The organism is Hymenobacter sp. IS2118 (assembly GCF_000715495.1).
GTDB lineage: Bacteria > Bacteroidota > Bacteroidia > Cytophagales > Hymenobacteraceae > Hymenobacter.
Genome location: NZ_JNLX01000034.1, coordinates 1 through 54,755, shown reverse-complemented (window position 1 = coordinate 54,755; position 54,755 = coordinate 1). Strand labels below are relative to the sequence as shown.

Annotated in this window: 63 protein-coding genes (1 of these 63 running past the window's edge); 41 read left to right on the top strand and 22 right to left on the bottom strand. The window is 61.4% G+C overall.

Going from position 1 to position 54,755, the window contains the following annotated elements; genetic code table 11:
- The 5 genes from GM79_RS02135 to GM79_RS02115 form a co-directional block, all read right to left on the bottom strand.
- On the bottom strand, positions 1-159 hold the 5' end (the start) of the coding sequence (locus tag GM79_RS02135; protein WP_035558451.1) for an oxidoreductase. The gene continues 756 nt to the left of window position 1, outside the view; the window shows 159 of its 915 coding nt (coding positions 1-159); the start codon lies at positions 157-159; its stop codon lies off the left edge, out of view.
- An 11-nt stretch (positions 160-170) separates the two neighbouring features.
- The gene (locus tag GM79_RS02130) at positions 171-608 is read right to left on the bottom strand and encodes a DUF2141 domain-containing protein (protein WP_051718387.1); all 438 of its coding nucleotides are present in this window, start codon (positions 606-608) and stop codon (positions 171-173) included.
- A gap of 281 nt (positions 609-889) precedes the next feature.
- Positions 890-1,786, bottom strand: coding sequence for a helix-turn-helix domain-containing protein (locus tag GM79_RS02125; protein WP_081867502.1), 897 nt, complete (start codon positions 1,784-1,786; stop codon positions 890-892).
- Between the two features lie 302 nt (positions 1,787-2,088).
- Positions 2,089-2,568: a DNA-3-methyladenine glycosylase I gene (locus GM79_RS02120; protein WP_051718386.1), complete on the bottom strand. Its 480-nt coding sequence runs from the start codon at positions 2,566-2,568 to the stop codon at positions 2,089-2,091.
- Between the two features lie 65 nt (positions 2,569-2,633).
- Positions 2,634-3,203, bottom strand: coding sequence for a Crp/Fnr family transcriptional regulator (locus tag GM79_RS02115; protein WP_035558444.1), 570 nt, complete (start codon positions 3,201-3,203; stop codon positions 2,634-2,636).
- A gap of 299 nt (positions 3,204-3,502) precedes the next feature.
- Here GM79_RS02115 and GM79_RS02110 point away from each other — a divergent pair, with 299 nt between their 5' ends.
- The 15 genes from GM79_RS02110 (at position 3,503) to GM79_RS02040 (ending at position 14,665) form a co-directional block, all read left to right on the top strand.
- Complete coding sequence (locus GM79_RS02110) at positions 3,503-4,240, top strand: SDR family oxidoreductase (protein WP_035558441.1); 738 nt, start codon at positions 3,503-3,505, stop codon at positions 4,238-4,240.
- 126 nt (positions 4,241-4,366) lie between these two features.
- On the top strand, positions 4,367-5,830 hold the full coding sequence (locus GM79_RS02105; protein ID WP_081867500.1) for a BamA/TamA family outer membrane protein: 1,464 nt from the start codon (positions 4,367-4,369) through the stop codon (positions 5,828-5,830).
- 29 nt (positions 5,831-5,859) lie between these two features.
- Positions 5,860-6,360, top strand: coding sequence for an SRPBCC domain-containing protein (locus tag GM79_RS22645; RefSeq protein ID WP_051718385.1), 501 nt, complete (start codon positions 5,860-5,862; stop codon positions 6,358-6,360).
- A 107-nt stretch (positions 6,361-6,467) separates the two neighbouring features.
- Positions 6,468-8,852 carry a TonB-dependent receptor gene (locus GM79_RS02095; RefSeq protein ID WP_035558435.1) on the top strand — a complete coding sequence of 795 codons (2,385 nt, stop codon included), beginning with the start codon at positions 6,468-6,470 and terminating at the stop codon, positions 8,850-8,852.
- A gap of 72 nt (positions 8,853-8,924) precedes the next feature.
- Entirely contained in the window at positions 8,925-9,347 is a 423-nt protein-coding gene (locus tag GM79_RS02090) for a VOC family protein (RefSeq protein WP_035558433.1), read from the top strand.
- Positions 9,348-9,539: 192 nt separating this feature from the next.
- A complete protein-coding gene (locus GM79_RS02085; RefSeq protein ID WP_035558430.1) occupies positions 9,540-10,310 on the top strand; it encodes a hypothetical protein in 771 nt (256 codons plus the stop codon).
- Between the two features lie 11 nt (positions 10,311-10,321).
- On the top strand, positions 10,322-10,576 hold the full coding sequence (locus tag GM79_RS02080; protein WP_035558427.1) for a hexameric tyrosine-coordinated heme protein: 255 nt from the start codon (positions 10,322-10,324) through the stop codon (positions 10,574-10,576).
- A 100-nt stretch (positions 10,577-10,676) separates the two neighbouring features.
- Entirely contained in the window at positions 10,677-11,258 is a 582-nt protein-coding gene (locus GM79_RS02075) for a protoglobin domain-containing protein (protein ID WP_035558425.1), read from the top strand.
- A 32-nt stretch (positions 11,259-11,290) separates the two neighbouring features.
- Entirely contained in the window at positions 11,291-11,554 is a 264-nt protein-coding gene (locus GM79_RS02070) for a DUF2024 family protein (protein ID WP_035558423.1), read from the top strand.
- Positions 11,555-11,580: 26 nt separating this feature from the next.
- Positions 11,581-11,862, top strand: a complete 282-nt coding sequence (locus GM79_RS02065) for a hypothetical protein (RefSeq protein WP_051718384.1) — start codon at positions 11,581-11,583, stop codon at positions 11,860-11,862.
- A complete protein-coding gene (locus GM79_RS02060) occupies positions 11,852-12,484 on the top strand; it encodes a MarR family winged helix-turn-helix transcriptional regulator (protein WP_035558420.1) in 633 nt (210 codons plus the stop codon). The genes GM79_RS02065 and GM79_RS02060 overlap by 11 nt, the downstream gene beginning before the upstream one ends.
- Positions 12,485-12,513: 29 nt before the next feature.
- A complete protein-coding gene (locus tag GM79_RS02055; RefSeq protein WP_035558417.1) occupies positions 12,514-13,266 on the top strand; it encodes a superoxide dismutase in 753 nt (250 codons plus the stop codon).
- Between the two features lie 177 nt (positions 13,267-13,443).
- Positions 13,444-13,758 (top strand): hypothetical protein, encoded by a 315-nt coding sequence (locus tag GM79_RS02050; protein ID WP_035558414.1) that lies wholly within the window; start codon positions 13,444-13,446, stop codon positions 13,756-13,758.
- A gap of 144 nt (positions 13,759-13,902) precedes the next feature.
- Positions 13,903-14,214: a cupin domain-containing protein gene (locus GM79_RS02045; RefSeq protein ID WP_035558410.1), complete on the top strand. Its 312-nt coding sequence runs from the start codon at positions 13,903-13,905 to the stop codon at positions 14,212-14,214.
- Between the two features lie 43 nt (positions 14,215-14,257).
- Positions 14,258-14,665, top strand: coding sequence for a group III truncated hemoglobin (locus GM79_RS02040; RefSeq protein WP_035558407.1), 408 nt, complete (start codon positions 14,258-14,260; stop codon positions 14,663-14,665).
- A 17-nt stretch (positions 14,666-14,682) separates the two neighbouring features.
- Here GM79_RS02040 and GM79_RS02035 read toward each other — a convergent pair whose 3' ends face one another.
- Both GM79_RS02035 and GM79_RS02030 read right to left on the bottom strand, forming a co-directional pair.
- Positions 14,683-15,330 carry an MOSC domain-containing protein gene (locus GM79_RS02035; RefSeq protein ID WP_035558529.1) on the bottom strand — a complete coding sequence of 216 codons (648 nt, stop codon included), beginning with the start codon at positions 15,328-15,330 and terminating at the stop codon, positions 14,683-14,685.
- A 109-nt stretch (positions 15,331-15,439) separates the two neighbouring features.
- On the bottom strand, positions 15,440-16,915 hold the full coding sequence (locus GM79_RS02030) for a PLP-dependent aminotransferase family protein (RefSeq protein WP_035558404.1): 1,476 nt from the start codon (positions 16,913-16,915) through the stop codon (positions 15,440-15,442).
- Positions 16,916-17,073: 158 nt separating this feature from the next.
- Between GM79_RS02030 and GM79_RS02025 the strand changes: the two genes are divergently transcribed.
- From GM79_RS02025 to GM79_RS02000, 7 genes are all read left to right on the top strand, one after another.
- Entirely contained in the window at positions 17,074-17,541 is a 468-nt protein-coding gene (locus GM79_RS02025; protein ID WP_035558526.1) for a cupin domain-containing protein, read from the top strand.
- A gap of 12 nt (positions 17,542-17,553) precedes the next feature.
- A complete protein-coding gene (locus GM79_RS02020) occupies positions 17,554-18,456 on the top strand; it encodes a dihydrodipicolinate synthase family protein (protein WP_035558402.1) in 903 nt (300 codons plus the stop codon).
- 101 nt (positions 18,457-18,557) lie between these two features.
- Positions 18,558-19,004 (top strand): VOC family protein, encoded by a 447-nt coding sequence (locus tag GM79_RS22640; protein ID WP_410471172.1) that lies wholly within the window; start codon positions 18,558-18,560, stop codon positions 19,002-19,004.
- 111 nt (positions 19,005-19,115) lie between these two features.
- Entirely contained in the window at positions 19,116-20,645 is a 1,530-nt protein-coding gene (locus tag GM79_RS02015; RefSeq protein ID WP_035558398.1) for a hypothetical protein, read from the top strand.
- Between the two features lie 111 nt (positions 20,646-20,756).
- A complete protein-coding gene (locus GM79_RS02010) occupies positions 20,757-21,044 on the top strand; it encodes a helix-turn-helix domain-containing protein (protein WP_316930096.1) in 288 nt (95 codons plus the stop codon).
- Between the two features lie 12 nt (positions 21,045-21,056).
- On the top strand, positions 21,057-21,935 hold the full coding sequence (locus tag GM79_RS22635) for a helix-turn-helix domain-containing protein (RefSeq protein WP_051718382.1): 879 nt from the start codon (positions 21,057-21,059) through the stop codon (positions 21,933-21,935).
- Positions 21,932-22,570: a hypothetical protein gene (locus GM79_RS02000; RefSeq protein WP_035558393.1), complete on the top strand. Its 639-nt coding sequence runs from the start codon at positions 21,932-21,934 to the stop codon at positions 22,568-22,570. The genes GM79_RS22635 and GM79_RS02000 overlap by 4 nt, the downstream gene beginning before the upstream one ends.
- A gap of 601 nt (positions 22,571-23,171) precedes the next feature.
- On the opposite strand, the gene GM79_RS01995 is transcribed toward GM79_RS02000, so the two are convergent.
- Positions 23,172-23,744, bottom strand: coding sequence for a hypothetical protein (locus tag GM79_RS01995; protein ID WP_035558389.1), 573 nt, complete (start codon positions 23,742-23,744; stop codon positions 23,172-23,174).
- Positions 23,745-24,325: 581 nt separating this feature from the next.
- On the opposite strand from GM79_RS01995, the gene GM79_RS01990 reads away from it, so the two are divergent.
- From GM79_RS01990 to GM79_RS01980, 3 genes are all read left to right on the top strand, one after another.
- A complete protein-coding gene (locus GM79_RS01990) occupies positions 24,326-24,559 on the top strand; it encodes a carboxypeptidase regulatory-like domain-containing protein (protein WP_035558386.1) in 234 nt (77 codons plus the stop codon).
- Between the two features lie 458 nt (positions 24,560-25,017).
- Positions 25,018-26,754: an alkaline phosphatase D family protein gene (locus GM79_RS01985; protein WP_035558383.1), complete on the top strand. Its 1,737-nt coding sequence runs from the start codon at positions 25,018-25,020 to the stop codon at positions 26,752-26,754.
- A gap of 42 nt (positions 26,755-26,796) precedes the next feature.
- Positions 26,797-27,066 (top strand): hypothetical protein, encoded by a 270-nt coding sequence (locus GM79_RS01980; RefSeq protein WP_035558380.1) that lies wholly within the window; start codon positions 26,797-26,799, stop codon positions 27,064-27,066.
- Here GM79_RS01980 and GM79_RS01975 read toward each other — a convergent pair.
- The 4 genes from GM79_RS01975 to GM79_RS01965 form a co-directional block, all read right to left on the bottom strand.
- Positions 27,063-28,043 carry a Na/Pi cotransporter family protein gene (locus GM79_RS01975; protein WP_051718381.1) on the bottom strand — a complete coding sequence of 327 codons (981 nt, stop codon included), beginning with the start codon at positions 28,041-28,043 and terminating at the stop codon, positions 27,063-27,065. The genes GM79_RS01980 and GM79_RS01975 overlap by 4 nt on opposite strands.
- Positions 28,044-28,759: 716 nt before the next feature.
- Positions 28,760-28,999: an ATP-binding protein gene (locus GM79_RS26410; protein ID WP_081867496.1), complete on the bottom strand. Its 240-nt coding sequence runs from the start codon at positions 28,997-28,999 to the stop codon at positions 28,760-28,762.
- A gap of 29 nt (positions 29,000-29,028) precedes the next feature.
- Positions 29,029-29,460 carry a hypothetical protein gene (locus GM79_RS01970; RefSeq protein WP_035558376.1) on the bottom strand — a complete coding sequence of 144 codons (432 nt, stop codon included), beginning with the start codon at positions 29,458-29,460 and terminating at the stop codon, positions 29,029-29,031.
- On the bottom strand, positions 29,460-29,714 hold the full coding sequence (locus GM79_RS01965) for a helix-turn-helix transcriptional regulator (RefSeq protein WP_035558374.1): 255 nt from the start codon (positions 29,712-29,714) through the stop codon (positions 29,460-29,462). Before GM79_RS01965 ends, GM79_RS01970 begins: the two co-directional genes overlap by 1 nt.
- A 280-nt stretch (positions 29,715-29,994) precedes the next feature.
- On the opposite strand from GM79_RS01965, the gene GM79_RS01960 reads away from it, so the two are divergent.
- On the top strand, positions 29,995-30,288 hold the full coding sequence (locus GM79_RS01960; protein ID WP_035558371.1) for a hypothetical protein: 294 nt from the start codon (positions 29,995-29,997) through the stop codon (positions 30,286-30,288).
- Positions 30,289-30,458: 170 nt separating this feature from the next.
- Here the strand turns inward: GM79_RS01960 and GM79_RS01955 are convergent, their stop codons facing one another.
- From GM79_RS01955 to GM79_RS01925, 7 genes are all read right to left on the bottom strand, one after another.
- The gene (locus tag GM79_RS01955; protein WP_035558368.1) at positions 30,459-30,644 is read right to left on the bottom strand and encodes a hypothetical protein; all 186 of its coding nucleotides are present in this window, start codon (positions 30,642-30,644) and stop codon (positions 30,459-30,461) included.
- Positions 30,645-30,717: 73 nt separating this feature from the next.
- Entirely contained in the window at positions 30,718-31,023 is a 306-nt protein-coding gene (locus GM79_RS01950; RefSeq protein ID WP_035558364.1) for a hypothetical protein, read from the bottom strand.
- 102 nt (positions 31,024-31,125) lie between these two features.
- Positions 31,126-31,353 (bottom strand): hypothetical protein, encoded by a 228-nt coding sequence (locus GM79_RS01945; RefSeq protein ID WP_035558361.1) that lies wholly within the window; start codon positions 31,351-31,353, stop codon positions 31,126-31,128.
- A gap of 77 nt (positions 31,354-31,430) precedes the next feature.
- Complete coding sequence (locus GM79_RS01940) at positions 31,431-31,712, bottom strand: hypothetical protein (protein WP_161787100.1); 282 nt, start codon at positions 31,710-31,712, stop codon at positions 31,431-31,433.
- Complete coding sequence (locus GM79_RS01935) at positions 31,709-32,239, bottom strand: N-acetylmuramoyl-L-alanine amidase (protein WP_051718380.1); 531 nt, start codon at positions 32,237-32,239, stop codon at positions 31,709-31,711. Before GM79_RS01935 ends, GM79_RS01940 begins: the two co-directional genes overlap by 4 nt.
- 133 nt (positions 32,240-32,372) lie before the next feature.
- Positions 32,373-33,134, bottom strand: a complete 762-nt coding sequence (locus GM79_RS01930; protein ID WP_235183892.1) for an Atu1372/SO_1960 family protein — start codon at positions 33,132-33,134, stop codon at positions 32,373-32,375.
- Between the two features lie 860 nt (positions 33,135-33,994).
- Positions 33,995-34,351 (bottom strand): SLOG family protein, encoded by a 357-nt coding sequence (locus GM79_RS01925; RefSeq protein ID WP_051718379.1) that lies wholly within the window; start codon positions 34,349-34,351, stop codon positions 33,995-33,997.
- Between the two features lie 170 nt (positions 34,352-34,521).
- Between GM79_RS01925 and GM79_RS01920 the strand changes: the two genes are divergently transcribed.
- The 14 genes from GM79_RS01920 to GM79_RS01855 all read left to right on the top strand — a co-directional run bounded on the left by GM79_RS01920 (position 34,522) and on the right by GM79_RS01855 (position 48,565).
- A complete protein-coding gene (locus GM79_RS01920) occupies positions 34,522-34,851 on the top strand; it encodes a hypothetical protein (RefSeq protein ID WP_152559781.1) in 330 nt (109 codons plus the stop codon).
- Positions 34,844-35,134 carry a hypothetical protein gene (locus GM79_RS01915; RefSeq protein WP_152559780.1) on the top strand — a complete coding sequence of 97 codons (291 nt, stop codon included), beginning with the start codon at positions 34,844-34,846 and terminating at the stop codon, positions 35,132-35,134. Before GM79_RS01920 ends, GM79_RS01915 begins: the two co-directional genes overlap by 8 nt.
- Positions 35,135-35,186: 52 nt before the next feature.
- Positions 35,187-35,513 (top strand): hypothetical protein, encoded by a 327-nt coding sequence (locus GM79_RS01910; protein ID WP_035558349.1) that lies wholly within the window; start codon positions 35,187-35,189, stop codon positions 35,511-35,513.
- Between the two features lie 66 nt (positions 35,514-35,579).
- Positions 35,580-36,287: a hypothetical protein gene (locus GM79_RS01905; protein ID WP_035558346.1), complete on the top strand. Its 708-nt coding sequence runs from the start codon at positions 35,580-35,582 to the stop codon at positions 36,285-36,287.
- Positions 36,288-36,372: 85 nt separating this feature from the next.
- The gene (locus tag GM79_RS22630) at positions 36,373-37,050 is read left to right on the top strand and encodes a PD-(D/E)XK nuclease-like domain-containing protein (RefSeq protein WP_051718378.1); all 678 of its coding nucleotides are present in this window, start codon (positions 36,373-36,375) and stop codon (positions 37,048-37,050) included.
- Between the two features lie 262 nt (positions 37,051-37,312).
- Positions 37,313-38,236 carry a toxin-antitoxin system YwqK family antitoxin gene (locus GM79_RS01895; RefSeq protein ID WP_152559779.1) on the top strand — a complete coding sequence of 308 codons (924 nt, stop codon included), beginning with the start codon at positions 37,313-37,315 and terminating at the stop codon, positions 38,234-38,236.
- Positions 38,237-38,531: 295 nt separating this feature from the next.
- Positions 38,532-41,987 (top strand): DNA methyltransferase, encoded by a 3,456-nt coding sequence (locus GM79_RS01890; RefSeq protein ID WP_035558341.1) that lies wholly within the window; start codon positions 38,532-38,534, stop codon positions 41,985-41,987.
- Between the two features lie 109 nt (positions 41,988-42,096).
- Positions 42,097-42,501 carry a type II toxin-antitoxin system MqsR family toxin gene (locus GM79_RS01885; protein WP_161787099.1) on the top strand — a complete coding sequence of 135 codons (405 nt, stop codon included), beginning with the start codon at positions 42,097-42,099 and terminating at the stop codon, positions 42,499-42,501.
- Complete coding sequence (locus GM79_RS01880; RefSeq protein WP_035558338.1) at positions 42,488-43,540, top strand: type II TA system antitoxin MqsA family protein; 1,053 nt, start codon at positions 42,488-42,490, stop codon at positions 43,538-43,540. Before GM79_RS01885 ends, GM79_RS01880 begins: the two co-directional genes overlap by 14 nt.
- 297 nt (positions 43,541-43,837) lie before the next feature.
- Entirely contained in the window at positions 43,838-44,059 is a 222-nt protein-coding gene (locus GM79_RS01875) for a DUF2188 domain-containing protein (RefSeq protein ID WP_035558336.1), read from the top strand.
- 151 nt (positions 44,060-44,210) lie between these two features.
- A complete protein-coding gene (locus tag GM79_RS01870) occupies positions 44,211-45,173 on the top strand; it encodes a nucleotidyltransferase (protein ID WP_161787098.1) in 963 nt (320 codons plus the stop codon).
- On the top strand, positions 45,166-47,304 hold the full coding sequence (locus GM79_RS01865) for a ThiF family adenylyltransferase (RefSeq protein ID WP_035558334.1): 2,139 nt from the start codon (positions 45,166-45,168) through the stop codon (positions 47,302-47,304). The genes GM79_RS01870 and GM79_RS01865 overlap by 8 nt, the downstream gene beginning before the upstream one ends.
- Positions 47,301-48,041, top strand: a complete 741-nt coding sequence (locus GM79_RS01860; protein WP_035558331.1) for a DUF6602 domain-containing protein — start codon at positions 47,301-47,303, stop codon at positions 48,039-48,041. The genes GM79_RS01865 and GM79_RS01860 overlap by 4 nt, the downstream gene beginning before the upstream one ends.
- 86 nt (positions 48,042-48,127) lie before the next feature.
- The gene (locus GM79_RS01855) at positions 48,128-48,565 is read left to right on the top strand and encodes a hypothetical protein (protein ID WP_035558326.1); all 438 of its coding nucleotides are present in this window, start codon (positions 48,128-48,130) and stop codon (positions 48,563-48,565) included.
- Between the two features lie 103 nt (positions 48,566-48,668).
- On the opposite strand, the gene GM79_RS01850 is transcribed toward GM79_RS01855, so the two are convergent.
- Positions 48,669-49,424, bottom strand: a complete 756-nt coding sequence (locus tag GM79_RS01850; RefSeq protein WP_035558323.1) for a hypothetical protein — start codon at positions 49,422-49,424, stop codon at positions 48,669-48,671.
- Between the two features lie 112 nt (positions 49,425-49,536).
- On the opposite strand from GM79_RS01850, the gene GM79_RS01845 reads away from it, so the two are divergent.
- A complete protein-coding gene (locus GM79_RS01845) occupies positions 49,537-49,740 on the top strand; it encodes a hypothetical protein (protein WP_035558321.1) in 204 nt (67 codons plus the stop codon).
- A 457-nt stretch (positions 49,741-50,197) separates the two neighbouring features.
- On the opposite strand, the gene GM79_RS01840 is transcribed toward GM79_RS01845, so the two are convergent.
- Positions 50,198-51,142: an N-acetylornithine carbamoyltransferase gene (locus tag GM79_RS01840; protein ID WP_035558318.1), complete on the bottom strand. Its 945-nt coding sequence runs from the start codon at positions 51,140-51,142 to the stop codon at positions 50,198-50,200.
- A 443-nt stretch (positions 51,143-51,585) separates the two neighbouring features.
- A partial coding sequence (gene carB / locus GM79_RS01835) for a carbamoyl-phosphate synthase (glutamine-hydrolyzing) large subunit (protein ID WP_035558315.1) occupies positions 51,586-54,755 on the bottom strand: 3,170 nt, incomplete at its 5' end.

Genomic DNA, 54,755 nt, shown 5'->3' with positions numbered 1-54,755 from the left:
GGCTGCTTTTTCCAGGTTCCGGCAGGCCAACACCACCCGCACGCCCTTTTTCGCCAGGGCCAGGGCGGTTTCGTACCCCACGCCACTGTTGGCCCCGGTTACCACGGCAATGCTGCCGTGCTGCGCGGGCGCCTGTTCTACGCTCCACTTTTCATCCATGGGCCAGGCGTTTAAAATACGCTGTAGAGCTTGATGGCCGCAGGCTGCGCGGTCGGGCCGTAGTCAATGAGCGCCGACTCAAACTTAGGCTCACCAAAGGGCTTGTAGTTGTTGCCGAAACCGACAGGTTCTTTGGGAATTTGCAGGAAATTCATGCCCAATTCGCCGTTCCCGTTGGTGTCCTGGTAGACAGAAATGGCGTATTTGCCGTGGGGCACCTCAAACACCGCCTTTTTGGTATTGTCGTCGGCCGCTAGCGTCATTCTCCTGAAAGGCTTTTTCAGCCATTCCGCTTTCGCGTTGTAGATTTCAACGACCACCTTGCCGCCGTTTTTTTGGACGTTCAGGATTTGAATCTGCATCGGTGCTTGTTGACTCACCGACTTCGAGGCCGCCAGGGCTGCGGCCAGCAGAAGAATCGTGCATAGAGAAGCTAGGTGGCGTAGCATGGTGCTTTTCTGGTTTTACGTTTGAAAATGCTCATCAAGTAGTGCCAGCACTACTTTGAGTTCGCAAAGGTCAGGAGCGCAACTGCCGCTTCGTTGTCAGGAATCCTGCACGTACTCGGACAAACCGTGCGTAAAGTGAGGGGCTTCTTCGTAAAGCCAGCGGATGGAAAGCGGCAAGGAGCCTTTTCCTGGCGGCTTCGCCACCTAATAGCGTAGAAGAGCCGGTTGCGGCAGCACCCAATAGGCTCCAAGCAAGCTTCGACAAGCGGTTGGACGCCTTCCTAATTGGTGGGGAAGCTCCCCAACGAATTCCGGTATTCGGTGGGCGTTTGCCTGGTCAGCTGCTTAAACAGCCGGCCAAAGTAAGATGGCTCGGAAAAGTTGAGTTCAAATGCAACTTGCGCAATGTCTTTGGAATAATCCTGCAAGAGCACCTTGCTCTGATTAATCACCATTTCATTGATGTGCTGCTTCGGTGGTTTACTGGTAATCGTCCTCACGCACCTGTTCAGGTAGTTTTCCGAAACCGCCAAAGAATCAGCGTAGAATTTCACCTCTCGTTTCACGAGGAAATTATCATACAACAGCTCCTTGAATAACATATTTATGGCGGATGGCCGGTCGGGCCTGGCTAGTGCCGCTGGTGACGCCTCCGCTAGCTTCAAGACAATGGCTCTCAGCAACGTGTAGCCAATGTTGTCGGGTTGTGTATTGGCGGCTTTGTGCGAAACAAGCAATTCGCAGCAGTTGCAAAGCCATTCCATTTCCCGCCTGGAAACAGAATGCTTCGGATAAAAAGTGAGTCGATGTAGTAAAGCGCTGTCAGTGAAAATTTGCGCCAGTACCGTGTTGTCGATGTAGATGTAATATCCATCCGTATCGGGGTCAATGGACTTGATGGCATTCAGGTGGCCTTCTCGAATAAATAAAACGTCATTTGCCTTTAGTTCGACAATCTCATTATCCACCTGTTGCTTTCCGCCACCAGCCAAAAACAGCAGTAGAAAGTTGTACTCTGCTCTGAAAAGAGGGGTCGGCGGTGTTATAAAGGTTGAGGCAATGGATAAGGGGTATAGCTTTATTCCACTCGCCTGAAATGCAAAAGGGTCTGGACCGCTACCCATGTATTGAGCCACAAAGCCCTCGAAGCTTACACTGTCGGCATTCTTGTAGCTCATGCTCTTTGTGATGGGTGTATGGTCCCGGCAGGGGCAGTACGCTAAACTAGATTATTTTTCAGGCCCTCTGCAAACCGGCTGAACCGGCAGTAGTTCAGGGCAGAGGCAAGGGGGCAGTGGATTGTTCCTCCTGCGCATGGTGGCAGGGGCGGGCAGCCTAGCGGCCAGTCTGGGCAACCCCAACGGCCTGTTGATTCAATTTGCCAACCGGTTCCTAGCCGTCCGCTATTAGCTATAGCGTCAAGCAACGGCCGGCTCCATTCGCGCATCGTTGCCGGGCCTGTCGGGCTTCAGCCGCCGCGCTATCTTACCAGTTGCCGGCACTCCCCGTGCCGGGGGCACTCCACGGCATGGTCGTTCACCAGCCCCGCCGCCTGCGTCAGCCCGTAGCACGTGGCCGGCCCCAGCAGCGCGAAGCCGCGCCGCTTCAGCTCCTTGCTCAGGGCCTCGGCGGCGGGCGTGTGCAGCGGCGGGGGTTGCGCGTCGGCGCGTTGGTTATCGACGGGCCGACCGTCCACGAAGCCGTAGAAAAACTTCAGTACCCGGGCCTCGCCGCCTTCGGCCGCGAGCAGCTTTAGCCAGGCCCCGGCATTATGCACCACGACTTCCAGCTTGCGGCGGTTGTGAATGAGGCGCGGGTCATCCAGCAGCTCGTCTACCTGGTAGGCCGTGAACCGCGCCAGCCGGGCCAGGTCGAATCCGACCAGCAACTCGCGCATCGGCTCCCGCTTGGGCAGCACGATGCGCAAGCAGCTGCCCACCCGAAAGGTGTGGGGTGCCACGAACCGTATTTGGCTCAGCGCGGCGAAACCGAAGTTGAGGGCTGGGAACGGCGCGGGCCGGAGCCTCAGCGGCGACGGATGCGGCTGAGCTGGGTGGGGGTAATGCCCAGGTAGGAGGCAATGGCGTACTGAGGGACGAGCTGTTCAACGGCTTTGTACCGCTCCCGAAACAGGCCGTAGCGCTGCTCGGCGTTCAGCATGACGATTTCTACTTCCCGCTCTTCCTTGGCCACGTAGAGCAGCTCGGCCCAGCGGCGGGCCAGCCGTTCCAGCTCCGGCCACTGGGGCAGCAGGGCCTGCAAGTCGGCGTAGCGAAGGGTCCAGCCGGTGCAAGCCGACAGGGCCTGCACCTGGATGTGGCTGGGCGCGCCGGTGATGAGCGAAGCGTAGCCCCCGAAAAACGACGGGGCCTCGAAGAAATGCTTGTTGTAGTCGACGCCCTCGGCGGACGTGTAGAACGCCCGGATAATGCCCGATTCCAGGATGCCCGCGTACTGTGCCACTTCCCCGCACCGCAGGAAATACTCGCCCTTCGCCAATTCGACGCGCTCAAAGAGCGGGGCCAGGACTTGCCAGGTGGTGTCAGAAACCGGCGAAATCCGGCTGAGGTACGTCTGAACGAAGGCGGTCGGCATGGCAGGGGCTTGCGGAGAACGTTAGGGTGGGGCCACCACACCCTGGCGGCGGCACTGGTGGCGTGGGGAGTTGGTAGGAAAGCGGCAGCCCGGAAACATTGTTTCCGGTCCCGGTCTAAGGTAACGAAACGGCCTCGGATTTCTTGCGCCTCAGACGCCGCGCCTGCTGCTACGCGGTGGCCGTCGGCTGCCCGCCTGCCCGGCATTTCTTTACCTATGTAAATGACTGGCGGGGGCAGCTGCCCCCAATTTTGCATCGCCTTACCACTGAACGGTAGGCGCTGCCCAACCGCCCGCTCATGCAACCTTCCGGCAACAAAGTCCTGGTCACCGGCGCTACCTCCGGCATCGGCTACGCCCTTACCCGGCGCTTGTTGCGGGAGGGCAATGAGGTGGTGGCCGTGGGTCGTCGGCTGGCCGCTCTCCAGGAGCTACAGGCGGAGTACCCCCTCGCGCTGCATCCGGTGGCCTGCGACCTCGCGCAACGCGCCCAGCTCGACGACCTGGTCGTGCGCCTGGAGCAGCACCACCCCAATCTGAACGTGCTGGTCAACAACGCGGCCGTACAGTACAACTACGACTTGCTGCACGGCGACAACGTGGTGTTCCACATCGAGCACGAAATCCAGCTCAACCTGACCGTGCCGCTGCAGCTGGTGGGGCTGCTGCTGCCGGGGCTGGCGGCCCAGCCCCAGGCCGCCATCGTCAACGTGAGTTCGGGGCTGGGTTTCGCGCCCAAGCAGTCGGCCCCCGTGTACTGCGCCACCAAGGCGGGGCTGCACGTGTTCACCCAGGCCCTGCGCTACCAGCTGGAAAACACCCGCGTGCAGGTGTTTGAAATCATTCCGCCCGTGGTGGATACCCCCATGACGGCGGGCCGCACCCAGGCCAAAATCTCGCCGGAGGCCCTGGTTGAGGAGTTTTGGCGCGACTTCACCCACAACCGCTGGGAGAGCAACATCGGCAAGGTGAAGCTGCTCCGCCTGCTGCTGCGCGTGGCCCCCGGCCTGGCGGCGCGGCTGATGAAACCTTACTGAACCGCGTAGCGGTGCCTGGCGGTCCGCCCGCCGCTGGATTTCTCAACCTCTGTAACTGCTTCGCGGCAGGATGCCCGGGTACTTTCGATTCGTCAAAAGCTGGAAAATCCAGCGATAAAGCCCTCTATGCAAACGTGTTCGGGTAGATGTGCGGTGCTGCTGTGGCTGTGGCTGGTGCTGTCGGCGGGGGCTGGCTGGGGCGCGGTGCCCCCGGCGGCCGGCGGCGTCACGGCCGCTGTTCGGCAAGCTTATCCCGTCATCGTCATCGACTCCATCAGCATCAGCGGCAACCGGCGCACCAAGGAGTTCATCATCTGGCGCGAAATGGACCTGCGGGTGGGCGATACGCTACGGCTGACCGGGCTGCAAGCGCGCCTGCAGGCCAACGAGCGGCGCATTGCCAACACCCAGCTCTTCGGGTCGGTGCGCCTGGAGGCCGATTCGAGCCGCCTGCCGTTCCTCGCCCTGCGGGTGGTGGTAAAAGAAAACTGGTACGTGTGGGCCGCCCCCTACGCCCGCCTCAACGACCGTAACCTGAACGAGTGGGTGGACCGGGGCAGCCAGCTGGGCCGCCTTAACTACGGCTTCTTCATCGACCATGAAAACCTGTTCGGGCGTCTGCAGAAGCTGGAGTTTGTGGCCGAAACCGGCTTTAGCGACCGGTTGACGCTGCGCTACCACGTGCCTTACCTGGACCGGCAGGGCGTGTACGGGCTGTTCACCGAAACCCGCTACCAGGCCTTGTCCAGCCTGGCTTACAACACGCTCGGCGACCAACTGGCCTTTGCTTACCGCGACGCCGTGCTGCAGACGCAGCTGGAAACCCAGCTGATGCTGCGCCGCCGGCAGGGCTTCTACGTGTTTCACTACGCGGAGCTGGGCTACAGCCGGACCGAGGCAACCACGGCCCTGCGCGAGCTGAACCCCTATTACCTGAGCCGGCGCGGGACGCGGCGGCAGCAGGTGACCACGCTGGGGTACACCTTCCGCTACGACCGGCGCGACAACGTCAACTTCCCCCTGCAGGGCCGGGCCCTGATTGCGGACGTGCGCCGCCTGGGCGTGCTGCCCGCCGACAACTTTCGCAGCTGGCAACTGCGCCTGGCCTTCGGCGACTACTACCCGCTGGGTGGCAAGTGGTACGCCAACTACCTGTTCAAGAGTATGGTGCTGACTACCCCCGACGTGCCTTACAACCTGCTGCGCGGCATCGGCTACGAGGAGGACAACCTGCGCGGCTACGAGCTGTACGTGGTCAACGGCTCGGCCTATGCTTCGGGCCGGCTCAACGTGAAACGCCAGCTGCTGCGGCGCACCCTGCAGCTGGGGTTTGTGCCCTGGCGGCAGTTCAACACGCTGCCGCTCAACCTCTACCTGAATGCTTTCACCGACTGGGGCGGCATCTACAACCGCTACCCCGACCGGCTCGACAACCCGCTGGCCAACCGCCTGCTGCGCAGCGCGGGCGTGGGCCTGGAAATCAACACGTGGTACAACACCGTGGTGCGCCTCAACTTGAGCCGCAACGCCCAAGGAGAAACCAACTTCTTCGTCAACCTGCAGAAAGATTTATGGACCCGTTGGAACTAAGACCTGCCTGGTGGCAGGCCGTTCATCTCTTGCTCGTCGGCGCGCTGGCAACGCCCGCCGCCGCTCAGCTCCCCGCCGCCCGCACCGCCATTGACGAGCGGGCACCGGTGCAAACCCGCGACACGGTGGTGGTGCGGGCCGGACCCGCGCAGGTATGGGCGGTGCTGACCAACATTGGCGGCTGGCCGGCGCACTACGATTTCGTCCGGGCCGCGCAGCCGCCCGCTGCGCTGCGGGCCGGCGAGCGGTTCCGCTGGCGCACCACCAAGCTCAACCTTACCTCCACGCTGTTGCTGGTGGACCCGCCGCGGCAGCTGGGGTGGCGGGGGCGCAAGTACGGCGTCACGGTGTACCACTTCTGGCACCTGGTACCCCAGGGCGACGTCACGCTGGTGATAACGGAAGAAAGCCAGCGGGGCCTGCTGGTTTCGCTCCTGAAAAAGGGCTTCCGCAGCCGGCTGCAAGCGGGCTCCAGGCTGTGGCTCCAGCAGCTCAAGGCGGCGGCCGAAGCCGACCCGCACACCCCCTGATGCGCAGGGCCTGCCCGCCCCAGCTGCCAGAACCGGGCTGCTGACGCGCAAGCCCGCCGCCCCTCCCCAAAACCCTCCTCACTTCTAACCAACAACCTGCTTTCGCCATGCGAACTGTCCTTTTACTTCTGTGCGTACTGCTGGGCACGGCCCTGGCGCAACCCGGTGCCCGCGCCCAATCGGCCGGCCCCACCCAGACCGTGCGTGGCACCATCCTCGATGCCGGGGCCCAGGCGCCCGTGATTGGCGCGACGGTCATCGTCGTCGGCGCGGAGCCGGCGCTGGGCGGCACCACCGACGCCGAGGGCCGCTTCCGGCTGACCGGCGTGCCGGTGGGCCGCGTCAGGCTCCGCGTGACGAGCGTGGGCTACGAAGACCTTTTCCTGAACGAAGTGACGGTAAACGCGGGCAAGGAAGTGGTGCTGAACTTGAGCCTGACCGAGCGCCTGACCAAGCTCGACGAGGTGCAGGTGGTGTACAAGCGCGGCGAAGACCAGCGGGTGCCCAACAACGAGATGGCCACCGTCTCGGCCCGGCCGTTTTCGCCGCTCGAAGCCAACCGCTACGCCGGCAGCCTCGGCGACCCGGCCCGCATGGCCCAGAACTTTGCCGGCGTGGGCAGCGCCAACGACTCGCGCAACGACATCGTGGTGCGCGGCAACTCGCCGGCCTCGCTGCTCTGGCGCCTCGACGGCGTGAACATCCCCAACCCCAACCACTTCGGGGCCGTGGGCACCACGGGCGGCCCGGTGAGTCTGCTCAACAACAACCTGCTGGCCAAGTCCGACTTCCTCACCGGCGCTTTCCCGGCCGAATACGCCAACGCCCTGGGCTCGGTGTTCGACCTGCGCCTGCGCAAGGGCAACGACGAGAAGCGCGAGTTTCTGGGCCAGGTGGGCTTCAATGGTCTGGAAATCGGGGCGGAGGGCCCCTATAGCAAGAACTCCAAGGCCTCGTACCTCATCAATTACCGGTACTCGGTGTTCTCGGCCGTCAAGGCGGTGGGCTTCGACGTGGTGGGGACGCCTGAGTACCAGGACCTGACTTTCAAAACCGACGTGCCGGTGGGCGCGCGGGGCACGTTCAGCGCCTGGGTGCTGGGCGGCAGCAGTCGCATCACGTTCCTGGGCCAGGACGTGGACACGACCCAGGCCGGCGTGTTCGGCGACGAAAACAACAACGGCCGGCCGCGCTTCATGACTGGGGTCGGGGCCGCCAGCTACGAGCACCGCTTCACCGACCGCACCGTGGGCCGGCTGGTGCTGTCGGGTTCCCGCACCACCCAGCGCTACGACCAGGACACGGTGCTCTACCGTGGCGGCCTCATCAGCGCCGAAATTCCGCAGTACAGCGTGGACTACACCCAGGACAAGCTGTCGGCCAACCTCTCGGTGGCCCACAAGCTCAGCGCCCGCGACCGGGTGTCGGCCGGGCTGATTGTGGACTTGCTGCAGTACGATTTCAGCAGCGGCTACACCTACCCGACCCCAAGCGTGGAGCGTGATGTGCAGGACAACACGGCCCTCTCGCAGCTCTACGCGCAGTGGAAGCACCGCTTCACCGACCGGCTCTCGCTCAACGCCGGCCTCAGCGCCACACGCTTCGAGCTGAACGGCAGCACCGTGGTGGAGCCCCGCGCCGGGGTACAGTACCAGGTCGGCCCGGCCGGTACGTTAAGCGCGGCCTACGGCCTGCACAGCAACATTCAGACCCTGGTTACTTACGCTTACCAGAGCCGGCAGGCTAATGGCTCCGTGGCCCGCACCAACCAGCAGTTGGGCTTCACCCGCAGCCACCACGCGGTGCTGGCCTACGACCGCCAGCTCACCGAAAACGTGCGCCTGCGCCTCGAAGGCTACCACCAGTGGCTGTTCGACGCCCCCGTGGAGCGCACCCCCAGCTCCTACTCGCTGCTAACGGAAGGGGCTGATTTTGAGCGCATCAACCGGGGCAACCTCGTGAACGAGGGCACCGGCCGCAACTACGGCGGCGAGCTGACCCTGGAGCGCAGCTTCGCCAAAGGCTACTACTTCCTGCTCACCACGTCCGTCTTCAGCTCTACCTACAAGGGCAGCGACGGCATTTCCCGCAACACGCCCTTCAACACGGGCTACGCGGCCAACGCGCTGGCGGGCCGCGAGTTTCGGGTGGGCCGCCGCGAGAATACGCTGACGCTGAGCTTACGGGCGGCCACCACCGGCGGCCGGTATTTCACGCCGATTGACTTCAACGCCTCCGCCGCCACCCGCCGGCCGGTGTTTCGCGTCGACCAGGCCTTTAGCGAGCAGCAGCCGGCCTACTTCCGGACCGACATCAAGCTGGGCTACAAAATCAACCGCGCCCGCCTCACCCACGAAATCGCCGTGGACTTGCAGAACGTCACCAACCGGGAAAACATCTTCCAGCAGGCCTACAACCCGCGCACCAACCGCATCGGCACGGCCAACCAACAGGGTTTTCTGCCCGTGCCCTTCTACCGGGTTACGTTTTAGCTGGCCGCACAGCCGCAGCAGGTGCCCCGTGCCGGCAACCCCGCTTGGCTGCCATTCTGTTTTTCTCTCCGCATGATTGCCCTACGCTACTTCACCATCCACGTGCCCAACGTCTGGCAAACCTGCGAATGGTACCGCCAGGTGTTCGGCTTCGCCGCCATCCTCAGCGCTGATGCCACTGCTGCCCGCCTCGATGTGCCCGGCCAGCGCCTGGTTTTAGCTGCCCACGACGTGCAGGAAGACGCCTTCGGCCCGCGCCGGCTCAACTCGTTTCTGTCCGACCCACCTGCCTTTCACCTAAACTTGGTCACTGCCGATTTACAGCAGTTGTTCGACTACGCCCTGGCCCACGGTGCCGTGCCAGTACGCGACCCCATACCCGATGCCCAGGGGCAGCTTATTGCCAGCTTACGCGACCTGAACGTTGTCCTCATTCAACTTATTCAACTCGCGTCACCCAACGCGGAGGCCGTGGCACTGGGTTCAATCTTCTGATTGAGCATCAGCTAGGCGGTGTACGCCCGTAAGCCGCTTCCCACGCCACCACGCTCCGAGAGTTGCATCTCACAAATCAGCGGGATGGACCACAATTTATTTAGGGTCTGGTCCAGCCTCTGGAATAGATAATTTAGTTAGGAGTGCCAACTACTTTTGTCAGGTTATTCACCACCAAAAGCTTTGTGCTCCATGAAAAAATCCGTTCTTACGCTGGCCCTGCTCAGCGCTTTCGCTACTGCTGGCCGGGCGCAATCAGCCGCCGCCGGCAAGGCCTACGCCTCGGCCGACTACACGCCTAAAAAGGCGACCGTCAATTACCTGCCCGAGCTGGAAACGCTCGTATTCGAATTCCAGGTAGCGGGCAGCGCTGGCAAAACCCAGCCGCGGCCGGCCGGCAAAACCGACGGCGCGCCCGTGCTCGGCTACGTGTTCCCGACCACGCTCAAGTCGACCGACATTGGCATGGCCGCCACCGAGGGCATCGTGGCCCTGGCCCTGACGTCGCACCCCGATTTTGAGGACACCCCGCTGTGGGACGAAAACGGCGACGGCGACTACAACAACGACGGGCTGGTGTGGCACGCCCACTGGGTGGTGCTCATCAAGGACAGCCGCGTGGCGGGCGGCTTCTCGGTCAAGGAGTTTGGTGCGATGAAGGCAATGGCCGGCATGGACAATATGAGCCCAGCCGCCGCCCCCAAAATGCCGCCCACCAGCACGCCCGGCATGGGCATGTACATGGACTCGCCGGGCTTCACCGTCACCATGAAGGGCAACACCGGGCGGGCCGTGGTGCCGCTCGACCGCATCAACCACCGACGCGACTTCAAATTCGACCTCGTTACCTGCTACATGGAGGTTAACGCCTCGGATAAGAACCGGCCCATGCTCGGCGTGTACCAGGTGTACGGGGTGATGTCGGGCAACCTCTCGCTGCCCTACACGGTGGCCGCGAAATAAGCGCTGCCGCCATGTCTGATTTGCAGCTCGTGCCCGGCAACAGCCTGCGCACGGCCACGCCGGAAGAAGGCCGCCAGCTCGCCGTCAAACTGGCGCGCCTCATCATCAAGCTCACCCAGCCCGACGCCGAAATCCGGCAGCGGCAACGGGCCATCTACGCCGACGACCCGCGGATGCTCATTGCCATTGGCCAGACCGTCGCGGCGGAATTCGCCACCATCGCTGCCGCCAACGATTACTGGCGCACCCCGCCGGTCGTCCCGTAACCGCTCCCTTTTACCGCACAACGCCCGTGTTTGCCCGCCTTTCGGCCGGAGCCGGGCCAGCTTGTTACACCAATTTTTTCACCTTTTTACCCCCATTCTCATGGAAAACCCCACCATCCCCGGCTACGCCTACGGGCAGGTCAGCCGCTCACCCGTCTCGCTCGAAGAGCTGGATTTGCTCAAGCAAACGGTGCTTTTTTCGGCCGACGACGAACAGGCGCTGCGTATGGCCGGCCAGGTGCTGGCCCCGCAAACCGATGCCATCCTCGACGTGTGGTACGGCTTCGTCGGCGCTCACCCGCACTTGCTGCGCTACTTTTCGCTCAATCAGCAGCCCGACGGCAACTACCTGGCCCGCGTCCGGGCCCGGTTCGGGCAGTGGATTCTGGATGTCTGCAACCGGCCCTACGACCAGCAGTGGCTCGACTACCAGCACGAAATCGGCCTGCGTCACACCGCCGCCAAAAAGAATGCGACCGACCACGCCGCCGCCGAGCCGCTCATTCATTTGCGCTACCTCACGGCCTTCGTCGTGCCGCTCACGGTCACCATCAAGTCGTTCCTGCAAAACGGCGGGCACACGGAGGCCGAAGTGGAGGCCATGTACGGTGCCTGGTTCAAGGCCGTCACCCTCACCGCCACGCTCTGGAGCTACCCCTACGTGAAAGAGGGGCAATTCTGATTTTTCTCACTTGGTTTAACTGTTGTACTATCATGGGAGTCGCCGTTTACGATACCTACGTCCGCAAAAAGGACAGCAGCGTGATGCACTTCGATATTCTGGTGCCCGACACGCTCACGAATAAAGAAACCATTTACGGCTACGGCCGCGAGTACCTGAAAAGCAAGGGCCAGGAAGGACTGGCGCTGACGGCCCAGGAGTGCGCCTTTTGCCACGTCGAGCAGCCGACCCTGGAAATGGAAGCTGCTCTCCAGCTGAAGGGTTACTATATCATCGAAATGCAGGGGTGCCAGTAGGCACCCCTGCTTTACCCTCCCAACCCATGCTGCCGTACCAGCCCATCGACTGTGCGTTTCACGACCTGCTGGAAGCCACCATCACGTGGCGCACCTACTCGCACCTGCAATACTTCACCGACCTTTGGGAGTTCACCACCGTGACGACGCTGCTCAAAGACCTGACCAGCGAGCGGCACGCCGACGGGCTGGCCGAGTACCTCGTCATCGGCACCGGCGAGCGAATCCGGCTCGACCGGGTGGTGAACGTGAACGGCACGTTTGCGCCGCCTTTTCGCCACTACCTGGACTTCACTTGTGACTGCTGAACCCGCCCCCAACACGCCCTTCGACCCCGACCAGCAAAACCACCCGCCCAGCGTGGACCGCAAAATTGTGGCCGCGCTGGAGCGGCTGAGCGGGGTGTTCCGGCTCTTGCTCTGGCAGCAGGCCACCGGGGAAGGACTGAGCCCCTTGCAGCTGCAGCTGCTGGTGTTTCTGCGGTTTCACCGGCCCGGCCAGGACACCGTGAGCCACCTGGCCCGCGAGTACCACGTGAGCCGCCCGACCGTGAGCGAGGCCGTGAAAACCCTCGAACACAAGCAGTTGGTGCAGCGCCACGCCGACCCGGCCGACCTGCGCAGCCACTCCCTGCAACTCACGCCCGGCGGCCGGGAACTGGCCGACCGCGCCAGCCAGTTTGCCGGGCCGCTGCACCAGCCGGTGGCCCGCCTGCCGGCCCGCCAAAAGCTAAGCCTGTACCAAAGCCTATTCGGGGTGATTGATGAGCTACAGCAGGCCGGCGTGATTCCGGTGCAGCGCATGTGTTTTTCCTGTCGGTTTTATGGGCAGCAGCCAGACAGTGGACACTTTTGCCACCTGCTGCAAATCCCCTTGGAAGGGGCGCAGCTGCGCCTCGACTGCCCCGAACACGAAATCGGGCCGGCCTGATACCGTTCCCTTTTATTTCAACCCACGCCATGCAAAAACGAGATTTTATGCGCCGGGGCTTGCTGGCAGCAGTTGGGGCTTTGGTTGGGCCGGCGCTGCTGGCCCGCACCCACGCCGAGCAGCTGCTGGCCGAAGCACGCGCCAGGCCGGTGGCCCCCGGTCCCTTTGGGCTGCCGCCGCTGCCGTATGCTTTTGGCGCGCTGGCCCCGCACTTCGACGCGCGCACCATGGAAATCCACCACGACGCGCACCACAAAACCTACGTCTCCCGACTCAACGAGGCGCTGGCGAATACTCCCCGTGCCAACCTGACCCTGGAGCAGCTGTGCGCCACCGCCAGCCAACTGCCCGATGCCGTGCGCAACAACGCCGGCGGGCACTACAACCACTCGTTGTTTTGGCCGCAGCTGGCAGCTGCCGGGGTGGGGGGCGGGTTGCCCACCGGGCCGCTGGCCGCGGCCCTGACGCGGGACTTTACCTCGTTCAACCAGTTTAAGGCTGAATTCACGGCCGTCGCTACCGGCCGCTTCGGCTCCGGCTGGGCCTGGCTCAACTGCGACCCGGCCGGGAAGCTGTTCGTGTCCGGCACGCCCAATCAGGATAATCCACTCATGGACCTGCCCGGCATCCGGCGCGGCACCCCGCTGCTGGGGCTTGATGTCTGGGAGCACGCTTACTACTTGCAGTACCAGAACAAGCGGGCCGATTACGTAGCCGCGTTCTGGCAGGTGGTAAACTGGCCCTGGGTGGGCCAATTGTTTGCAAAAGCAGCCCAGGAATGAGCCCGCGTATTCCGGTTTGAATTCGTCGCCGCCACTGCCCAGCAAACCCCGCCGGTTGCTTGTCTAGCAGCGGCGGAAAAGCGGGCCACTAAACGCCTCGTTACTGGCTGGTGCAGTGCCCCGCCGATTCCTCATAACCCTACCGGGAGTCTGCTTGACCTGGTATTCTCAACGAAAATGAGCCTTTACTTTCCTGTCCGCGAACTGCTGCTGCCGAACAAGCCGGCGGTCAGCCGGCAGATAGTGGAAGACGCAGCATTATTGCTCGCCCCACTCATTCAGAAAATACAGGGCCGCCTCGAAACCCTTCGCCTCGAAGAGCTGAACCGCTACCAGAGAAAGGCTACCCCCGCCGAAAGCGCACTACTCGATGAAGCCACCAAATTACTGACGCGCAGACTGCTGGAACGGTATGCCTCGCACTTGCAACGGGCCTGCCAACGCCACGAAATCGGGCCGGTGCTGACAATGTGGGGCGAACTAATTGGGTAGCAACCGCGCCGGCGGCCCGGCGGCTTAGCTGCAGCAACCACTGCCACTCTCAGGTAAGTTTTACTTTCTCATCAGTCGCCGCCAAAATGGTTGATGGCCACAGGCCGCGATGGGTGAATTACCCTCGTTTTTCTCATTTTGTTTATGGCGTTTCCTCTCATTTCCGGCAGTCTGCTCGACGGGCTGCACCCGCCCACTGGCGAGCAAAAAGGTCTAATTCTATTAAATCGGGACGGCCAGAAAATCATCTACAAAACCTTTCGCGACGGCGAAACAATGCCCACGCACCAGCACTCCGCCGGCGACGTGCTGGTGGTGGTGCTCGCTGGCAAGCTGGCCGTTACGCAGGAAGAAACTACCGTGGACGTGCAGGCCGGCGACTACGTGATTTTCGCGGCCGGGGCTCCGCATTCACTGGCCTGCCAGCAGGCCGCCCGCATCCTCATTTACCGCTAAGGGAGCCTGCTTTCCCCGCTCTTTTCTTAGCCGATTTCCCCTCATGGCCCCCTCCGCTTTAGCTGACATCCGCGAGCAGGACGACATCCGCCGGCTCATCGACGCCTTCTACGCGCGAGTACAAGCGGACGAGCTGTTGGGGCCGGTGTTCGCCGCCCGCATTCCGGCCGGCCACTGGCCCCAACACCTCGACACCATGACGCGCTTCTGGACGGCCGCCCTGCTGGCGCAAGCGGCCGGCTACCGCGGCAACCCAGGGGCCAAGCATATGTACCTGCCCATCGAGGACGCCCACTTTGCCCGCTGGCTCGCCCTGTTCGGACAAACGGTAGACGAGTTGTTTGCCGGCGACAACGCCACGGAAATGAAGCTGCGCGCCCGAAAAATGGGGGAAATGTTCAAGGCCAAGATAGCCTCGGCCCGTGCCGGCGGCATTGTGCCGGTGCTATAAGTCCGGAGCAGATTGATTTAAATGGCCGCGCTAGCCAGCTGTTTTACAAACACGTCGCGCCAGGAAGGGGGCAAAAAGGGCAGACGGATAATCTGCTCAAGTAATGCCACATCCGGGTGCGGCAGGTAGCGGCAATCCGACACGTCCTGAATGGTTATCGGATACGGCGAGCGTTCGACCAGCTCCAGGGCGTCGCCCGCTTGTAGCACTCCGGTTTGCTCGACCCGGAAGTAAATACCCAATCGGCGGGCATCCTGAAACTGCTTCACCAGGCGTTCGTCGTTCAGCCGAATGCCCAGCTTGAAGCAGGGCTGGCGGGGCTGCACAGCGCGCAATACCGCGGTGCCGGCCCGAAAACAATCCCCCAACCGCACCTCGCTTTCCAGCAGGCCGGCGGTGGTCAGATTTTCGCCGAACGCTCCCAGCATCAGCAGCTCGGCCGGCACCAGCCCGTGCCAGTAGGCGTAATGCTCTTGGGGGTAGGCGTACACCGCCTTGCCGGGGCCGCCGTGCACCCGTAGGTCGGCTTGGCCGTCACCGGCCAGGTTTTCGGCGTGTACCGCCACCGCTCCCTTCACAGGCTGCTTGAAAATACCGGTGCTCACAACTTTGCCCTTCCAGATTACTTCACGGGGCTGGCCAACATTGACGGATACGATGTGCATAAAAAAGAGCAATAGAGGGTGCAAAGCTGCTTTGGTCGGCTAAAATACCGGGCAATTCGCTCCCTGACCAAGCTGGCCCACCTGGTTTGATACTATCGGTCCCCTCCCCTTAGGACCGCAATTGACGCAGCACGGCTCCCAGCTGCGCTACGCCGTGCGCCAGTTCTTCGGGCGTGAGCGCCGCGTAGCCCAGCCGCACGGCATTGGCGGCCGGTTCGCCCACATAATAGCGGCTGCCCGGCGTGATGACTACTTTGCGTAGCCGCAATTCTTCCGCCAACCGCTCCACGTTCACGTCGGCGCGGAACTCCACCCACAGCGCCAGCCCCCCGGCGGGCAGCACAAAGTCTAGCTGGTTGCCCGGCAGGCGGCGCAGGCCGTCGGCCAGCGCGTCGCGGCGGGCGTGATAGGCCGCGTGCGCCCGGCGAGCGTGCCGCTTGATTTCGCCCTCCTCAATCAGCTCGGCCACCGCCTGCTCCAAAATGGTGTCGCCCTGCCGGTCCACCAGCGCCCGCAGCCGGCCCAGCGCCGTCACGAATTCCAGCGGACCCGTCACGTAGCCCACCCGCAAGGCCGGCGCAATCAGCTTGGACAGCGAGCCGATGTAGAGGACCACGCCGTGGGTGTCGGCGCTGGCCAGCGGCAGCATGGGCTGGTGCTGGTAATGAAACTCGTGGTCGTAATCGTCTTCAATGATGGCCACCCCGTACCGGGCGGCCAAAGCCAGCAGCTGCACCCGCCGCGCGGCTTTGAGCGTCACCGTGGTCGGAAACTGGTGATGCGGCGTCAGGTACAAGGCCCGCACCGGGCGGCGGCGGCAGAGCTGCTCCAGCTCGTCCACGCACAGCCCTTCCGCATCCACTGCCACCGGGGCCAGCTGGGCACCCAGCAGCCGGAACGTCTGCCAGGCCGGGGGGTAGCCAGGGTTTTCTACGGCCACCACGTCGCCGGGCTGGATGAGCAGACGGGCCGTCAGGTACAAGGCCATTTGGGTGCCCCGCGTCAGGCAAATGCCGGCCGGCGTGGTGCTTAGCCCCCGGTCCTGGTTGAGCATCCGGGACAACGCTTCGCGCAGGGGCAGGCTGCCCAGCGGGCTGTCGTAGCCCAGCTGGTTGCGCCGGCCCCGACCCTGCAATACCCGGCGGTAGGCGCTGGCCAGCGGGGGAATGGGCGCGAGCCGCGCATCCGGGGTGCCGTCGTTGAACACCAGCGCCCCCGGTAGCACCGGAGCCGCCAGGTCCGGCTCCAATAGGTTCTGCCATCGGAAGCCCGGCTGCTCGGCCTGGCCAGCGGCGGCCGGCGCAAATGCCGCCGGGGTACTCTCGGGCAGCCGGCTCGACACGAACGTGCCGCGGGTGTGCTGCGACTCCAGCCAGCCCTGGGCCAGCAATTCCTCGTAGGCCAGCACCGCCGTTTTGCGGTTCACTCCCAGCTGCTTCGCCAGCTCCCGGGTGCCCGGCAGCGCCGTTCCCGGCAGCAGCCGACCCCGCCGTATTTCACCCGCAATCAGCTCGCCGATTTGCAGGTAGATGGCCTTGCCCGACGCGAAATCAGGTTGAAAATTGGTATCCCAGGCGCGCAACATAACTGGACCCGTTGGTTTGTGAAAACTGGACGAATTGAGAGGGCCAAGGTAAGACCAATTTTGTATTGTCGGAGGCGGGCATATTGGCTGCCCCGGGTTCTAAAAACAGCCAATGGCTTGCTTCCGACGCCATTATTCACCTCAACCATTCTCACTTCATGGAAACCCCAGTAAAAGAGAAAGCCTTTCAGTCGGCCGACTTCCACCGGACCTACGCCCGCCCCGAAGTACACATGCCCGACCGGCTGCACCACCCCAACGTGGAGCAGGCCGGGGCCCACGACCAGTTCTCGACCGAGCGCAAACACCCCGTCTTTTTCGTGGACCTGCCCACCGTGGCCATCAGCATGACCATCGGCGGCCTGCTGCCCGGCCAGGTCACCAACCAGCACCGCCACACCTACGAGACGGTCATCTACGTGATAGAAGGGGAGGGCTACACCCAAATTGAAGACCGGCGCGTGGAATGGAAGGCCGGCGACGCCCTCTACATCCCGATTTGGGCCTGGCACAACCACGGCAATCGCAGCGAGTCGGTTTCTGCCCGCTACATCGCCTGTGAAAACGCGCCGCTATTGCAAAACCTCGGCGTGGCCTTACGCGAAGAGCGGGGCCGCGACCTCTAATTCCTTCGTCCCATGTCGAAGCAAACTCCCTTCACGGGCATTATTGCCTATCCCATCACGCCCTTTACCGCCGCCGGGGCCGTGGACCTCGACCTCTATTGCCAGTTGGTCGAACGGCTCGTCGCCAGCGGCTCCCACGGCATTGCCCCGCTTGGCAGCACCGGAGTGCTGCCCTACCTCACCGATGCCGAACGGGACGCGGTGACCACGGCCACCATCCGGCAAGTGGCCGGCCGGGTGCCGGTCCTGGTCGGCGTGTCGCACCTCACCACGGCCGGGGCAGTCCGCCACGCCCGATTCGCCGAGCAGGCCGGGGCCACGGCCATCATGGTGCTGCCCATGAGCTATTGGAAACTCACCGAAGCCGAGATTCTGACGCACTACGAGCAGGTAGCCGGTGCTGTCGCCATCCCGCTGATGGTGTACAACAACCCCGCCACCGGCGGCCTGGACATGTCCCCGGCCCTGTTGCAGCGCCTGCTGGAAATCCCAAACGTCACGATGATTAAGGAAAGCACCGGCGACGTGCAGCGGATGCAGGCCCTGCGCCGGCTGCTAGGCAAAGACGTGGCGTTCTACAACGGCTCCAACCCCCTGGCCCTGGCCGCCTTCGCGGCGGGTGCCACCGGCTGGTGCACCGCGGCCCCTAACCTCATACCCGAGTTGAACCTGGCCTTATACGAGGCCATTCAAGCCAACCGACTCGACCGGGCGCAAGAACTGTTCTACCGCCAGTTCGAGCTGCTGCAATTCATTGTCGCCAAGGGGTTGCCCCGCGCCATTAAGGCCGGTCTGGAACTGCAAGGGCTTGACGCCGGCCACCTGCGGGCACCGCTGCTGCCACTCACCGCCGAGGAGACCAGCGAATTGAAGCGTATTCTGGAGTCAGTTGCCCAGGAATCAGTAGCTGCTTAAATCAAAGCCGGGCCTGGAAATGCCTAGCGGCGTTTCCAGGCCCTCTTTTATGCAGTTCAGGTAGATAATGGAAACCAGAGAACAGACCGTAATGAGTCTAAATGATTTTTATTCGATATATGACAGATAGTATACAGCAAGCCAATAAGTTAAACTGCTTAACTATCCACGTGCCTAACGTGTGGCAAACTGCCGAGTGGTACCGTCTGGTATTTGGTTTCCCCGCCATCTTCAGCGCCGATGCCACCGCTGCCCGCCTCGATGTGCCCGACCAGCGCTTGGTTTTCGCGGCCCACGATGCTCAAACCGACACCTTCGGTTCCCGTCGCCTCAACTCGTTCCTGACCGACCCAGCCGCCTTTCACCTCGATATCGCCACGGCCGACGTGCAGCAGTTGTTCGACCATGCTCTGACTCACGGGGCGGTGCCTGTGCTTGACCCCACCCCTGATGCTCATGGGCGGTTAGTAGCCAGCCTGCGTGACCTAAATGGCGTCCTAATTCAACTTTCCCAACTTTTACCGCTTCCGCAGGAAACTAGCAATTAACTGATTGCTAAATCGACCCTCTCGGTGGTCAATTTTTCGCAAAACAAATGGCCTGCATAATGTTACGTTTGTGTTATCAATCCCACCACGAACCGTAATCAGCTACCCTAAGTGCCTTACGAACTCGACTTGCTCACCCGGCTTGTCACCGGTGATTTATCCCCTGCCAGCTTTCACTTCCCCGAACAAGCTACCCACCGCGACTTTCTCCGCCAACGTTTCGGCACCTACGCCCGACACTTCAAAATTCAATATCTCAGCCTGGCACCTGGTGAATTCACCCACCAGCACTACGATGAGTTTGTGTTCCTCGAACTCAACGACCTGCCCGGCCTGCCCCTCATTCCCAACGGTCCCGAGCCGCGCACATTGGGCCTGCTGCTGGCCGATACTTTGCCCCGCTTGGGCCTTTCCTTGCCCGAGCTGCAGGATGCCCAGTGCCACCAGGTTGGCGAGCAGTACCACCTGGAGCTCACGGCCGCGTGTAGCTTCGAAACCCTGCCCGCCGCCAAAGCCCGCTACTTCTACTACCACACCCAGTTGCTCGATGAAGCCGCCCGCCTGCGCCGGGTGCTGCCCTCCTGCGCGCTCATGCGCCAGGACGGAGCTGGCGTCACGCTCTACGTGCAACAGCACCAACGGACGCTGCAAAACCTGCTGGCCCACGCCCGCCAGCAGCTCGAACCTACCCGGCGGCCCGGCTGCTACGGCACCCCACAGCTCTATTCGCTGGCCGAAGTTCACCAGCTGCTCTACGTGGAGCTGGAAAAGCTGCTGGCCCAGTTCGAGCAGACCTTCCCCGAGCACCTCAACCTCACGGCCCCGCTCTCGTATCGCCGCCGGGTGCAGGTCCTCACCGACGTGCAAACCCCGCTGGCGGCCGTGCTGCTGGCCTTGCACAGCGCTGAAAGCCTGCCCGCAGCCTTGCTCGGTCCGGTCAGCGAATGCCTGAGCCGCCTGCTCATCACCGTGCAGGATACCGACCTCAGCTACCAGGATTTGCTCTACCCGCGGCTGCTGCTCCGCGAGTTGCACACGCGCCTACAGCGCGGTTGGCCCCTCACCACCGAGGGCCTGGGGCGTTTGCTGCTGCGCTACAACTTCAACACGCCCGGGTTCTTTTGCCTGCTCAAAGCCTACGTGCGCGCCGAGGCCGAAGCCGCCGGCGAGCACCTGGCCGACCAACTCCCTGTCATCCGGCGCTACTTCACGCGCTACCGCCAGCTCCAGCCCGCCACCGAGCTGCTGTATATGCCCACGTTGCCGCCCCTGCGCACCCAACTCCTCAACTGGCTCGAAGCCGAGCACGACTACCTCAGCCACTTGGTGCACGCCTCTACCACCCCGGTCCCGGCTGCCACTTCCGAAGCTGCCCGTATCCTGACGCCACTTTCGGTAGCCCAAATGGCCCACTTGCTGCGCACGCTCTACGATGCCGGCGTCTTCGGCCAGGCCAGCCAGCGCGACTTGTTCCGCCTGCTGGCTGCCAACTTCCGCACCGCCCGTCAGGAGCGCATTTCCGAAAAAAGCCTGGCCGCCAACTTCTACAACGCCGAGGACAGCACCCGCCAGGCCGTCGAGAAGCTGTTAGCCAAAATGCTCCAATCTGTTCGGCAGCCGACCGACGACCAATCAAATTAGCTACTCCTGTAAAAATTATTATCCTGTAAATCAGTGGGGTTGTAAGGGGTTGTACAACCCCTGTAACTGGCGGCGCATGCGTTGAAACCCTCCCTTTGTCGGACTCATCAAATGTCCGCAAATTGTATGGCTGCCCGCATCATCACCCCCGAAGACCTCGCCGAATTCAAACAAGAGTTATTTCAGGAGCTGCAAAAGCTCTTCGCCGCCCAGGCCGGCAGCGGCCTCCAGAAGAAGTGGCTCAAATCAACCGAGGTGCGCGAGCTGCTCGGCATCTCGCCCGGTACCCTGCAAAACCTGCGCGTGAACGGTACGCTGCCTTACACCAAAGTGGGCGGCATGGTGTACTATCAGTCCGACGACATCCTGAAGATGCTCGAGGAAAACCGCAGCAAGTAGGAGGGAAGCGCCATGAACCCGCTGCCCACTACCCACGCCCTCATTCCGGCCTCCGTCCGCTACGACCTGGCTCTACCGCCTGCCGCCCGCCTGCTCTACGGCGAAATCACGGCCCTCTGCGCCCAGCGCGGCTACTGCTGGGCCACCAACAACTACTTCGCCCGCCTCTACCAGGTGCGCCGCGCCACCGTCTCCGCCTGGATAAGCCAACTCATCGAGCGCGGACATCTCGCCACCGCCACCGACCCGGCCCGTAGCAACCAGCGCCTGCTGCGCCCGGCCGCCGGCCTGGCACCGACCCCTTCCGATAAATCGGTAGCCCCATCCGATTTATCGGACACTGCCGCACGGTTTTCCGCACCCCCCATTCCGCCAAACCGCACGACCTATCCCGAAATTTCCTTCACCGAAATGGAGGCACTCCTATTAGGTAAAAAGAATGATAATAATGAATGGGAGAGGGGAGGGCCACTCGCGCCCGAGCTTGAAGTAGAAGATGAGCTGAACCCTGCCGGCGCGGTCCCGCCGCCCATCCCCCCCGTTGCGCGGCCCCCCCTTCCCGCACCGCCGGCCATCCCGCCCGGTGGTGCCACTGCCAGCACGACGGCCCCCAAATTCGTCCGCCCCACCCTGGCCCAGGTGACGGCGTTTTTTGTCGAACAGCCCGACACGCCGGTTGCCGACGCGCCTGCCGAAGCCACCCGCTTCTTCAACTATTACCAGGCCAATGGCTGGCGCGTCGGCCGCCACGCCATGGCCGACTGGCCCGCCGCCGCCCGCAACTGGCTGCTCAACGCTGACCGGTTCAAAGCTTCCACACCCGGCCCGGCTGCCGGCGCGGCCACCCGCCTGCATTCCGGCGGTACCAAAAACTACCACGAGCCGCTATGAGCCAGCTCCCCGACTTTGAAGCGCGGTGGGCGCATTTCCTCACGCACTTTGCCGCCCAGGTGCCCGGCTTTCAGCTCGATGCCCACAACGAACCCATCTACCGCCGCCTGTTGGCCTACTTCACCGCCGACGAGCCCACCCAGGCCGTCCAGGGCCTCGACCCCGCCAAAGGCATCCTGCTGCTCGGCCCCGTCGGCTGCGGCAAAACCGCCGCCATGCGCTTCTTCGAGCGTAACACCCGCACCGCCTACCGCACTATACCCGCCCGCGACGTGGCCCGGCGCTTCCTCACCGAAGGCTTCGCCGTGCTCGACCGCTACGGGGCCCAGGCCTTTTCCCAGCGTTCCTACGGCTCCGGCCACGGCCCCGACCACCGCCACCCCGTCACCTACTGCTTCGACGACCTCGGCGTAGAACAGAACGCCCGCCTCTACGGCAACGAGTGCAACGTGCTGGCCGAAATCATGCTCGACCGCTACGACCGGTTCGTCACCCATGGCATGCTCACCCACCTCACCAGCAACCTCAACGCCCCCGAGCTGGAAACCCTCTACGGTGACCGCCTCCGCAGCCGCCTGCGCGAGATGTGCAATGTGCTGACTTTTCCGGCTACCGCCCCCGACCGCCGTAAGTAATGGCAACTACTTGCAAACGGCAGGACCTCATGGCCCTCCGCTTCCACTTTTTTAACCAAAGCCCCGTTAACGTCCCGTATTCCAGCCTGTAGGCTCCCCTTTTGCCGCCCACGGTTGCGCCACCCGCGCAACCCCGCCCAGGGCCAGGCCGTGGTACTAGGCAAAGAAGCCTAAAAACAAGCTCACGTAGGCAAATCCCGCCCAGGCACTGGCTGAGGTGTGCGGGCCATGAGTGGCCATGGCCCGGCCTACCGGCACCACCAGCAGTGTAGGCAACTCTCGGATATTTCCATCAACAAGCTGGTGCAAAATGGCCTCGGGCCGGTCTACTCGGCCCGCTCACTCCGTGTGTCCTTCGTGTGAGGTGGTCCAGCTACGCCGGTCGGCTTTCAGTATTTTCTCTACTAGGGGTCGCACAATAATAGGGACGGAAAACAACGGTAGGGCCAGCCAATGGCCTGGGTTTCGGCCGACCCCGGTTTGCTTGGGCAGGCCGTCTTGCAAAACGAACCTTTTAACCAAGGTCACCCCTGTGGCCGTTGCCTTCATGGGTAGTGTCTCGCCGTCGGCATGCCTTTTGGCAAGCTAGGGTTGAAAAGACTTACTCCGCTGGAGCCGCTTTCGTGGTGGCTGGAGTTGCTTTAGCGGCAACCCGTTTGGGTGCTGCCGCGGGTCGACGAGCCGACGACGCGGCCACCGGGCGCGGGGCAGCTAGTCGTTTAGTCTTCTTCGCTGCCGGTACTACTGCTGGAGCAGCCTCCGAAGAATCATGGGCTGGCTTCGCCGCTTTGGCGTTCTGTTTGGCATCCTGCTTGGCTAGTTTCGCGCTTTGCTTCGCCTCTTTGCGGCGCTGCTTAACGACTTGCGCGGCCAGGCGCTTGACGGTTTTGGTCACGCCCTTGGTGGCTTTTGCATCGCCCTCTTCGGAAATGCCCAGGTAGGGTTGCAGGGCCGTGGCCAGTTCGCCGGCCAATGCCTTGCGGGCGCGTTTGGCGGTGAGTGGCGTGGGAGTCGCGGCTTTGGCTTGCTTGCTCTGCTGCTTGGTGAGCTGCTTGGCCAACTGCTGCAGGGTTTTGGCAACGGCTTTGGGTGGCTGGCTAGCGGCCGCGTCGCCGAGGTGAGGGGCAATAGCCGTTGCCAGCTGGCCGGCGAGGAGGTTTTTTGGCTTACGCATAGGACAGAAAAAAGAAGTGCGGGCCACCGTACGACCCGGTAGTGAAGAATTTAGCGCAGCACCAGTAATACCACGGCCAGCACGACCATTAAGGCCATGGATAGGCTGATAATAAGAGTGTCGCGAGAAGGCTTAACGGGTGGTTCCACGGCGCAAGATTACGAATTTGTGAAGAGACGGACTGGTAAACACCCCTCAAATTAGCCTTTTCCAATGTTAAGTTTTTATAGAGAACTCAACCGTTCGCGCCGTTAGCCCATTGCCGGCACCCGATTACGCACGGAAAGCTGCCTCAAATCAGGTAGCGGTGAACGGTCTGAACGACCTGCTTGATTATTCTAATCATTTAGGGCAACCGGTGGGACGTGTACCGCAAGTAACTATTTCTTAGCCTGCACGGTGGCAACAGTCGTTATACCTTTGCAGGGTGTAGTGGTAGCCGTGTTTCCCTTTTAACCCAACCTTCGATGTTCTTTGCATTGCGTCTGACTTTGGTACTGGGCGGCTCGCTTGCCACGTTGGGCGCAGCCGCCCAGTCCTCCCCCCCTTCGCCGCAAGGGTCATGGTCTTGTCAGGGGCGGGTGATAGATGCCAGCCATCGGCCCGTCCTAGGGGCGAGCATCTGGGCCAAGGGCACGCACGAGGCCGCCACCACCAATTCCGAAGGCTTCTTTCGCTTATCGTTGCCGCTGGGGAGCTACCTGCTGCTGGTCGACTACCCGGGGCATCTGGCTCGGGAAACCCCGGTTAGCCCCACCGATTCCACGCTGACCATCACCGTCTATTCTACCCAGCCGCGGACCAAGCGACGGTAGGCCCTGAGCCGCGCGCCAACAGGGTGTCGTGCGGTTGCTTGCTATTCATCAAGGCAGTAGAAGGCAGTGTAAGGAACGGGATTTACCCCCGATTACCGCCAGAAAGTGACATAAATAAAACAGCCCCAACTTGCAGATTGGGGCTGTTTTGATAGAATAATAGTCCACGCGTATCCACTTGGCGATATAGAATAGTAGTGCCCGCCTGACCTGACTCACCCAAACCAAGCGGGGCTTATTTCACTCTTCGGCTCAAAGGTACTGCCCTTAGCAGCCGCTTGGAAGCGGTTTGGCCAACTGTAACCGAACGGTAATCGGCCCATAATATGGGGCGCAGCCCTTGCTGGCTACTGGTTGGCAATGGGTGCGCCGCGCCCGAAACATAATTCATAACGTCGGCTTAACTTCCTAACAACAAGCGCATTTCACTTTTGCCAAGTATTTACACTGCCTTGGTTATGTCGCAAAACAACCCAAAAATCAGTCGCCGCGCGTTTGTTCGCAATACGGCCCTCCTCTCCGGCGGCGTAGCCCTGCTGCCCGGCTTCCTGACCAGCTGCAAGGACGATGACGACGAGCCCGCCATCAACTACACGGGCGACTTTGGCTTTCAGGAAGGCGTGGCCAGCTTCGACCCCTCGGCTACCGGCGTTATCCTCTGGACGCGCTACACCCCGGCCACCAATGAGCCGGGTGACGCGGAAGTACGCTGGGAAGTGGCCGCGACTCCCGCCTTCAGCCCGCTGGTGGCCAGCGGCACGATGGCCGCCCTTGCCGCCACCGACTACACCGCCGCCGTGGACGTGCCCGGCCTCACGGCCAATACCAAATATTACTACCGCTTCCGCAACGAGCGCACCCGGGCCGAGTCGGTGGTGGGGGAAACCAAGACCCTGCCTGCCGGCAGCCAGGCCAGCAGCGTGAAGCTGGCCGTGGTGTCGTGCGCCAACTACCAGGCCGGCCTTTTCAACGTGTACGGGGCGGTGGCGGCCTCCGACGCCGATGCCGTCGTACACTTGGGTGATTACATCTACGAATACGGCGCGGGGGGCTACGGCACCACTCCCGCCACCGCCGGCCTGAACCGCACCCACCTGCCGGCGACCGAAATTATCACCCTGAGCGACTACCGCACCCGCTACAAGCAGTACCGCTCCGACAAGCAGCTCCAGCGGGCCCACCAGCTCAAGCCGTTTATTTGCGTGTGGGACGACCACGAGTACGCCAACAATGCCTACACCACCGGGGCCGAAAACCACCAGCCCGCCACCGAAGGCAGCTTCGAAGACCGCAAGCGGGCGGCCAACCAGGCGTGGTTTGAGTACCTGCCGGCCCGCACCGCCGACAAAACCAGGATTTACCGGCGCTTCGAATTCGGCAACCTGGTGAACCTGCTCATGCTCGACACCCGTATTGTGGGGCGCGACCAGCAGCTGAGCCTGGCGGATTACTTCAGCCCTACCGGCGTGTTCAACGCCCCGGCCTTTGGCGCGACCTGGCAAAACCCCAACCGCAAGCTGCTGGGCACCGACCAGCTCACCTGGCTATCCGGGGCCATGGGCGGCAGCAGCGCCCAGTGGCAGGTGTTGGGCTCGCAGATGCTCATGGGCAAAATGTACATTCCGGCCGAGCTGCTGCCGGTGGTGGCGCAGCTGGCCGCCAGTCCCACGCCCGCCCTGCTGGCCCAGTACAACACCCAGGCGACCCAGCTCAGCATTATCAAGACGCGCATCCTGGCCGGCGACCCCACCGTGACGGCCACCGAGCGCGCCCGCGTCAGCACCACCCTGCCCTACAACCTCGACGCCTGGGACGGCTACCCCGCCGAGCGCGAGCGGGTGTACGCGGCGGCCGGCACCAAGAAGCTGATTTCCCTGGCCGGCGACACCCACAACGCGTGGCACAACGACCTGACCACCAGCACGGGCCGCCGGGCCGGTGCCGAATTTGCCTGCTCTTCCGTGTCGTCGCCCGGCTTCGAGGCCCTGCTGGCCGGCAACGCCACGGCCATCGCGGGCTTCGAGCAGTCGAACGCGCTGCTAATTGACGATTTGCAGTACCTCGACGCCTCCAAGCGCGGCTACGTGCTGGCCACCTTCACGGCCAGCAACGCCACCGCCGAGTACCGCTACGTGGCCGGCCTGGAAACGGAAAACGCCACCACCACCACGGGCCGCACGGTGGTCGAAGTATAAGGCAGGAAAATGGTCTCACCAACTTCGCTCGTACTCTCACTCGTGCCGGCCGGCCGGCACCTGGCCTTCAGCAAGGAGCGGTCCGAAGTGGCCCACCTGTTCCGTCGGGTTGGCGGGGCGGCGGGCACCTGGACCCGGTTGGCCGCCAACGCCCGCTCGCCTTACCTCGACGCGGAGGTCTTTGCCGCCGATACGCCGGTAGAATACTACGTGCAGCTGGCGACCCGTTTCGGCGATGAAGAAGCGCGCAGCCGGATTGTAGCCGTTCGGCAACCGGCTGTTTACCAAGTGCCCCATGCTTCCTGTTACTAGGACGCCGGAGCAGGCACCCGCCGGGCCTCGGGGCCCTGTTCCGGCAGCCAGGCGTCGAACAGGCGCTGGCAGAGGGGCACCAGCGGCGCGAACAGCAGCACGCCCGCGACGTTGAACAGGACGTGGGCGTGCGCAATCTGGCGGGCTACCTCGGCCTGGCCGGCCAGCCGCAGCACCAGCGCCGTGAAGGGACCGATGAGCAGCAGGCCCAGCGTGATGGTAATGACGTTGAACAGCAAGTGGAAAAGACCGGTTTTGAGCGCCGGCCGGCCGCGGCCCAGGGTGGCCAGCAAGGTATCGGCGCAGGTGCCCAGCTCGGCCCCGAGCAGGACGGCAATGCCGGCCGGCAGCGTCACCAACCCTTTGGCAGCCAGCTTTATGACCATGCCTAGCGTGGCCGAGGACGACTGAATAACCAGCGTTAGCAAGGCCCCGGCAGCGGCGCCCCGGAGCGGGTTTTCCAGCTTGAGTAGCCACGCCTCCACGCCCCGGTATTCCTTGAGCGGCGCCGCCGCCTCCCCGATGAGAAACAAGCTGAAAAACAGCAGGCCGAAACAAAACAGCGCCCGGCCTGCCGTGCGGCCCTTGCGCTTTTTGCTGAGTGAGAGCAGCAACAGGCCCGGCAGCATGGCCACCACGGCGTATTGGCCCAGGTCAAAGGCGAAGAGCTGGCTCGAAATGGTGGTGCCGATGTTGGCGCCCAGCACCACGCCCAGCGAATTGCGGAAGGGCAGCGCCCCGGCGCTGACCAGGGCGATGGTCAGGATGATGACCACCGAGGAGGAATCGAGCAGGGTGGTGACGACGGTGCCGGTGAGAATGGCCATCGGCACCGTTTTGGTAAACCGGTCCAGAATGCCTTTCACCCGGTCGCCGGCCACCTGGCGCAGCGCCAGCGCCAACCGGCTGACGGCGTAGAGAAACAACACCAGTCCGCTAAGCGCCAGCAGCACAATAGACGTGATGGAAGAATTCATACGGAGCAGGTAACGCGGGAAAGCACACGTTTCTTCCCCAACGGAAACGCAGAGCTGAAGAGCATAGTTGGTTCATGAAGAAATTGTTACCTGCCATGGACCAGGCACTGCTTCCGAAGGTGATAAAATTCGGGATGGCTTGGCATCGGCTACCCTCCCTGACAGGACCAGCACCGCGCCAACTACCAGGGCGTTGCGCAGCGCCATGGCCACCGTCAGCCCGAACTTAAAGCACCATGGGGCTTATTAAACCTAAATTTTTTGATTTGTCCTTAAGGTAAGTTCGTACCCTTGCTGCTACGAAAAGGCCCAGTTGGACTTACCAGAAGTTTTTCTTTGGTCAACACCTGCTGCTCTCAAAGAGCCGCGCATTGCAGGCGAAGCTGCTGAGTCTATTTGGTCGAATCAAAGAAAGCTCGTTTCCGGCCCGCTATGAACTTTTTAGACAGTGACGGCAGCTTGGCTTCAACTAATCTTGAGACTTTTCTAAAGCCCACAGTGTATAGGCGGTGTCCACCCCCTTCGTGCCGATTTTTTGCAAGTAGCCGGCCCTCTCCAGTTCCGCAAGGTAGCGCGTAGCCGTCGGCTTACTCGCATTGAGCAGTCGTTGCACCGTCGATTCACCGTGCCGTGGTCCTGCACATACTGCACAAGCGTTGCCAGCTCGGGCCCTAGGCGCTGGGCGGTCAGGGACTGCACCGCGTAGCGCAGAAACTCTACGCCAAAGCCCCCCCCGCCTCAAACGCATAGCGCGGGGCAGGCAGCCCATGTGCCCGGCATTCGTTTATCATCTTCAGCGTGCCGCGGCCCCACGACTCGATGTGGCCCGCCCGAAGCAAAATGTTGGCCACCTCCGGGTTGACCGACCTGGAAGGATGCTTGTACCGCAGGTTCTCCGCTGTCCACTTGTGGGGCGGCCCGCGGCGGTTGGCAACAGCCGGAAAGGCCTCATAGATAAAAGAGAAAACAGCTTGGGTGGTAAGCTTTACAGGTCAACCTCGTTCCAAGCCAGCAGCGCCGACGGCAGGCTGGGCAGGAAGACCAGCGCCGCCCAGAGCAACCCGCTGCCCTGCTCGCCGATATCCGGGGTAGCCCAGCCCCGAATGGGTGCCGCGATGGCATAGGCCAACAGCAAAATGACCAGGGCGCTGACCGTGACGTAGGCCAGCCGGTAGGCGTGGTTGCGCACCTGCACCTGCCGCTCGTCCAGTTCCGGGTCGGGGGCGTTGCCGTAGTGCCAGAGGCCGGTGCCCCAGTAGAGGTAGAACGACGCGACCGCGTAGCCGAACAGCCCCGCTAGTAGCGTAAGCGCGCCGGGCAGGGCCAGCCAGTGGCCCAGCAGGGCCACCAGGGGATAACTAAGCAGCTGCACGACCACGGCCGTGCGGCGCTGGGGGAGGGTCAGCGAACGGGACATCAGGGGGTTTGTTTGAGGGTGTGAAGTTCTTCGCTCAGGGGCCGGAGGGGCTGGCGTGAAAACACCAACTCGACGGGCAGGCCAAACACGGCGCACAGGTCCAGGGCCAGGTCCAAGCTGGGGTTGTATTCGCCCCGCTCCAGGTAGCCGATGGTTTGGAAGTTGACCCCCACTTTGTCGGCCAGTTCCTTGCGGGACAGGCCACGCTCTTCGCGCAGCACCGACAAGCGGTTGTAGATTTTGTCTCCTTTCATTATCGTTGGTAATATGATGCAAACATAAAACATATTGTTGTATATTTACAACATAATGATGTAAATAATTTCCATTGGTACCGAAACGCTCCCCAGTATTTATTACAATCCCGCTTACACCAATTGCCCAGACCTGGTATGATTGCCGCAGCAGGCCACAAAAAATTAGCTTCTATTACGCAAGCTAGTCTTTGGGTCCGCTGACAGCTTACTGTCAAACACCGACACCACGTTGTGGTAAATCCACATCAACTCCACTTGCCTCTCGGCACCCGCATCGGTGAAGGCCACGGCCCACACCGTCATTTTTTTTGCCGGCGTGGCCCGCGTTGCCAGTGTCGGCACCGTAGATGTTAGTCGGTTCGTGCTCGATGCTGGCGAAGCTTTGCCAACAGGGCCCCAGGGCAGCCAGGGCAGTTGCTTTGCCGACGGCGGGCGATTCGTTGTTGAACTTCACCACCACGTTATCGGCCAGGTATTCTTGTTAGGCATTGATGTAGTTGCAGTCCATCGTTCCAAGATAAACTGGGCAAGCATCTCAGCCGAGCCGCTACATGTTCAGGAACTCGCATGAATCCTGATGCCGAATCCGGTAGCGCGAAGCCTCTGTCCTAAAACACCTGAAGCGGATGTTGGGGGTAAGTGCATTAGCACGTTCATGTAAACATAGTCCAGTGCACAAAAAAACAAAAAAGCCCACAGCTGAATGCTGCGGGCTTAAAAATGGGTTATTTGCGCCGTCTATCAAGTAGACTTCGGCTTTTCCTTCCGAACTCCTTTAAACGGCTTGCCGTCCTGCTTCACGTCCATAAAGCGTCCAGTTTCCGCGTCCCGCTTCACGAACTGCTCCGTTACGGGATTGAAGGTCTGTGAGCGTTTGCGCACGGCCCCTTTGCGGGCCCCGTCGCCAATTGGTGGGTTGGTTGCCATTATGTATTACTGATTAATTTACAGGAAGTTAAGGCTTCTTTCGCGTACCGCGTCAGCCGGTAACTGCCTGGCTTCAGTCAAGCACGCCATTCGCCGGCAGTGCTACACCGCCGTTGCCGTCCGGTATCATTACCTGAAGCAAAACCTCCTCGCCCGGCGTGCTCTGGTTAAGCTTGTCGAGCAGCACTTCCTGGCCGGAATTCTCCCACAGCGAGTGCATCAGAATGGTCTGGGTGCTCAAATCCACGTTGTACACGCGGTTCAGCTCGTTGATGACCCCGGCGGCATCGTCGCCGGCCCCAATAGCATCCATGAGCTTCCGGGTATACCCGCGGGCTTTGCGGTCAGCCGTTGCCCGGAGCCGGATGGCTCGCTTCATGCGACGGCGAAATTGTTGTTGGTAGGCAGTTAAACTGGCCATGTTCTGGAAAGTGAAAAGGTGGATAAAAAGCCCGAATGGGCAGTAGGAAGGGCCGGAATCTCAGGGCTCCGACCGGGTAGTAAGCTGGCTCACGGCCGCAGCCACGGCCCCGGCCGTAATCAGGTAGCCCCCGGCTGCTACCACGGCCGCCGGCAGCGCCACCGGACTGGCTACAATGGCCGCGCCCACGCCGGCCAGTACCAGGCCCACGCGCCGCAGCACGGTGAAAAACTTGGGGGTCGGAGCCTGCAGGCGCTGCAGCATTCCGAGGGAGTCGGTTGGTTGCATAAACAATGAGTTATGATGAAGGAATAGATGCGTTATTCGCACCCAGACAATGCTGGCGAGGTTTATTGGAGATTCAGCTACGGCGGACGCCGGTTGTGGTCCGCCATGAACAGTGCCTCAATCCGCCGCAGCGAGTCGTTGATGTACTGCAGCTTCACATCGATTTTGGCCTCCAGCTGCGCGATGTCATTCTTCCAGTTGGCCTTCATCTCCGCGATGCTCTGCTGCGCATTCGCCAGCTTCACCTGCTCCTCAATCTGCTTGGCCCGCAGCTCGCGCACCTCCTCGTAGAACGCCCGTAGGAAGAACGCAATGATGGCCACCGTGGCCCCGAGTACCCACTGAAACACGTCCATCACAGGGCCGCATCAGGAGTGTGCGGAACCGCCACCGGCACCGGAAACCGAAACGGGTTGCCCGTCCACACCCGCCGGCCAGCAATACCGATTTCGCGGCAGAAATCCGGCACCCAGTAGGCCGGGCAGGCTTTTTCGCGCACCTGGTTGTGGCCCAGCACCCGCAGGTTGGGATAGGCCGCCACGTAGTCGCGCACCAGCTTGGCCAGCCCTGTACGCTGCGCGACGGTGCGATTATCCACAGGCTGCATCAGCGCGCCCACGCCCCCGGTGTAGCAGATATGCACCGTGTTGCTGTTCGAAACCTTGATGCCCAGTCCCGCATACGGATGGGTGCCGTTGGTCACCAGCGCGTCGCTGTAGAGCCGCACGGCCCGCCCGTCGGCCTCCACGAGCCAGTGGTAGCCGCCGCGGCTCCAACCGCGCCCACCCTCGACCACCGGCCGCATGAAGAAGGCCTGCAGCTCCCGCGCCGTCCAGGCCTGGCTGCCCGCCGTGCAATGCAAAATCAGAAATTCGATGGTTCGCATAGTCGTTGTCGCGGGGCCAGTTGCAGCCCCACATTTTCAACGACAAAGCACCGATTCACCAACTGCGAAAGCCAGCGCAAAAACCGGTAGAAACGGCCGAACAGCCCGTTTCAGGAAGGACTAGCGGCAACCTTCAGTGCACGGGCCGCAGGGTGAAGCTGGCCGTGAGCGAAATCGGCAGGTTCATTGGCAGCCGCTCCACGCCGCCCAGGGCGCGGGCGTGCCGGCCTACCTCTGGCCCCAACGCCTCCAAAAACAACTCCGACGCGCCGTCCAGCACTGTCGGAAATTTGTCCCAGCCCTCGGCCGTCACCAGCTGCGCCTCGATGCGGTTGAGCCCCAGCACCTGGCCCAGCCCGACGTATTTCTCGACCTGCGCCAGCACGTTCAGCGCGCACAGCCGGGCCGCCTCGCGCCCCTGCGCCGTCGTCAACTCAGCCCCGATGCGCCCCTGAAAAGCCGGCTTCCCCGCCGCAAACGGAAACTGCACCGCCACGTAAGCCACCCCACCCAGCACCCGCACCGACTCGTAAGCCCCACCCGGTGCCGGCGGCTCCGGCAGAACCAGTTTCTTGCCACCCGGCCGCTTGGTGTCAGCCAACCCTGGTGTGGTCGCCGCTGCACCGGCTGCCGGCGCGTCGCCCTCTCCAAACATCGACCCGAGGCCCCGCATCAGCCACTCCGCCCGCAAGGTGGGGTAGTGGTTGAGCACGTCCATCAACGTCTCGTAGCCGGGTTTCGACTTGTTCTGCAACAGCTTGTAGAGCTTCTGCGGCCCCTCGTACCCCAACGTCTTAGCGAATTGATACGCCGTCAGATTCCGCGAATTCATCAGCGCCACCAGCCGGTCGCCCACTTGCTCCTGTTCCTCGGTTACGGCCATTTCTTCGCTCATGATTTCTGACTAAACACGGAAACCAGGGACAAGCCCGCCCACTAGCTCCGAATGAAGCCGCAAATTGCAAACAATAATTTAAGTCCAGGCACTAATGGCCATTTCATATAAATCAAAATTTGCAGGACGTAGGTGTAGCTGACCGATTTGGGCGGCTCCCCGGCCCTCCGCTTTGCTGCGGGCCGGGGCCAGGCTGTGCAGGGGTCCGCTGACGCTCCCGTGCTGCGCACCGCTCCCTTTGGTCGCGCCCTTCCCATCCTTGCCGCATCCGCCCGATTCAGTTGCTGCTGGTGCGACAACGCCCTACGCTCCGGCCCACTTCACTGCGCTTCCTCCGCCAACGCGGCGCTTCGGTCGGCGCTCCTAACGTCGCTTCTCCCTACGCTTGCTATGGCTCCGGTCGCTGCGTTCGGCCGGCCTCCGCTACCGCAAATCCACCGCACCCGCCCGGCTCCCGTTGGTCGCCCGGCTCTCTCCCCGCTTCCGGGCCGCACAGGGCCAGAAAAAGGCCCTCCGCCGCCCGTTCGCTCCCCCACGATAAGGTGCAGGCCGCAGGCTAAAAAAAGCCCGCCGCCCGCGCCATAATGTTTGCGTTCAGGCCACGCAGGCCAACGAACAAGGCCCGCTTCGCGGAGGGTTTTATTGGGGAAAGCCCCAAACCCCTGCCATCATGCCCCGGCTAACGCCCGGTCATCTTCCTCGGGCTCCGCCGCCTCCCGTTGGTCGGCCGCTACTCCCTCACAAGGCCCGCTTCGCGGAGGTTCTATCGGGGGCCTCAAGGCCGGCCCCCCAACCCCCTGGCCAAGGTTATTTAGGGCTTGTTCAGGGCCGGTGCCCGGTGCCGCCCGGCGTTCGGGTTGCTAGTCCAGTGGCAGCAGCTCGCAGCGGCGGCCCAGGCGGCGGGCGGCTTTCAGGGCGCTTAGGGTGCCCTTGCTGCGCCCGTCCCACACCACCAGCACCAGGGTGGCCCGGCGCACTATTTCGGCGTTGCGCACGTGGGGCGCGGCCGTGGGGCCGTTGGTAGCATAGTCCGGCCGCAGCTCCGTTAGCGGCACCCGGTGGGCTCTGGCCCAGGTGGCCGCCAGCGCATCCACGCCGGCCGCACCACCGCTCACCACCTCTGCCGGGTTCAGTTCCGCCAGCCGTGCCAGCAGCGCGGCGCAGCTTTTCACGCCCCGGCTGCCTACCACCGCCACCACCTTTTTATCATTTTCCATACCCTAAAGTTACGTAGAAATAATTTGCAAAACAAGGCATTATTTACAAACTATTGCTTGTATTTAGTAGCCATAGTTTGTATCTTTGAGTATCAAGTCGGGAGAGGCCCGACTATCCGCCCTACCCGGAGGCCTACGGCACGGGGCACCCACGGCTAACACTTACAGCCATGCAACCCAACCAACTTTTGCAGCTCGCTGCTACCGCCTGGAAAGGCCCCGCCCTCTGCTCATTTTCGGGCATCTATGTTTCGCAGTCCGCCGCTACCTATGGCAAGGGCGGCACCACCTGGCACGTCATGCTCAGCCTGGCCAGCCGGCCAGAGTGCCAGCCCGCCGGCGGGTTCGCTGGCTCCGCTTCTTGTCCCTTTCAGGCGTTGCGCCTGGCCTTTAGGGCCCTGCGGGCTTTTGCCCCCGGCTACGCCTTTGTAGCCCTGTGGGAGGTGTTGAAGGCCGAGGATGAATACGCCGGTTGCCCGGTTGCCCTGGCTCGTGGTTAGTGTCGCCGCTCCCATCGTTCAGGTGGGGGCGGCCTTGCCGCCCACCGCCGCCGCATTGCAGGTTGCCACGGCCGCGCTAGCCGCCGCCCGCGCCGCCTGGCTGGCCGCCCCTTTCGAGGAGTGCAGCACCGCCGGCCCGTGGTGGCAGGCGCTGGAATCTGCCCGCGCCATTCACCTCACCGCATGGTTTGCGCACCGCGCCGCCACCCGTCCGGCACCCGCGCCGCGTCCGTCGCTGGCCGGTACCACCCCATTGGGCTTGCTGTTAGCCGCCCGCCACTGATTCTTTCACCAAGGGCCGCCCCTTCGGGCGGCTCCATTAAAGAGCCTTATCCATGCCCCAAACCGCTGTTACCTACCAGCCTCAATTGCTTGACCCGCACAACGCCACACCGCAGCCGGTAAGCCCCCGCAACGGTAAAAGCTTTAAGCTGGCCGAGTTGTACGAGCTACTCGACTGCCAGCTAGTCGATGTGGTGCGCGTCACCAACGACCTGATTCTCATTATCGACGACGAGGGTAAGTTCCGCAATCCGGCCTACCTCAACCTGCTGGCCACCTACGTCTGGCACCAGCACCAGGGGACCCTCCGGGCAGCCGCGCGCGGCGTCGATGCCATCGTGGGCCGTGCCATTCTGTGCCACGATAAGCAATTCAAATAGCCCAATACGGCGCAGGGGCCGGCCGCCAACAGGCCCCGCTTTTTCCAATTCCAACCAGTTACCAGTATGTCAACCGCCACCAAAGCCCCCAAAACCACCACCGCAGCCACCGTCCAGGCCGTTGCTCCCGCCCCTGTTATGTCCATTGTGGCCGCCGCGCCGCGTCCGGCCTACCTACTCGACAAACTCGATGAAGCCACCGGCGAAGTCGCCCAGGTACCCGCGTTCCGCTACCTGCCCGGCCACCCCCGCCAGGTGCGCTTCGATGCCAAAGCCGGCCAGTTCAACATCAACGGCACCGTGCCGCTCGGCGCTTCTATCTCCTTTGTGCCGCTGGCCTGGCGCGTGTTTCAGGATGATATTTTGAACATGGGCCGCAAGCTGTGGGCCGAGCTGTTTTTTGCCGATGAAAAGGGCGCGGTCTGCGCTGTGCTGTTCCACGGCTACAGCGTCGAAAACCTCTACCGCCTCATTGAGCCGCTGTTTTACGACGACCTCACCCTAGCCGATGTGCGCGTCACCGTCACGGCCGAGAAGAAACAGACCACGAAAGATGGTAAAACGGCTACCTACTACATCGCACAGTTTAGCTACGTGGCAGCCGACGCGGCCGAGGTAGCCGCCCGCCGCGACTTCGCCCGCGACTTCCCCATCTGGCGCGCCGAAACCCATACCGGCAAAGCCGATATGCGCATCCAGCACGGCTACACCGTGCCCGCTGCCGATGAAGCTCCCGCCGAAGACGAGGCCGAAGCCCTGGCCATTGCCGCCTAGTACCGCGCCCGGCCGCCCGCCCCACACCGGAGCGGGCGGCCCTTGCCGACACCCTAATTCCTCATTCCCAATTCTTCATTGCCCCATGTTTTTCAGCCTTGCCCAACACCCCAACCTAACCCAGGTCCAGCACCGCGCCCTGTCCCAGGTCAGTAATACCGACCTCTCCAATCTCAAAGCCGAGCTAATGGGCCAGCTGCGCCGCCCCAACCCCGACGCGCTGGCCTACGGTTCCGCCTTCCACGCCGCCACCCTGGAGCCGCGCACCTACGCCCGCACCACCGACCGCTGCCCGTGGGCCCAACTTGAAGCCCTGGCCCGCCAGGTGCGCCGTCACCGCTACTGCCGCGACTTGCTCTACCGGGGTACCGCCGAGCTGACCCATACCGCCATTCACGTTGATACCGGAGTAGCAGTAAAGGTCCGCCCCGACCTACTCGTAATCAGCCCCGCCGGCCGCACCCGCACCCTCATTGACTTCAAAACCACCAGCTGCCCCGACCTGCCGCACTTCCTGGCCAGCGCCGAGCAGTACGACTACGACCGCCAGGCTGCCCTTTACCTCGACGCGCTACAGGCTACTCGCTTTCTCATCATCGGCGTACAAAAACGCAACCCGCACCAGATTTGGGTATTCGATGCCACTGCCGCCCCCGGCTTCATCGAGCAGGGCCGCCGCAAGTATTCAACCTTATTACGTCGCTATGCCACCCGCCAAGCTTCGCCGCTGCCACTGGTGCAGCAGTACGCCCTAGCTGCCTGATATCAGAACGCCCCGCCGGCAGCACGAGCGGGGCGTTTTTGGTCGGGGCGCGCCGGAAGCGGTGTGCTGACGCACGGGGCCACAGCCGGCGGGTCGCACTTCGTTGCTCCTTTCCGCCGCCCCCGGCCCCCACCAGGTTTGCGTTCAGGCCACGCAGGCCAAAGCACGTTTAGTCGCTAGCCAAATCCTGGTTTATTAGCAATAAACCTTATCGAATGAGGTGGCTTGATTGCATCTTGCGGTAAATTTTCAACTACCCTTCATGGTAAAATATCTACGCCTAGCTATTCTTGTCGCTGTTTTTCCAACCTCGTTACTGGCGCAACGGCCTAAACCTGCTGCTGTACTTTCGCCTCCCGATACAGTTTATTTCGACCAAGACTGGGACCGGACCGAGGTACCCGAAGACCGTAAATTCGTCCGCGTCGCCCGCCATACCCCTGAAGGTAAGCCCAGTGGTACCGTGCGCGACTACTTCTTTCCGTCCTGGAAAAAACAGTTCGAAGGCAAGCTGCTCAGTGAATCTCCCGACGTACCCCAAGGGCTGTGCACCGGCTGGTACGAAGACGGCAAATTGAATTTTCGCGGTACCTATGTCAGCGGTCAGCAGCAACCCGACTTTCGGCAGTGGCACGAGGACGGTCGGGAGATAAAATGTGCCTTTGCTTACCAAGACGCGCTGGCCCTGAGCAAGGCAAAACTTCATTCCTACTACAACGACGGCAGCAGCCGCAAGGTCTTTACTGTTGATTTGCCCATTAACACCGTGGGTATTGTATACAAGCTCGATATCCGTGACGACGGTGAACCGCCCGTTTCGTGGGCTACCGGACTAGCCCTTGTCGCTGCCATATCCAATCCGGCTCTTGGTGCCACCGCACTGCTGTCTGCCGGCTCCAGTGCCCTCACCAAGCAAAACACCAGTCCGGCACCGGCCACCAGCACCAAGTGCCACTGGTATATCACCGACGACCTTGAAGCTGCCAAGGAATTTATGGATACTAAAGGCAGTATATCCCGTCCGGAAGTCTGTTATAAAATAAGCCGAAACATCACCCAGGAAACCCGCGAAATCAAAATCAAGGAAGCCACGCACCGGCTGTTTTTCTGCGTCAACAACAACAATTCCACTACCGCTGCCACGGCCACTCTCAGCGTGTCAGCGCTGGTGCAGGCTTGCGAGTAATGCGGTTGAAAATGTACTGGTGATATCTTCCCATGCACCACAGCGAGTTGCCCACGCTGCTAAACCACCGCTTTACTCACATCTACTACAGCTTTAGTAGCTCGTCTGAAGCGTTAGGTTGGGAGACGTAACACCTCAGCAGCCTTGCTCGCAAAAAGCATAACTGCCGCGTTATTCGTTGCTGCCTGCGCCACGTTCTTGTACTTTAGCTGCCCGATTCCCATCTTATTCTTTCGGTCTTATCGTCTTCTCCTCCCGTCCGGAGAAAGCGGCGAGGCAAAGTAGCTTTCTACCTGTGACTTATTCTGATTTTGCTGCCCGCTGGCTGCGCAGCGGCGGCGCTGAGCGCGCCAACTACCAAGCCTTCCTGCACGAACTCTGCGCCCTGCTCGGCGTCGAGCCGCCCCAGCCCTCTGGTGAGCTGGCTTCCCAGGACGCCTACGTCTACGAGCGCGCCGTGACTTTCCAGGACGGCCCCAAGCGCAGCACCGGCCGCCTCGACCTCTACAAGCGCGGCTGCTTCGTGCTCGAAACCAAGCAGGGCACCAACTCCCCCGACGACCAGCAACGGGCCGATGCCGCCGACGCGGCCGCGCTCGGCCAGGCACCCCAGGAGCGCCGCCGCCGGGGCCACGCCGTCCGCGGCACCCGCAAGTGGGACCAGATGATGACCGAGGCCCGCAACCAGGCTCTGCGCTACGTGCAGGCCTTGCCCGCCTCCGAGCCGCGTCCGCCCTTCGTCATCGTGGCCGATGTGGGTTACTGCTTCGACCTGTACGCCAACTTCGCCGGGACCGCCGAAGGCTTCACGCAGTTTCTGGACCTGCTCACCGGCATTCCCGGCTACAAGCCTGCGCCGCCCGCCGGCGGTGGCACCGAGGCCTTCCGCATCCCGCTCAGCGCCCTCGAAGACGAGGTGGTGCGCCAGCGCTTGGCCCTGCTCTTCACCGACCCGCAGCAGCTTGACCCCAGCCGCCGCGCGGCCCAGGTTACGCGCCAGCTCGCCGCCCACCTGGCCGAGCTGAGCAAGCAGCTCGAAGCCGCCGGCCATGCCTCCGAGGCCGTAGCCCAGTTTCTGATGCGCTGCCTCTTCACTATGTTCGCCGAGGACGTGGAGCTGATTCCCCGCGCCAGCTTCACCGGCTTGCTGCAGCAGTACGCCAGCACGCCGGAGCTGCGCCAGCTGCTGCCCGACGCCCTGCAAAGCCTCTGGCACACCATGGACACCGGTGGCTTCTCCGGCGACCTGCGGGCCCGCCTGCGCCGCTTCAACGGCCAGCTCTTTCACGATGCCACCACGCTGCCCCTCACCGAGCCCCAAGTTCAGCTGTTGCTGCGCGCCGCTGCCGCCGACTGGACCGAGGTGGAGCCCGCCATCTTCGGCACCCTGCTCGAACGCGCCCTCGACCCCAAAGAGCGCCACAGCCTCGGGGCGCACTACACCCCGCGCCGCTACGTGGAGCGCCTGGTGCTGCCCGCCGTGCTCGAGCCCCTGCGCCGCGAGTGGGCCGCCGCCCAGGCCGCCAGCGCCCGCCGCCTCGAAGAAACCGCCGGCCCGGCCGGGGAGCGCGCCGCCCGCCAGGACTTACTGCGTTTCCTCACCCGCCTCACCACGGTTCGGATTCTCGACCCGGCCTGCGGCTCCGGCAACTTTCTCTACGTCACGCTTGAGCACCTCAAGCGACTCGAAGGAGAGGTGCTCACGGCCATCAACCGCTTCGGCCAGTCGGGCCTGCTCGATTTGGGCGGGGCCACCACCGTCTCGCCCCGCCAGCTGCTGGGGCTGGAGCTGAACCCGCGTGCCGCCGCCATTGCCGACGTGGTGCTGCGCATCGGCTACCTGCAGTGGCACCTGCGCACCCACGGCCTCACCCAGCTAGCCGAGCCCCTGCTCGACAGCTACCAAAATATCCGCCAGCAGGATGCCGTGCTGAGCTACGAAGCCGGCTTTACTAACGCCCAACCCGCCGCCTGGCCCCCGGCTGATTTCATCATCGGCAACCCGCCATTCGTCGGCGACAAAGCCATGCGCCGGGCCCTGGGCGACACCTATGTGGATACGCTGCGCAGCGTGTACAAGGGCAAAGTCGACGAATCGGCCGACCTGGTGATGTATTGGTGGGAGCGGGCCGCCGAAACCGTGCGGCAAGGGCAAGCCGAGTCCTTCGGCTTCATCACCACCAACTCCATCACCCAAACCTTCAACCGCCGCCTCATCCAGCGCCACCTCGATGCCGCCCCGCCGCTGTCGCTGACGTTCGCTATTGCCGACCACCCGTGGGTAGATAGCGCCAATGGCGCGGCCGTGCGCATTGCCATGAGCGTGGGCCGGGCCGGTACCCACGTGGGCAAGCTGGCCACCGTGGTGCGCGAGTCGGTCACCGACGAAGACGATGCCCACATGGTAGAGCTGGTGGAAAGCGAAGGCGTCATCAACGCCGACTTTACGGTGGGAGCCGACGTGGCCGGGGTGAAAGCGCTGCAAGCCAACGAAGGCGTTTCCAGCAACGGCATGATGCTGGCCGGTGCGGGCTTCATCGTGACCGAGGCGCAGGCCCGCACCCTGGGGCTGGGCACGGTGGCCGGCCTCACCACCCGCATCCGGCCCTACCGCAACGGCAAAGACCTGACCGCCCGGCCGCGGGGCGTGTACCTGATTGACTTGTTTGGCCTGACCGAAGCCGACGTCATCCGCGACTGTCCGGCCGTGTACCAGCACGTCTACACCCACGTCAAGCCCGACCGCGACCAGAACAACCGCAAAAAGCTCAAGGAAATCTGGTGGCAGTTCGGCGAAACCCGCAAAGGCTTACGTGCGGCTACAGTGGGTCTGCGCCGATATATCGCCACCGTTGAAACGGCTAAGCATCGCATTTTTCAATTTGTAGAATCCGAAGTAGTTCCTGACCATAAGATTGTCGCCATCGCACTAGATGACGCCTATCATCTAGGGATATTATCAAGTCAGGTACATAATACATGGGCTCTGGCTTCTGGAAGTACGCTGGAAGACAGACCTGTCTACCCTAGCTCCCGCTGCTTCCAACCATTTCCTTTCCCCGAAGCCACGGTAGAGCAGCAAGAGCATATCCGGGTGCTGGCCGAGGCGCTGGATGCGCACCGCAAGCGCCAACAGGCCTTGCATCCTGCGCTGGCCCTCACCGACCTCTACAACATAGTCGAAAAGCTGCGCGCCGGCCAGCCGCTCACGGCCAAGGAAGAAGTCGTGCACCGGCACGGCCTGGCTGCCGTGGTGCTCAGCCTCCATCAGCAGCTCGATGCCGCCGTCGCCGAAGCCTACGGCTGGCCCGCCGACCTACCCGCTCCCGAGCTGCTCCAGCGCCTGGTGCACCTCAACCACCAGCGCGCCCGCGAAGAGCAGACAGGCCACATCCGCTACCTCCGCCCCGCCTACCAGGCCCCCGAAACCGTGCAGGCCGGCCTCGTTCTGCCCGAGCCCGCACCCATTGCGGCGGCCCAAGCCAAAGGCAAGAAAGCCGCCAAGTCATCGGGTGCGGCAGCGCTGCCCGATAACGGGGCAGATGCCCTCAACTCCTGGCCCCAGGACCTCGCCCAGCAGATGCAGGCCCTTCGCACGGCCATAACCGTGGCCGAGATGCCCCTCACGGCTGCCCAAGTGGCCCAGCGTTTCCGCGGTGCTGGCCCCGCCCGCGTCCAGCCGCTGCTCGATACCCTGGCCGCCCTCGGTCTGGTTCGTCACCTCGTCGAAGAAAACGCCTACGCTGCCTGATGCCGGGCGCATATTAACGCCCATGCCGCCAAAGTGGTTTATCCATCTGTATCCGTATCCTGGCAAAACATCAACTAATAAGTTGAACTTTGCGTAATTGTTCGTAGTTTTGAATATACCCAGCGCAGTTCCCCCGCTTCGTGAGGTCGCCGAATACCTCCGCGAGTTCAAGGACAAGCTCAAGTTCTTCGGTTTCATCATCGTCGACCGTGACAAAAACAGCTCTAAGACCCTACTCAAGCTCGGCATCAACGGCGACAACGTGCGCAGCTGTCTGCTTGAGTTGGAACCCACCAACTACTTCCAGGGCCCCACGCCCAACGAGCAGGCCGGCAACCCGCCCGTTTGGGTGTTCGGCCGGGAGCTTCGCGGCCACGAAATCTACATAAAAGTGCATCTGGGACGCCCCAGTCGCTCGGTTATCTGCATTTCCTTTCACCTGGCCGAGCATTCCATCACCTATCCGCTGAAGCGCAAGCCTCACCCTTTGCCCCCCACCGATGATTCAGCCTAGAATCGAAAGCCCCCTCTCCGACGGCTACGCCATCCTGCGCTGGGAGCCCGATACCCAGCTTTTTCGCAAGGAGCCCTACGATTATACCTATCATTTTTACGAGTGCGAAGACACCGGCGAGCGGTTCGTCACCCCCGAGTTGGCTAACCTCAACACTGCCCAGGTCTACAACCAGCACCGGGAAAAGCACAGCATCCTGTTTCCCGAGCAAATCCGGGCCATGCGCGAGCGGTACGATCTGACCGCCGCCCGTATGTCCTTATTCCTGGGTTTGGGCGCTAATCAGTACCGCCACTACGAAGACGGCGAAGTGCCCAGTGCCTCCACGGCCAACCTGTTGCGCCTGGCCAGCAACCCCAGCACGTTCCGGGGAATGGTGGAAGAAAAGCGCACTGAGTTGCGCCCCAACGAATACCTGAAGCTGGTAGGCCGTCTGCTGGAGCTAATCGACCAGGAAGGGGTATCGCACCGGGTTGGTGGCTTTCTCATTCGCAGCACGCCGCCTACCGCAGTCGAAGAGCCGGACCAGTACACCGGCTACGTTACGCCCGACGCCGAGAAGTTCGCTGAGCTCGTGCTGTTCTTCTTCAACTACCTCGACAACCTCTTCAAAGTGCGGCTGCTCAAGCTGCTCTTCTATTCCGACTTCTACCACTACCGCCTGACTGCCCGGGCCATCACCGGCCAGCGCTACCGTGCCGTGCAGCACGGCCCCGTTCCGCAGGAATACGGACAGCGTTTGCAGGAAATGGTGCAGCGGGGGCAGCTTACCGCTGGCTTTCACCCCAGCCTGGTGCAGTCCGACAACGGCGCGCCGGTGCTGGCCTATAAAGCAGCTCGTAAGCCCAACATGGATGTCTTCAGCGAGTCTGAACGTCACGTGCTGGCCGTCGTGCTGCAACGTTTGGGGCGCAAGTCCCGCCGCGAAATTGAGGACCTCAGCCACGAAGAGAAAGCCTGGCAGGACAACGAGGCCCAGAAGAACGTCATCAGCTATCAAACCTACGCCTACGACCTGAACGCCTTGCGTTTAGCGTAGGCGTTTTTTCATAACATCCCTAAATAATTCCTTGCCGACCAAACCCCTTATAAAACAATCCGGCTGCCACAGGTCAGTGGCAGCCGGCATGGTAGAAATGCAGTAAAAGAAGGTTGGCGCCCGAACTACTGGTGCCGGGATTGGTCCCCCGGCCGCGCACTCCTACCGTGAGATTATACGAGGCCACGAAGGTAACAGATGTTTGTTACCCTGCAACAGCGTGCCCTTGTGTCTGGCCCGGTGCATCGCCCACCACTGAGTTTACCTCTGTGGGCCCCATTCTTGAAGCCCTTATCCATGGCCAAGAACTTGCATGTCGTGCCCCGCTCCACCGGTTGGGCCGTCAAAACCGCTGGCGCATCCCGCGCGGCCACCGTTGTTTCCACCCAAGCCCAGGCCATCGAGGTGGCCCGGCAAATGGCCACCAGCCGCGGCACTGAATTGCTGATTCACGGCCGCAATGGTCAAATCCGGGAAAAGAACAGCTACGGCCCCGACCCGGAAGCCAGCAAAGGCTAACCCCATTTTTTGCACTGCCCGGCACCACTTACGTGGTGGTGCCGGGCTACTGCTACCACCTTCTGCAGCCCTGTTGCGGAAGGAGGCTACCCCTTACATGCCCATTAAAACCGTTATGGCGGACTTAAACAAAAACGATTACCTGGGTTGCGTGCACCGTTCCTACGGCATCAACTTAGAAGAAGACCTGGTTGAGGACAACCAAAGCTTAGCTGACCGCTACCGCAAAAAGCGCGACAAGGTGCAGACCGCGCTGGAAAACAAATTCGGTAGCAACATCCGCTGCATTCAGCATTCAGGCTCCTATGCCAAGCATACGGCCATCAATATTAAGTTCGACATGGACTTGTGCGTGAACTTCAAGCGCAGCGCCTTCACTACCCTGCGGGTGATGTACGACGACGTATTGGAATACCTCGAGAGTGACGAGTTCAGCGATGAAGTGGGCGACCTGACCGACGTTCGGGCCCAAAAAGTATCGGTCGGCCTGTTCTTCCTGGTCGACGACGAGGTGCTCAACTTTGACATCACCCCTGGCCGGCGCATCAGCGACGATGACCCGAGTTGCTTCGACTTGAACTTGTGCCTCAACGACGAGGATTCGTCGGGCCGCATGAAAACCAACATCGCCAAGCAAATCGACCACATCAAGGGCCGAAAGAAAGAGCGCGAAACCGTCAAGCTATTGAAGGCCTGGAAATTTGAGCACTTCACCAAGCTGAAATCCTTTCTGTTGGAGTTGCTTACCATCAAGTCGTTCGACGACAAGGGGGAAGCCAACATACCCAGTGGCCGGTGGGACCGGCTGAAGCTTACGATGGAGTTCATCCGGGACAACATCGAAACCATCAACCTGCTTGACCCGGGCAACTCCGGCAACAACGTCACCAACAGCCTCACCGACCGTCAGAAAAAGAAGCTGGCCAAGGAAATGAAAAGGGCGCTGAAACAGATTGAGGCGGACAGCAACAAGCTCAAATTCTATTTCCCGGTCAATCCCAAGTTTCCCTGCGAGGATAAGCCCAAGGATAGGGAACCCGCAAAGGCATCCAACCGCTACGAACAAAACGCAGCCGTAAAGCAGACCACTTATCCCGCTACCACCTATGGTTGATAACGGTGCGGATACACGGTTTTTCAACACGTTCTTCGCCGCTGAACCCAACGTGACCTTGCTGGAGCCCTTCGTATTCGAAGAGGCTCCAGCCCGGCACGTCGGTGGCATCCGGGTAGAAACGGCCAAAGGGGCCGTGCATTTCACCGTGCACGTGCCCGAAGCCTACCCGCAGGGAGAACTATTGTTCTGGCCCAAGGAAATAGTAGGCTACGCGCACCAAAGCGTTGCCAAGCTCCCACTGCACGGTGGGTTTCTCTGCCTGTCCACTCCCATCATCAACCACCTGCCTATCCGCCTGGCGCAGGAAATGCGGCAGCTGCACGGCTGGCTGACGCGGTACTACGTGCAGGAGGAACCCGATGAGCACTACGAGTACGTTCCCATTCGCGGAGCCAAATGTGGCCATCTCCTTTTCGATGAAGAGCCCGCGGACTACAATGCAGACCGTTTCGCTACCCAGCAGAGCGGTACATTTTCGTATTCCCTGCTTCGTCCTGCCAATACTGCGGTCGACTTGCCCACGCAGGCCCCTACTTTTCTTGGTTCGGGCCTGGGCAACGTGGCAGCTCGGTGGGCTGCAAACGCTCACCAGGCCCGTTACGCCGGAATGTGGACGTTGCTCAGTCAAGCGCCCGTCATGCAGCGCAAGCTGCGCGTCGAACGGTGGGAAGACTTACTGCCTTTTCTGCCGGAAGACTTCTACGCGCAGCTGCGCCAGCTAGGGTTGGAACATGGGTTTCGCCGGCAGTCACCGACCACTTTAGGCAATCGATTCATGCTCGCCGTCGGCTACCCGATACCGGGCAGTGACGGTCAGGAAATAATGTGGGACACGCTGTTTATCCCTCTGAGCTTGCTTCGGCGGGACGCATCGACCTCAGCCGTTCGAAACCGGTTTGAGGCTTTGGGCAGGCAAAAGCTGATGTGGGGAGAAGCCAGTAATGCCGCCTACTCGCGCTTCTTTGGGCGTGGTCAACTACCGGACGAGCTTGTTGGTCGTCGGGTTTTGGTTGTTGGCGTTGGCGCAATAGGCAGCTGCCTGGCGGAAACCTTGGTACGCGGTGGCCAGCGGGAACTCGACTTTGCTGAATCCGACGTGGTGGCATCAGGTAATATTTGCCGCAGCCGCTACCGGTTTCGGGATGCCGGTGCGCCCAAAAGCATGGCCCTGCAGCAGCACCTGCAAGCCCTCTCTCCCTACGTCTCAGTCCGAATACACGACGGCGTACCGAACACTGCGCCCGGAGCCCAAAACTGGGCGCAAATCACCGCGTGGCTGAATAAATACGACCTCATATTCGACTGCTCCGCCAACAATGAGGTGCTCACTACGCTCCATCACGCAGTACCAGCCACCCAGGTCATCCACATTTCCGTCACGGAGGGAGCCGAAGAGCTGATTGTGGTGGCCGGTGGCGAAAAATGCTCTCTGCAGGAGCGGCGCGAGCAGCTGTTGGCGCATATCGGCCGACCCGCCTCCCCGGAGTTTCGCGAGGGGGCTGGGTGTTGGCATCCTACGTTCCGGGCTGCCGGCGCCAATATCGAAGCTATGGTTGGACTTGCTGTTAGTGAATTAGCCGAAATGGCCCGTCAAAAAAAACCCTTCCGCACGTTCAGCTTGCACCATGTGCCGGGCCGTGGCATTCAGGTTAGCGCCGACCAGCAATATACCCAAAATCAGTTGGGTCTGCAGCTCGTTATCACCGGCGAGTGCCTGGAACAAATTAAACAATTGACCTTGCTGCATCACCCGAAAGAGTTTGGGGGGGTACTGGTGGGAAACTATTCGGAAGATGGCAGTTGCGCCGTTGTCAGTCGAATTATTGTTCCGACTAAATTCAAGAATTCCCCTACCTCGTTCGCTCCTGACCCAGCATGCATCAACCGGCAGCTGCAAGCATTACCGGAGCAGCTACAATATCTCGGCGACTGGCACTCGCATCCGGATGGTCCGTCCCAGCCTAGCTCGACGGATAAAGCCACCATTGCCCGGCTGGCAGCCCACCCTCAGGTCCGTGCCAGTACCCCGCTGCTGCTCATCGCCCAAACCAAACACCACCAAGTGGTGCCCCACTTCTTCGTTCAACACCAAGGTAAGCTCCACAACTACAGCCAGTCCCCTGCATGAATCATTTTGACCTGAAGGCCGCTTTCAACAGTCTGCAAAAGCAGATGTCTCTTAAATTAACCACCAACCGTCAACTCGTTTCCCATGCCCCTTCAATGGGCGACGTGACCGAAGAAAGCTGGCGCTCCTGGCTCCAGGAGTACCTGCCGAAACGGTATTGTGTCAGTAAGGCATTCGTGGTAGACCACAACGGTTTCATGAGCCAGCAGATAGATTTAGTAATTCATGACCGGCAGTATTCTCCTTTCGTGTGGACCGTAAACGGCATGGACCATATTCCAGCTGAAAGCGTGTATGCGGTGTTTGAAGTCAAGCAAAATTTCGATAAGAAGACACTAGAATACGCGGGTGAGAAGATAAAATCAGTTCGACTGCTCACCCGCACTAATGCTCCTGTTTACCACGCTGATGGTTGTATCCAGGAACCACGGGAGCATTTCAATATCATCGGCGGCATTCTAAGCTTAGACTCTACATGGAGCGAGGCTTTTGGGGAGCCTTTCATTAACACAATTGACAGTCTCGACTTCCGTAGTCACATTGACATCGGATGTGTACTGGATAAAGGAGGCTTCAACATTCATTACAATGTGGATGCGGACAACATCCGGGAAATCAGCACTCCCGAGGAAGCATTGATTTACTTCTTTCTAAAGCTGTTATCCAGGCTTCAAAAGCTAGGCACTGTACCCGCAATTGATATCGAGAAATATGCTCGGGCCCTCGAGTCGATGTAGCAATCTTTAAGTAGCAGCTATCAGTCATTAGCTGTAAAAAGTTGCTTTAAATCGCTGATTCAAAAGAATTTCAGCTCCCACTCACGATGAATAAAGCCTTGAAAAACCAAACAAATAATTCCTCCCACCGGTGGGGGATGTATTCCTTCTTTCTTAATTTACTTGTCCATTCTGAGGTGCTTGTGCTTAAACTAGTGAGCTTAGGCATACTGGCCATTGCTGGTGGTCTGGTAAGCCTAGCCATCCTTGAACCCCTACGAGATGTCCTGACAGGTACCTACATTACAGCCGCAGCCGTTGGTGTGGTGTTGATGGGGCGAATGCTGTGGCGCGATACGCAGGGGCGAGAAATATCCTTTCCCTGGACGCTGTTTTTATGCGCTGGCTTGGTTGGTTTGTCCGGTGGCTTGGCTGTTCTCTCTAAGCTTCAAGACGGCTTTCACTTCCTGCTCTTTTCAGGTCTTGTGGCTGGCTCCTGTTATTTCGTGATGGTACTTTGGCAAGCGTATAAATCAAGTAGGTGAGTATTGGCTCATGATAAGAAGGCATAAGCAATGGTACCAAAAAGCAATAGGCCAGCCGTTTTTTAACGGCTGGCCTATTGCTTTTTGGTACCTCTGTACGGTGCTAAAGTCCCAACACCTTCACAATAGCCAGCGCGTTGTACGCCCCATTCTTAAGGTCGTACATCTTACCGTTCACCTGCTGCACGAACTCGATGCCCAGCACTACCATGATGGGGTGGGTACTAGCCGCCGGCAAGGGCAAAGCCAGCGTCTGGGCAACTTGGTCCTGCGGCCCGAGTACCATAAACGCCGTTTCGGCCTGCTTAACGTCCCAGGTGTTGTTCTCGAAATCAATGCTGGCCGCGGCCGCAAGGATTTTGCAGTGGGTAGCCCCACCTGGCGCAGCCACCGCCGAGCCTGGAACGAAGCCCGACAAGACTACTTCGTGAGCCCCGCCGGCCCGGTCAATGGTCGCCTCGTAAGGTGCGAACAACGTGCCCGTAAGCAAGCCGCTGGCGTTGAACTCGAAGCCCTGCAGCATTTCGACTTCGCCGTCGAGTACGTTGCGCAGGCCCCGGTCGCTGGTTTCATCAGCTTTGATGACGCGCACCATCTCAGCCGTGAGCCGGCTTGATACGCGCGAGTCGGCCGTCTTCTGAAGCAGCCCGCGCAGGGCCGTGCGCAGCACCTTGCCCGCCGAGCCGGCCCGCCCGAACTCGCTGCCGTTCTCGCGGGTGCGCACAAATGCAGGGTCCGAAGCAATGCGTTGGGCCGACACGCCGCCCGCCTTGCGGGCAAGGTGCCCGTCTTTCGATTTGTAGAATGAGATACCGTCAATGGTACCGTTCAGTTTGATGATGCTGTCTTGTCTGGCCATGATGATTTTAGGGAAATGGTTTATCGAAGTTTCCCCGTAATTTTCGCTGATTACAAGCTCTCAGGGGCTTTGCCTACCGCAACCCGTCACCTTTTCCGCAACCCGCCACATTATGCCAGTCATCCCGCGCCGCATCTGCATTTATTCCAAGGACGTCAGCAACATCACCGGTAAGAGTGAACGTCACGCCCGCGCCCTGCTCAGCCGCATTCGATACAGCCTCGGCAAAGCCCGCGGCGACCTCATTACTATTCACGACTTTTGCCAAGCCACCAAGCTCCGTCCCGAAGACGTAGAGCAGTTCCTCATCAATTAACTTCGCCCCAAGATGAAGCCCATATACCTCGGACATACGTCGGACATAGAGCATCAATTCTAATGGGCAGAGAGCAGGGTTCGAATACTCCCCAGTTCCTGGCGGGCCGCTACCTCAGCCTAATGCAGCACAGGTGAATTCCAGCGAATTTGAAGAAGCCCCGCCATTTGAAGCATACCAAAAGAAATCAAATTGTTGGTGAACCCAGCGGTGAACTGCGTTGATGAAACGGTCGTGAACGGCTGATAATTAATCGCTTATATTGGTTGAATTAATCCCAGCGGGATCACAGCAAAAGCCCCAATCTGGAAACAGGTTGGGGCTTTTCGTTTGGAAAAGTGGCCACAGCTGCGGCTGGTTTTCGGGCACGGGGTTTTGCATGCTGCCCAGAATGAAAAGGCCCCGCCGAATAATCCTCGGCGGGGCCTTTTCCTGGCATTGTACAATTGACAACCAGCTACTTCAGCAGCTCGTGCAGTATGGTTTGCATGGAGATAGTGCGGTTGCCGGCTTCCTGAATAATGAGTGAGTCGGGGCCGTCGAGCACGGCATCGGACACCTCCACGTTGCGGCGCACGGGCAGGCAGTGCATGAATCTGGCTTTGTTGGTGTAGGCCATGTGCAGGGGCGTGAGCATCCAGTCGGCGTCCTGCGTCAGGATTTGGCCGTAGTTCTGGTAGCTGCTCCAGTTTTTGGCCTGCACGTAGTCGGCGCCTTCCAGGGCCCGGCGCTGGTCGTATTCGATGCGGGCGCCCTTCGTGAATTTGGGGTCCAGCTCGTAGCCTTCGGGGTGGGTGATGACGAAGTCAATCCAGTCGATTTCCGAGAACCAGTCGCAGAACGAGTTGGGCACGCACTGGGGCAGCGCGCGCACGTGCGGGGCCCAGGTGAGTACCACTTTCACGCGCTCCTTCCGCTTGGTTTCAGCCACGGTGATGAGGTCGGCGAAGGATTGCAGGGGGTGCAGGGTGGCGCTTTCCAGGCTAATGACGGGCACGGTGGCGTACTGCAGTATTTTGTTGAGGACGTCCTCGCTGTAGTCGGCCTCGCGGTCCTGCAGGGTGGGGAAGGTGCGCACGCCCAGCACGTCGCAGTACTCGCTCATCACCGCAATGGCGTCCTTGATGTGCTCTTGGGTGCTGCCGTTCATCACCGCGCCGTCGGCCATTTCCAGGGTCCAGGAGTCGGCTCCGGCGTTCAGTACCCAGGCTTGCGCGCCCAGGTTGTAGGCCGCTTTCACGGAGCTGAGCCGGGTGCGCAGGCTGGGGTTGAAGAAGATGAGGCCAACAGTTTTATTCTGCCCGATGTGCTTGTAGCCGTAGGGGTTGGCCTTGATTTCGAAGGCTTGCTGCAACAGGGCTCGGTAATCGCCGGCATCGGCGAAGGAGGTGAAGTTTTTCATAAGGTGGGTGAGTGAGATAGCGCCAAAAAAGTACGACTTGCGCGGCAGAGTAGCGTCGCGTCTGCGCTACAGCGTCATTGTCGGAGTTGACATGTAGTTGAGCTTATACGTGATTGTAGGCTCTCGAGCGGTCTTGAACTTATGCTTTAACGATGCAGGTGTTTTTATAAAAGCATTGGCCAGACATTTTTGAGAAAGGCGCTGAAGCTGAATTAGCGTCAATTGTTGTAATGACTCCGCAGTAAATTGGTGCCGCCGAGGAAAGAAGGTGGCACTGAACTGGCGCGAGTTCAGCGTGGCCTGAATCGAGCCATATGCTTAGGGGAGGGGCTATGCCTAGCAGATAATATTAGAACGTCATGCTGAGCGAGGTCGAAGCATCTCTACCGCAATACTAAAACTGGGTAGAGATGCTTCGACTTCGCTCAGCATGACGTTCGATATTACATGGCCTTATACTCCCCCCAGCTCTTAATCTTCAAATCCGCCATCTCCAGCGTGCAGAAGGCCTTGATGAACGCCTTGGCCAAGCGTGCGTTCGTCAGCAGCGGCACGCCGGAATCTACCGCCGTGCGGCGGATTTTGTAGTCGTTGTCCAGCTCGCCTTTCGACAGGTTCTTGGGGATGTTAATGACCAGGTCGATTTTCTTCTCCTTGATATACGTCAGTACGTTGGGTTCCTGCAGGTCGCTGGGCCAGAAGAGCAGGCTGCTGGGTACGTTGTTTTCGGCGAAGAAGCGGTGGGTGCCCTGAGTGGCGTAAATCTGGTAGCCGCGCTTCACTAGCAGCTGGGTGGCGGAGAGCAGCGCCACTTTCGACGTGATGGGGCCGCCGGAAATGAGCACCGTTTTCTCGGGGATTTTGTAGCCCACGCTCAGCATCGATTTCAGCAGGGCTTCCTCGGCGGTGTCGCCCAGGCAGCCGACTTCGCCGGTGCTCACCATGTCGACGCGCATCACCGGGTCGGCGCCGGGCAGGCGGGTGAAGGAGAACTGCGGGGCCTTCACGCCCACGAAGGGCAGGTCGTAGACCCGCTCGCTTTCGTCACGCTCCACTTTCTTGCCCAATAGCACCTGGGTGGCCTTTTTGATGAGGTTGTTGCCCGAGATTTTCGACACGAAGGGGTAGCTGCGCGAGGCCCGCAGGTTGCACTCAATCACGCTGATGGCCCCGTTTTTTTCCAGGAACTGGATGTTGAACGGGCCGCTGATTTCGTAGCGTTTGGCCACTTTTTCGGCAATGATTTTGAGCTTGCGAATGGTGCCCACGTACACCCGCTGGGGCGGGTAGTACATGGTGGCGTCGCCGGAGTGCACGCCGGCAAATTCCACGTGCTCGGAAATGGCGTAGCTCACGATTTCGCCCCGGTCGGCCACCGCGTCGAGCTCAATTTCCTTGGCTTCCTGCATGAATTCGGACACCACCACCGGGTATTCGGCGCTCACTTCTTTAGCGGCTTTCAGGAATTCTTCCAGCTCGAAGTTGTTGGAAACCACGTTCATGGCCGCGCCCGACAGCACGTAGCTAGGCCGAATGAGCACCGGGTAGCCCACTTCCCGCACGAACTCGTGCATGGCTTCCAGCGAGGTCAGCTCCTTCCAGCGCGGCTGGGCAATGCCCAGCTCGTCCATGATGCGGCTAAACTTGTGGCGGTTCTCGGCCTCATCAATGTGCGCCGCCGATGTGCCCAGAATGGGCACTTGCGCCTGTTCGAGGCGGGTGGCGATGTTGTTGGGAATCTGGCCGCCGGTGCTCAGAATCACGCCGCCGGGCTGCTCAAAATCCAGAACATCCATTACCCGCTCGAAGCTCAGCTCCTCGAAATAGAGCCGGTCCGATACGTCGTAGTCGGTCGAAACGGTTTCGGGGTTGTAGTTGATGAGGATGGTTTTGTAGCCCTCCTCGGCGGCGGTTTGCACGGCCTGTACGCCGCACCAGTCGAATTCGACCGACGAGCCGATGCGGTACACGCCCGAGCCCAGCACCACCACCGACTTCGCAGTTTCGCGGTCCAGGTCGTTTTCGGTGCCGTGGTAGGTGAGGTAGAGGTAGTTGGTTTTGGCCGGAAATTCGGCGGCCAGCGTGTCAATCTGCTTGACTACGGGCAGCACGCCCAGGGCCTTGCGGCGGGCACGCACCCGCAGCTCGTCGGCCTTCACGTCGCCCTCGCCCAGCAGCAGTACGGCAAGCTGCTGGTCCGAAAAACCCGCTTGCTTAACCGTGCGCAGCAGCTTGGTTTCCAGCGCATCGAGGCCCCCGGCGCGGCCGGCGGTCAGTTGCTGGCCCAGCTCGAAAATGGTATGCAGGCGCTGCAAAAACCAGTGGTCAATCCGGGTCAGCTCGTGGACCTGCGTCACCGAGTAGCCGGCCTCAAACGCCCGGTTGATGGCGAAGATGCGCTCCTCGTTGGGCTCGCTCAGCTGCTGGTCGAGGGTTTCGGGGGCCAGGGCATCGGGGCGGTTGGCCACGAAGCCGCGCCGGCCGGTATCGAGCATTCGCAGGCCCTTCTGAATGGCTTCCTCGAACGATTTTCCGATGGCCATCACCTCGCCCACGCTCTTCATGGCCGAGCCAATCTGGCGGTTCACACCCGCGAATTTGCCCAGGTCCCAGCGCGGCAGCTTCACCACCACGTAGTCGAGGGCGGGCTCGAAAAAGGCCGTTGTGGTCTGCGTAACGCTGTTTTTCAGCTCGGCCAGCGAGTAGCCCAAACTCAGCTTGGCGGCTACGAAGGCCAGCGGGTAGCCAGTCGCCTTCGAGGCCAGCGCCGACGAGCGCGAGAGGCGGGCATTCACCTCAATCACGCGGTAATCTTCGGACGCGGGGTCGAGGGCGTACTGAATGTTGCACTCGCCCACGATACCCAGGTGCCGGATGGTTTTGATGCCGATGGTGCGCAGCTTGTGGTACTCGCGGTTGCTCAAGGTCTGGGAAGGGGCCACCACGATGCTCTCGCCGGTGTGGATGCCGATGGGGTCGAAGTTCTCCATGTTGCAGACCGTGATGCAGTTATCAAACTGGTCGCGCACCACTTCGTACTCCACTTCCTTCCAGCCCTTGAGCGATTCTTCCACCAGCACCTGGTCGGAAGTCGTGAAGGCCTGCTGCACCACGGCCCGCAGCTCGTCCGCATTATTGGCGAAGCCGCTGCCCAGCCCGCCCAGCGCAAACGCGGCCCGCACGATGATGGGGAAGCCGATGGTTTCGCCGGCGGCCAGGGCGGCATCCATGCTGGTGCAGGCCACACTGCGGGCCGAGAGCACGCCAATCTGGTCGAGCTTGACCTTGAAAATCTCCCGGTCCTCGGTGTCGATGATGCTCTGCACGGGCGTGCCCAGCACCTGCACGTGGTACTGCTCGAACACGCCGGCGCGGTACAGGGCCACGGCGCAGTTCAGGGCCGTTTGGCCACCAAAGGCCACCAGAATGCCATCGGGCCGCTCTTTTTGTATGACGCGTTCCACGAAGTAGGGCGTCACGGGCAGGAAGTACACGTCGTCGGCCATGCCGTCGGAGGTCTGCACGGTGGCAATGTTGGGGTTGATGAGGATGGTGCGGATGCCTTCCTCCTTCAGCGCCTTGAGGGCCTGCGAGCCGGAATAATCGAACTCCC

What these genes read in the sequence shown, in the direction of transcription:
- GM79_RS01840 (WP_035558318.1), bottom strand. Translation starts at nt 51,142, where the DNA reads ATGAAAAACTTCACCTCCTTCGCCGATGCCGGCGATTACCGAGCCCTG.
- GM79_RS02065 (WP_051718384.1), top strand. Translation starts at nt 11,581, where the DNA reads ATGCTGCCGTACCAGCCCATCGACTGTGCGTTTCACGACCTGCTGGAA.
- GM79_RS02070 (WP_035558423.1), top strand. Translation starts at nt 11,291, where the DNA reads ATGGGAGTCGCCGTTTACGATACCTACGTCCGCAAAAAGGACAGCAGC.
- GM79_RS02000 (WP_035558393.1), top strand. Translation starts at nt 21,932, where the DNA reads ATGAGCCAGCTCCCCGACTTTGAAGCGCGGTGGGCGCATTTCCTCACG.
- GM79_RS02040 (WP_035558407.1), top strand. Translation starts at nt 14,258, where the DNA reads ATGGCCCCCTCCGCTTTAGCTGACATCCGCGAGCAGGACGACATCCGC.
- GM79_RS01950 (WP_035558364.1), bottom strand. Translation starts at nt 31,023, where the DNA reads ATGAAGCGAGCCATCCGGCTCCGGGCAACGGCTGACCGCAAAGCCCGC.
- GM79_RS02045 (WP_035558410.1), top strand. Translation starts at nt 13,903, where the DNA reads ATGGCGTTTCCTCTCATTTCCGGCAGTCTGCTCGACGGGCTGCACCCG.
- GM79_RS22640 (WP_410471172.1), top strand. Translation starts at nt 18,558, where the DNA reads ATGATTTTTATTCGATATATGACAGATAGTATACAGCAAGCCAATAAG.
- GM79_RS02075 (WP_035558425.1), top strand. Translation starts at nt 10,677, where the DNA reads ATGGAAAACCCCACCATCCCCGGCTACGCCTACGGGCAGGTCAGCCGC.
- GM79_RS22635 (WP_051718382.1), top strand. Translation starts at nt 21,057, where the DNA reads ATGAACCCGCTGCCCACTACCCACGCCCTCATTCCGGCCTCCGTCCGC.
- GM79_RS01975 (WP_051718381.1), bottom strand. Translation starts at nt 28,043, where the DNA reads ATGAATTCTTCCATCACGTCTATTGTGCTGCTGGCGCTTAGCGGACTG.
- GM79_RS02090 (WP_035558433.1), top strand. Translation starts at nt 8,925, where the DNA reads ATGATTGCCCTACGCTACTTCACCATCCACGTGCCCAACGTCTGGCAA.
- GM79_RS02020 (WP_035558402.1), top strand. Translation starts at nt 17,554, where the DNA reads ATGTCGAAGCAAACTCCCTTCACGGGCATTATTGCCTATCCCATCACG.
- GM79_RS01955 (WP_035558368.1), bottom strand. Translation starts at nt 30,644, where the DNA reads ATGGCAACCAACCCACCAATTGGCGACGGGGCCCGCAAAGGGGCCGTG.
- GM79_RS01985 (WP_035558383.1), top strand. Translation starts at nt 25,018, where the DNA reads ATGTCGCAAAACAACCCAAAAATCAGTCGCCGCGCGTTTGTTCGCAAT.
- GM79_RS01925 (WP_051718379.1), bottom strand. Translation starts at nt 34,351, where the DNA reads ATGGAAAATGATAAAAAGGTGGTGGCGGTGGTAGGCAGCCGGGGCGTG.
- GM79_RS02055 (WP_035558417.1), top strand. Translation starts at nt 12,514, where the DNA reads ATGCAAAAACGAGATTTTATGCGCCGGGGCTTGCTGGCAGCAGTTGGG.
- GM79_RS02095 (WP_035558435.1), top strand. Translation starts at nt 6,468, where the DNA reads ATGCGAACTGTCCTTTTACTTCTGTGCGTACTGCTGGGCACGGCCCTG.
- GM79_RS01895 (WP_152559779.1), top strand. Translation starts at nt 37,313, where the DNA reads ATGGTAAAATATCTACGCCTAGCTATTCTTGTCGCTGTTTTTCCAACC.
- GM79_RS01875 (WP_035558336.1), top strand. Translation starts at nt 43,838, where the DNA reads ATGGCCAAGAACTTGCATGTCGTGCCCCGCTCCACCGGTTGGGCCGTC.
- GM79_RS01905 (WP_035558346.1), top strand. Translation starts at nt 35,580, where the DNA reads ATGTCAACCGCCACCAAAGCCCCCAAAACCACCACCGCAGCCACCGTC.
- GM79_RS02010 (WP_316930096.1), top strand. Translation starts at nt 20,757, where the DNA reads ATGTCCGCAAATTGTATGGCTGCCCGCATCATCACCCCCGAAGACCTC.
- GM79_RS01930 (WP_235183892.1), bottom strand. Translation starts at nt 33,134, where the DNA reads ATGAGCGAAGAAATGGCCGTAACCGAGGAACAGGAGCAAGTGGGCGAC.
- GM79_RS01970 (WP_035558376.1), bottom strand. Translation starts at nt 29,460, where the DNA reads ATGTCCCGTTCGCTGACCCTCCCCCAGCGCCGCACGGCCGTGGTCGTG.
- GM79_RS02030 (WP_035558404.1), bottom strand. Translation starts at nt 16,915, where the DNA reads ATGTTGCGCGCCTGGGATACCAATTTTCAACCTGATTTCGCGTCGGGC.
- GM79_RS01880 (WP_035558338.1), top strand. Translation starts at nt 42,488, where the DNA reads ATGATTCAGCCTAGAATCGAAAGCCCCCTCTCCGACGGCTACGCCATC.
- GM79_RS01850 (WP_035558323.1), bottom strand. Translation starts at nt 49,424, where the DNA reads ATGGCCAGACAAGACAGCATCATCAAACTGAACGGTACCATTGACGGT.
- GM79_RS02085 (WP_035558430.1), top strand. Translation starts at nt 9,540, where the DNA reads ATGAAAAAATCCGTTCTTACGCTGGCCCTGCTCAGCGCTTTCGCTACT.
- GM79_RS02050 (WP_035558414.1), top strand. Translation starts at nt 13,444, where the DNA reads ATGAGCCTTTACTTTCCTGTCCGCGAACTGCTGCTGCCGAACAAGCCG.
- GM79_RS02025 (WP_035558526.1), top strand. Translation starts at nt 17,074, where the DNA reads ATGGAAACCCCAGTAAAAGAGAAAGCCTTTCAGTCGGCCGACTTCCAC.
- GM79_RS01965 (WP_035558374.1), bottom strand. Translation starts at nt 29,714, where the DNA reads ATGAAAGGAGACAAAATCTACAACCGCTTGTCGGTGCTGCGCGAAGAG.
- GM79_RS02115 (WP_035558444.1), bottom strand. Translation starts at nt 3,203, where the DNA reads ATGCCGACCGCCTTCGTTCAGACGTACCTCAGCCGGATTTCGCCGGTT.
- GM79_RS01865 (WP_035558334.1), top strand. Translation starts at nt 45,166, where the DNA reads ATGGTTGATAACGGTGCGGATACACGGTTTTTCAACACGTTCTTCGCC.
- GM79_RS02080 (WP_035558427.1), top strand. Translation starts at nt 10,322, where the DNA reads ATGTCTGATTTGCAGCTCGTGCCCGGCAACAGCCTGCGCACGGCCACG.
- GM79_RS02125 (WP_081867502.1), bottom strand. Translation starts at nt 1,786, where the DNA reads ATGAGCTACAAGAATGCCGACAGTGTAAGCTTCGAGGGCTTTGTGGCT.
- GM79_RS01920 (WP_152559781.1), top strand. Translation starts at nt 34,522, where the DNA reads ATGCAACCCAACCAACTTTTGCAGCTCGCTGCTACCGCCTGGAAAGGC.
- GM79_RS02130 (WP_051718387.1), bottom strand. Translation starts at nt 608, where the DNA reads ATGCTACGCCACCTAGCTTCTCTATGCACGATTCTTCTGCTGGCCGCA.
- GM79_RS01860 (WP_035558331.1), top strand. Translation starts at nt 47,301, where the DNA reads ATGAATCATTTTGACCTGAAGGCCGCTTTCAACAGTCTGCAAAAGCAG.
- GM79_RS01845 (WP_035558321.1), top strand. Translation starts at nt 49,537, where the DNA reads ATGCCAGTCATCCCGCGCCGCATCTGCATTTATTCCAAGGACGTCAGC.
- GM79_RS22630 (WP_051718378.1), top strand. Translation starts at nt 36,373, where the DNA reads ATGTTTTTCAGCCTTGCCCAACACCCCAACCTAACCCAGGTCCAGCAC.
- GM79_RS01910 (WP_035558349.1), top strand. Translation starts at nt 35,187, where the DNA reads ATGCCCCAAACCGCTGTTACCTACCAGCCTCAATTGCTTGACCCGCAC.
- GM79_RS01945 (WP_035558361.1), bottom strand. Translation starts at nt 31,353, where the DNA reads ATGCAACCAACCGACTCCCTCGGAATGCTGCAGCGCCTGCAGGCTCCG.
- GM79_RS01935 (WP_051718380.1), bottom strand. Translation starts at nt 32,239, where the DNA reads ATGCGAACCATCGAATTTCTGATTTTGCATTGCACGGCGGGCAGCCAG.
- GM79_RS02105 (WP_081867500.1), top strand. Translation starts at nt 4,367, where the DNA reads ATGCAAACGTGTTCGGGTAGATGTGCGGTGCTGCTGTGGCTGTGGCTG.
- GM79_RS02110 (WP_035558441.1), top strand. Translation starts at nt 3,503, where the DNA reads ATGCAACCTTCCGGCAACAAAGTCCTGGTCACCGGCGCTACCTCCGGC.
- GM79_RS01855 (WP_035558326.1), top strand. Translation starts at nt 48,128, where the DNA reads ATGAATAAAGCCTTGAAAAACCAAACAAATAATTCCTCCCACCGGTGG.
- GM79_RS01995 (WP_035558389.1), bottom strand. Translation starts at nt 23,744, where the DNA reads ATGCGTAAGCCAAAAAACCTCCTCGCCGGCCAGCTGGCAACGGCTATT.
- GM79_RS02035 (WP_035558529.1), bottom strand. Translation starts at nt 15,330, where the DNA reads ATGCACATCGTATCCGTCAATGTTGGCCAGCCCCGTGAAGTAATCTGG.